Origin of the sequence: Kitasatospora albolonga (assembly GCF_039535905.1) — a bacterium.
Classification (GTDB): Bacteria; Actinomycetota; Actinomycetes; order Streptomycetales; family Streptomycetaceae; genus Kitasatospora; species Kitasatospora albolonga.
The window spans coordinates 1-53676 of record NZ_BAAAYB010000065.1 but is presented as its reverse complement, the minus strand read 5'-3'; the positions used below and the strand labels follow the sequence as shown (position 1 = coordinate 53676).

Genomic DNA, 53676 nt, shown 5'->3' with positions numbered 1-53676 from the left:
GCGGGGGAGGGCGTCGCCGTGGATCACGCCCGGGGGCAGCGCGGGGACCAGCTCGGCGAGGGCGGCCTGGTGGTCGGCCCGGCGGGCCCGCAGGAAGGCGACGTCCTCGGGGGCGACCGCGGTGGCGGCGGTGGCCAGCCAGCGGTCCACCGGGGCGAGCAGGTCCCGGGCCGGGAGGTCGAACGGTGCGGCGGGAAGGGCGTGCAGCGCCCGCAACAGCGGGGCCAGGTCGGCCGGGCGGGCCGGGCGGACGGCCGGGGCGAGCCGGTGCCAGAAGGTGACGGGGTGTCCGTCGACCTCGAAGGCGGTGGACGCCCAGGGGCGGACGACGGGGAGGCCCTGGCCGTCGAGCCAGTCCGCGACGGCCAGTTCGCGCCGGGCCCGGCCGGCCACCTCCGTCCCCCCGGCCCACCTTGGCGACCACGGCGGGGGAGCGCAGGTCGAAGACGGCGTTCTCCGCGAGCGCGAGCAGCTCGGCGTCCCGCGGTTCGGGCAGCCCGGCGGCGGCGCAGGCACGGGTGAGCAGGGCAGCGGCACGGGAGGCGTCGAAGACGGTCATCCGAGCATCATCGCCCAGCGCACCCGCCGGCCCCGCCTTTCCGCGCTGCCGGGTCGGGGGACGCGGGGCGGACCGGGGGACGGGAGGTGCGGGGCTCGAAGCGGGCAGGTCGGGGCGGAGGGAACCGGGCGGCGCGGCGGGATCTGACGGGTCGTCGGGTCGGTGAGGGTCGGTCTCAGGGTGGAACTCCACCCTGAGGGGGAGGCGTATCCGACCGGAGCAGGAGGTGCGGCCACCGCGTGCAGGTCAGGATGGGTCAGGGCCGTGCCACGGCCTTCGGGGGGTGCACCGACCGGGGCCCGCTCGTCCGGCCGGACGGGGGGTCTCGTAGGATGCTCACACTCACTTACCTGCCGACCGGCTAACAAGACGTCAGCCGGTCTCTGCCGTCGCCCGTGTCCCGTCCCCCAAGGGCAGCGGTGAACCATGCCCAGGAGGCCACAGCGAGCATGTTCCACCGGATCGGACAATTCGTCGTCAAGCGGCGCGTGGTGGGTGATCGTCGCCTGGGTGGTCGCCGCCATCGGGATCATCGCCACCAGCGCCGCCGCTCACCGCGCAGACGGACCAGAGCAGCTTCCTGCCCCGCCACTACGAGTCCATCCGGGCTTCGGTGGTGCAGCAGGAGGCGTTCCCCGCCAGCTTTCACGCCCTCCGCCTTCGTGCTCTTCGAGCGCACGGACGGCGCCCCGCTCGCCGAGGCGGACAAGGCGGGCGGCGATGGCCAAGGTGGTCAAGGGCCTCGAGGACAAGAGGTCAAGTTCGTCGAGCACGTGCTGGCCGGTGACCGACCTGACCACCTCGAAGGAACGGCAAGTACGCCCTCTCCGCCATCGGCATGGAGAAGGACAAGGCCTACACGCCCGAGGCCGCCGACAGCGCGAAGGAGCTGCGCGTAGAGACCGCCAAGCAGCTCGGCGAGGGCAGCTCCCTCAAGGTGCAGCTGGGCGGCCAGGTCGCCCAGAACCTGGACCAGAAGGACTCCTCCGAGCTCGCCAACGCGCTGATCGGCCTCGGCACGATCGTGATCATCCTGCTCACGCCAGCTCGGCATCATCTTCCGCAGCCCGATCATCGCCTTCCTGCCGGTGCTCTCGGTCTTCGTCTACTCGATGGTCGCCAACGGCCTGATCGGGTACGCGGTGAAGGCCTTCGGCCTCAAGGCCGACAGCTCGGTCTCGGCGATCCTGATCATCGTGCTGTTCGGCGTCGGCACCGACTACTTCCTCTTCCTGATGTTCCGTTACCGCGAGCGCCTGCGGGCCGGTGACGACCGGAAGGAGGCCGTGGTCAACGCGGTCGGCCGGGTCGGCGAGGCGATCACCTCCGCCGCCGGTGCCGTGATCGTGGCCTTCAGCGTGCTGGTGCTCTCCAGCCTCGGCATGTTCAAGGCCATGGGCCCCTCGCTGGCCATCGCGGTCGGCGTGACCGCCGTCGCCTCCGTCACCCTGGTGCCGGCGATCCTGTCGCTGATCCCGCAGAAGGTCCTGTTCTGGCCGTCCAAGGCCTGGCAGCGCGAGCCCGAGGGTGCCAAGTTCGCCGCGCTGGGCCGCCTGGTGCAGCGCCGCCCGCTGGTCACCGCGATCGCCTCCGGCGCCCTGCTGCTCGCCTTCTCGGCGGCGGCCCTCGGCTACAAGGGCACCTTCGACCTGGCGGCCGGCTCGATGCCGAAGACCAAGGAGTCGATGGTCGTCCAGGACACCATGATGAAGGCGTTCTCGGCCGGCGCCGCCGACCCGAGCCACGTCTACGTCAAGGCCAAGGAGGGCTCCAAGCTCGACGAGGCCGCCTTCCCGGCGTACGTCGCCGAGCTGGGCAAGGTCCCCGGCGTGGCCACGGTCGTGCCGAAGCCCGAGGTCAGCAAGGACGGCACGGTCGCCGACTTCACCGTCATGCTCAAGGACGCCCCGGCCACCAACGAGGCCATCGCGACCGTGACCGACCTGCGTGACGTCGCCCACGCCAAGACCCCGACCGGCACCGACGCCCTGGTCGGCGGCGTGACCTCGATCTACAAGGACATCAACTCCGCGATGGCCCGCGACTACTCGCTGGTCTTCCCGGTCGCGGCCGTCCTGATCATGCTGATCCTCGGCCTGCTGCTGCGCAGCGTGGTGGCCCCCTGGTACCTGATGGCGGCCGTCGGCCTCGGCTTCACCGCCACCGTCGGCGCCACCAGCCTGATGTTCCAGCACGTCCAGGGCGAGACGGGCGTGATGTTCATGCTCCCGATGCTCATCTACCTGTTCGTGGTGGCCATCGGCACCGACTACAACATCCTGATGATCGCCCGTCTGCGGGAGGAGGCGGCCGAGGGCCACGACCCGCGCAGCGCGGCCTCGTTGGCGATCCGTCACGGCGGCCCGACCATCGCGGCGGCCGGCTTCATCCTGGCGGCCACCTTCGGCACCATGCTGCTGGCGGGGAACATCTTCTTCAGCGAGATCGGCTTCTCGGTGGCCTTCGGCATCATCGTCTCGGCCTTCGTGATGTCGCTGTTCTTCACCCCGGCGCTGACCGCGCTGCTCGGCAAGTGGGCCTGGTGGCCGGGGCACGCCCAGCTGCCCGGCCACGGCGCCGAGCCGGCGGACCTGCGGAACCCGGAGCCGGCCGGCCGCCACTGAGGCGCCGCAGGCCGTAGCGCCCGCACCGGCCCGGGGCGGTGGACCGTTCGAACGGTCCACCGCCCCGGGTGCGGGAAAAAATCTCTGATCTTCTCGGCTCCACCCGTGCTACAGTCGAAGCAGTTGCAGTTTTGGTTCCCATGAACGTATGTGTGCGCCTGCTGGTACCAACCAACAGGCGCATTTGTTTTGTCCGGTGTTTTGTCTCCGGATGGGGATCGCGGCTACTTGGAGCCTACGAGGTGTGGGTTCCTTGCCCCAGTTTTTAGAGGAGACGGTTATGGCTACCGGCACCGTGAAGTGGTTCAACAGCGAAAAGGGCTTCGGCTTCATCGAGCAGCAGGGTGGCGGCCCGGACGTGTTCGCCCACTACTCGAACATCCAGGCCAACGGCTTCCGTGAGCTCGTCGAGGGCCAGCAGGTCGAGTTCGACGTGACCCAGGGCCAGAAGGGCCCGCAGGCCGAGAACATCCGCGTCATCGGCTGAAGCTGATCCACGCGAGAGCGAGGGCCCGTACCGCTCGGTGCGGGCCCTCCCTCATGCCGCCGAACGGCCGGGGCGGCAACACCTTCCTGACGGCCGATCACCAGGACGATCGCCACGCGCGCACCCATGTGCCCGCCGGTGGCCATCGGACGTCCAGGACGGAGTACCACCCCGTATGAGCACCCCCGCACGTCCGCCGCGCGCCCGCCGCGGCCCGCAGCAGTCCGCCGACCGCGCCCAGGCCCCGAGCCGCGAGCGGTCCGGCGAGCGCACCCAGCAGTCCCGCACCGGCGGCCGCGGCCAGCAGGGCGCCCGTGGCCAGCAGGGCGGCGGCGCCCGCCGCGCCCCGCGTGCCCGCACCGCTCCGCAGGCCCCCGCCGACTTCACCGTGGTCGAGGGCACCCCGGCCCGTCCGCCGGCCGCCACCTTCGCCGAGCTGGAGATGCCCAAGGGCCTGCTCTCGGCGCTCGGGCAGCAGGGCGTGACCGAGCCCTTCCCGATCCAGTCCGCCACCCTGCCGGACTCGCTGGCCGGGCGCGACGTGCTCGGCCGCGGCCGCACCGGCTCCGGCAAGACGCTGGCCTTCGGCCTGTCGCTGCTGGCCCGCACCGCCGGCAAGCGCGCCTCCGCGCGCAGCCCGCTGGCCCTGGTGCTGGTGCCCACCCGCGAGCTGGCCCAGCAGGTCACCGACGCGCTCACCCCGTACGCCACCGCCGTGAACCTGCGGATCGCCACCGTGGTCGGCGGCATGTCGATCAACCGCCAGGCCAACGCGGTGCGCCGCGGGGCCGAGGTGCTGGTCGCCACCCCGGGCCGCCTCGACGACCTGATCAACCGTCAGGACGTGCAGCTCGGCGACGTGCAGATCACCGTGCTCGACGAGGCCGACCAGATGGCCGACATGGGCTTCCTGCCGCAGGTCACCAAGCTGCTGGAGCAGGTCGCCCCGGGCGGGCAGCGGATGCTGTTCTCCGCCACCCTGGACCGCAACGTCGACCGCCTGGTGCAGCGCTTCCTGACCGACCCGGTCACCCACTCCGTGGACCCCTCGGCCGGTGCCGTGACCACCATGGACCACCACGTGCTGCAGCTGGAGGCGACCGACAAGGTCTCCGCCGCCGCGCACATCGCCTCCCGCGAGGGGCGCCTGATCATGTTCGTGCACACCAAGCACGGCGCCGACCGCCTCGCCAAGCAGCTGCTGGCCAGCGGCGTCCGGGCGGCCGCGCTGCACGGCGGCAAGTCCCAGCCCCAGCGCAACCGGGTGCTGGACCAGTTCCGCGACGGCCACGTCACCGCGCTGATCGCCACCAACGTGGCGGCCCGCGGCATCCACATCGACGGCCTCGACCTGGTCGTCAACGTGGACCCGCCGATCGACCACAAGGACTACCTGCACCGCGGCGGCCGCACCGCCCGGGCCGGCGAGTCCGGCACCGTGGTGACCCTGGTGCTGCCCGAGCAGCGCCGCGAGGTCAGCCGCCTGATGACCACGGCCGGGATCCGGCCGACCATCACCAAGGTGCGCCCCGGCGACGCCGAGCTGGCCAAGATCACCGGTGCCCGCACCCCGAGCGGCGTCGCCGTCACCCTGGCCCCGCCCGTGGTGGCCGCCCCGGCCGCCGACCCGAACGCCGCCCCGGCCCAGCCGCGCCGTCGCGCCCCCAAGCGCTCCGGCCTGCCCGCCGACGTGGACATGAACGGCAACGCCCGCCGCCCCCGCCCCAAGCAGCGGATCGGCGCCGGCGGTTCCGGCTCCGGTGGTTCCGGCGGCGGCCGCACGGCGGCCGGCTTCATCGGCAAGTCCTCCGGCCGCAATCCGGGCTCCGGCTCCAAGAGCGGCTCCAACTACGGCACCGGCCGCCAGCGCCGCAAGTCCGACTGAGCGTCGGCACGGGCTCCCCACAGGGGCGGTGGACCTTCGCGGTCCGCCGCCCCTGTGGCGTTCGCGTGCACGTTCCGTCACGGACGCGCACCGGAACGGCCGTCGGGGGTGTGCTACGTTCTGCGCCGCCGCAGGATGGCGGCTGACGACGGGGCACGGGGGAAGGAAGCCTGACATGTCGGGTGGGTACCAGGTCGATCCGGAGGCGATACGGCGTTTCGGCCGCACCTCCGGGGAACGGGCGGCCAGGCTGCGGGAGATCCGGGCTCGCCTGGGGGCGCACCAGTTGCCCGCCGGCGCGTTCGGCAAGCTGCCGGAGTCGGACGAGATCACCCGGGACTACCAGGAGCGCAGCGAAGCGGCGATCGAGAACACCGGTGCCGCTGCCGAGTCCATGGAGCGGCTGGACGAGTACGCGCAGGGCCTGGCCCGCTCCTACGACGGCATCGAACAGGGGCTCTCCGACGAGCTGACCACGATGGCCGGGGGGGACGGGCGCATGAGCGGCGGACCGGCCTCGCAGGCGGCCAACGCCTACGCCAAGGTCAGTGACTGGATGAGCCCGCTCGGCAGCGTGATCGACGAGATCATGCGGCCGATCGTCGAACCGCTCGCGGAGATGCTGGAGTTCGTCACCGGCGACCCGGAGGGGCTGCTGGAGGCGTCCAAGCTCTGGAAGGAGCAGGCGGACGCGCTCCGCGAGGTGATCGCCGACCAGCGCCGGGACCGGGCCGCGCTGCGGCACGAGTGGACCGGCGAGGCCGCCGACCGCTTCCAGCAGGAGCTCGACACCTTCGAGCGGGGGCTGGAGGAGGAGGCGGACGACATGGAGAACACCGCCTTCCAGTTGGAGGAGGCGGCCGAGCAGTGCCGGTTCGCCCAGGAGATGGTCGAGACCGTCATCCGCGAGCTGATCGAGTGGGCCGTCATCAGCCTGGCCGCGGCGGCCGCGTTCAGCGTGGTCACCGCCGGCGTCTCGCTGGCTGCCGAGGCGGCGGCCGCCGCTGCCGAGGGGGCCATCGCCAGCGCCCGGATCGCCATGCTGGTAAGGAAGTTGGCGACCGCCCTGGAGAAGGTCGCGAAGGCCATGCAGAAGCTCAAGGAGATCTCCGCCGGCCCGCGCGCCAGCGTGCTGCGGCCCTCCACCTGGCGGAACCCCGCGATGCTCCAGGCGTACGCGGCGAAGAAGGTGGTCAAGACCGTCGGCAAGACCGCGCTCGGCGCGGTCGGCCTCACCGGCGATCCGGTGGGCGAGGCGGGGCAGACCGCGATCGAGCAGGGCCTGATCTACGGCGCGGACGAGGCGGACAAGCGGATCAACCCGCAGAACCTGCCCCCGACCGTAGAGTTGAGCCCCGAGGAGCGCAAGCGGCGCTTCGACCAGGCCTTCGGCTGACGGCCGGTCGGGTCGACGGGGAGGGCGGGCCGATGCTGGAGAGCGTGCGGGTGGTGGTGCAGCCGCTGCTGGAGCCGGGCGAGAAGCTGATCGAGGCGGCTCGGGTGACCTTGGTGCCCGGCATCCCGCGGCCACCCGAGCAGTACCTGACCCCGGCCCGGCCGAGTGCGGTGGAGGAGCGGCTGGCCAAGCCGTTCGGCCTGCTCCGTCGCGCCTACACGGCCGTCAATCCGCTCTCCAGCGCGGTCGGTGCGGTGGAGGACCGGATGGTGGGCGCGGTGCCCGACTCGGTCTTCCACGGCACCGGGATGGGCGGAGGCTGGGAGAGCGCGGCCGGCCGGTTCGTGATCCGACTGCACACCGAGGGCGGCCACACCAGCGGCCTGTTCGCGGTCACCGACCGGCGGGTGGCGGTCGCGGTGGACCGCTCGGCGCTCTGGCAGCTGTTCAGCGAGGAGTACGCGCTGCACTGGGCCGTCCCGCGCCACGAGGTGCGGGAGCTGCGGCGCAACGCCACCGGCGTCCTCCAGCGCGGGCGGATCGACCTGCTGTTCGCGGACGGCTCCTGGGCCGGGGTGACGGCCGATCTGCCGCGCAACGCCGACCCCTTGGTGGCGGCCTTCCACGGCTGAGCGGGCGTCAGGAGGCGGGGAGGCCGGGGCGCCGGGAGGTCGGTACGCCGGGAGATCGGCACGCCGGGAGGTCAGCAGGTCCGGGCCAGGCCGCGCAGGCGCTCGGTGGTCTCCTGGTCGCGCGGGGAGAAGACCACCAGCTGGAAGCCGTCCGGGGCCTGCAGGACCAGCTGGTCGATCCGGAGCAGGCCGAGCGTCTCGTGGGCCAAGTCCTTGGCGGTGCCGGAGCGTTCGCTGATCTGGTGCTCGTCCAGCCAGCGGCCTGCCTCCGGGAAGTGCGCGCGCAGGCGCTCCAGGGTGGCGGCCAGGGCCGGGCGGTCGCCGGCGGCGGCGCGCAGCTGGGCGATCAGGCGGCGGGCGTGCTGCTCCCAGTCAACGGTGCGGTCACGGTTGGGGCGGTGCGCGAAGGCCAGCCAGGCCAGGTTGCGGTCGGCGGGGGCGTGCCGGGAGAAGGCGAACAGGGCGTCCGCCTCCGGGTTCCAGGCCCGCACCTGCCAGTCGGCGTCCATCAGGAAGGCCGGGGCCGGGGACTGCGCGGTGGTCAACCGGGCCAGCGGGCCCGGCAGTTCGGCGGGAGCCGGGTCCTGGGCGGCGGACGGGTCGGAGGCCAGCCGGAACAGGTAGTCGGTCTCCGCCCGGTCCAGCCGCAGGGTCCGGGCCAGGCTGCCCAGCACCTCGGCGGAGGGGTTGATCCTGCGGCCCTGCTCCAACCACGTGTACCAGGTCACCCCGACCCCGGCGAGCAGCGCCAGCTCCTCCCGGCGCAGGCCCGGCGTGCGCCTCCGCACCCCCGGGGCGAGGCCGACCTGCTCGGGGGTCAGCCGGGCCCGGCGGGTGCGCAGGAAGTCGGACAGCTCGCTGCGCCGCAGCTCGGTGACGGTCATCTGGTTCCCCCTGGTCCTGGTAGCGCCACTACCAGTATCACCACGCACTGCTGCGCTCCGGCGCCGGGCGGGAGGGTGGAGGCATCGCAAGGACGCAGCACCGCTGGTGAAGCAGTACCGCTGGTGTAGCAGCACCGCTCTTGAAGGAGTACCGAGATGACGAACCGTCCAATCCGTGCCGCCGCCGTGGCCGTGGTGGCCGCCGCCCTGCTGGGCACCGCCGTGGCCCCGGCCGTGGCCGCCCGCCCCCGTCCGCAGGCCGTGGCCTCCGCCCCCGTGCTGGCCGGGCACGCCGACAGCCTGCACCCCGAGGACGCCGTCTGGGACGCCGGGCACGGCCGCTTCCTGGTCGGCTCGATCCGGCACGGCACGGTCTCGGTGGTCCGCCCCGACGGCTCGGTGCGCACCCTGGTGGACGACCCCGCCAAGCTGGTCTCGGTGATCGGTATCCAGATCGACCGGGCCCGCAACCGGGTGCTGGTCGCCAACGCCGACCCCGGCTTCGGGCTGCGCCACGACGCGGCGAAGGTGGTCGCGGGCATCGGGGCCTACGACCTGGAGACCGGGCGGCGGATCTTCTACACCGACCTGGCGGCGGTGGCCGCCGACGCCGGGCGGCACTTCGCCAACGACATGGTGCTGGGCCCCGACGGCGAGGCGTACGTGACCGACTCCTTCGCCCCGGTGCTGTACCGGGTGCGGCCGGACGGCCGGGCCTCGGTGATCCTGCGGGACCAGCGACTGGCCGCTCCGGTGGGCGGCTTCGGGCTGAACGGGATCGTGCGGCACGGCCGGACGCTGCTGATCGCCAAGTACGACGACGGCACGCTGTGGCGGGTGCCGGTCGACCGGCCGGAGGACTTCCGTCAGGTCCGGCTGACCGGCCCGAAGGCGATCGGTCTGGACGGTCTGTACAGCGCCTCCGAGGGCCGCCTGCTGGGCGTCACCAACACCCTGGGCGGGGCCGGGGCCGACACCCTGGTGGACATCCGCTCCACCGACGGCTGGCGCACCGCCGTCCTGACGGCCCGTCCGTCCGCCGACCCGGCGCCGACGGCGGTGGTGGCCGGCCCGCACGGCTCCGTCTTCACGCTGTCCGGCCGGATGGACCTGCTGTTCGGCGGCACCACGGACGACCGGTTCACCCTGCGTAGGCTGTGACCCATGGAACTCGACGCGCAGCGCCTTGACGAGCAGAGCCTCGGTGAGCAGGAACGGTGCCTGGACGAGCTGCTCACCGCACTCGGCCTGGCCTGGGACGAGCCCGCCGACCCGCGCGTCGAGGCGCTGGCCGCGCGCCAGCCGCTCTACCCGCAGTACCACCGGGTGGGCCACAAGCGGCAGTTGGTGTTCCGCGCCCTGGAGGCCGGGCCGCGGCAGCGGGTCCTGGAGCACTACCCGGCGCTGCTGCGGGCGGTGGCCGCCGACCCCGACCCGAGCTCGCCGCGCTTCCTGGTGGCCGTCCTCGCCGACGCGGTGGGTCCGCGCCGGGCCCGGGCCGACCTGGACGCGGCCGGCGCCTCGGCGGCGGCGCTGCGCTGGGCCCTGCCGGACTAACGCACCACTTCGGGCACGGGCCGGACGTACGACCGGTCGGTGAGGGCGAGCGCCTCCGCCGGGCCGGCCGCGCGGAGCACCACGTCCAGGACGGCGTCCGGGTCGCAGGCGTAACCGCCGCTGGCCCAGGCCGGGTTGGCCTCGACCACGGCCCAGCTGCCGTCGGCGAGCTGCCCGACGTCCACCACGGCCGCGCTCGGCAGGCCGCCGGTGGCGAGCACCTCGGCGGCGAAGGCCAGGGCGGCGGGCGGCAGCCCCGGGGAGACCGCCAGCTCACCGCCGACCGCGTAGCGGCTCGCGGTGCGGACGGCGCCGTCGAGGACGAACAGCCGGTACTCGGTGGCGAACGTGACCACGTCGCTGACCAGGACCGGGGTGTCGTCGTCCAGGGCGTCCTGGCCGGGCAGGCCGCTGCCGTCCGGGTAGACCCGGGCCGCGAAGAGCTTGTCGCCCGGTGGCTTGAGGAAGGCGGGGCGGCGCAGCTCCCGTGCCTCGGCGAGGGTGACGGCCGCCACCTGACGCCCCAGCAGCTCCTGCGGCAGGGTGGTCAGCCAGTCGTCCGGCGGCTCCAGCGGCGCGACGCCGAGCACCCCGGCCGCCACGTCGGCGAACAGCGGCCCGCCGTACAGGTGCGCGGGCCGCACCCCGGCCAGCTCGGACGGCACTTCCCAGCGCACGGCGGTGTGGGCCGTGAGCCCGCGGTGCCGGGCCCGGGTCAGCAGCTGCAGACCGGTCTCGTTGATCCGGGGGGCGAGCAGGAGAAGCGTCATGCGGCCCATGCTGGCCGACCGGGGCGGTCCTGACGAGTGGATTCTCCCTGGCCTGACGGGGTGTCAGGATGATCGAATGGAAGTATGACCACGATGCGTACCTCCCTGGGCCCGCTGAAGTTCACCGACGGCCGCTGGGCGCTGGGTGATCCGGAGCGCCGGGGCGGGGGCGCCTGGGTGGAGTTCCGCCCGGAGGGGATGCTCGCGCACGCGCGGGACGGCGGGGAGGAGCTGCTGCCCTGGACCCGGATCATGAACGGCATGGGGGTCAGGATCGGTGCCAGGTACACGCAGCACGGTGCGACCGTCAGCCCGCTCGGCCTGGTCGCCGCGATGCCCGGACCGTTCCGTGGGCGCGGTGGTGGCTACCTGCACATGACGGTGCGTCACCCCTACGACGACCACACGGTCTTCTTCGACCGCCACCCGCACTGGTACGCGCTGATGGAGGTGTCGATCCTGGAGGCACTGCTCGGACACCTCACCGAGGCCCAGGAGTTGCACCGCCTCGCCGACGAGGCCTGGCTGTCCCGGGTGGTCGAGCGGGTCTCCCGGCGGAGGTGGCAGACCCGCTGGCAGATGCACCGGGCGATCGCCGAGGCGCTGGCGGCCGGCGGGGTGGCGGCTCCGTGACGGACCAGGCGCCGGCCGACCCGGCGGTGGCGGACGAGGCACTGGCCTCCCAGCCGGTCGGCTACTGGGCCGGGCTGGCCCACGAGGTGGTGACCGCGCACCTGCGGGACGCGATGGCCAGGATCGACGTGACCCAGCCGCAGTACTGGGTGCTCAACCGGGTGCACGGCGGGCCGGCCGCCCCGGCCCGCGCGGAGGCGCTGGCCCAGCTGACCCCGATGGCGGCCGGGCCGGACGAGATCGGGCGGACGGTCGACCAGTTGCTGTACCGGGGCTGGCTGCGCTCCGACGCCGAGGACCGGCTGTACCTCACGGACGACGGCGAGGCGGCGCGGCTGAGGCTGCGGGCGCTGGTGACCGAGCTGAGGGCGGTGGTGCACGAGGGCGTCGACGACCAGGAGTACGCCGCCGCCCTGAGGGTGCTGCGCCGGATGGTGGCGAACGTCCGCGGGGCCCGGGCGGCCGAGGCGCCCTGGACGGCCGAGCCGCGCTAGGCGGCGCGCAGGGCGGTGTGGCGGGCCTGGTCGTAGCGGTGCAGGAGCAGCTCGGCGATCTCCGGGGCGGCGCCGAGGACCGGGGCGACCAGGTCGACGCCGGCGGTGCGGGCGGCCTCGGTGATGCGGTCGGGGAGCAGGCCGGGGGCCAGCAGGTAGGGGGCGACGGCGAGTTGGCGTACGCCCGGGGTGGCGCGCAGGGCGGCGGCGGCGTCGGCCGGGTGCGGCGGGACGGCGGAGGCGTGGGCGACCTCGACGGCGGCGAAGCCGCGGGTGCGGCGGTACTCCTCGGCGACGGCGCGGGTGGCGGCGTTGGCGGTCTGGTCGGAGGAGCCGGCGGCGGCCAGCACCAGGCCGGTGTGCGGGGCGTCGGCGAAGTCCAGCCCGGCCTCGGTGAGGCGGCGGTCCAGGGCGGCGAGCAGCAGCGGGGAGGGGCCGAGCACGTCGGCGAGCGGAAGGTCGTGGGCCCCGGCCTCGCGGAGGGCGGCGGGGATGTCGCTGCGGGCGTGGAAGGCCCGGTTGAGCAGCAGGGGGACGGCGACGGCGCCGCGGAGCCGGGGCGCGACCTGGCCGAGGCGGGGCGCGCAGTGGTCGAGGTAGGCGGTGGTGACGTCCAGGTCCGGGCGCAGAGCGCGGACCCGTCCGGAGAGGGCCTCCACCGTGGCGGCGTGCCTGGGGTCCCGGCTGCCGTGGGCGATGAGCAGCAGGGCGGGGCCGCCCGCGCCGCCGCCGGGGTGGCGGGGCGCGGGCGGGCGGCCGTGGTGCAGCAGCATCGGAGCGGCCTTACCGGGTGCCGTGCAGCAGACCGCGGTTGCGCAGCACGCGGCGCTCCAGCGGGCTGAAGACGAGCAGGTCGATGGCGACGCCGACGATCAGGATGAGGATGATCCCGAGCAGGACGCCGGACATGTCGGCGAACTCGCGCTGGTTCTCCAGGTAGCGGCCCAGGCCGATGCCCAGGTCGGGGGAGGCGGCGATGAGTTCGGCGGCCATCAGGGAGCGCCAGGAGAACGCCCAGCCCTGCTTGAGGCCGGCCAGGTAGCCGGGGAGGGCGCCGGGCAGCAGGATGTGCCGGGCCTGGACGAGGCCGCTGGCGCCCATGGTGCGGCCGGCCCGCAGCAGGATCGGCGGCACCTGGTCGATGCCGGCCACCAGGCCGTTGGCGACCGAGGGGACGGCGCCGAGCAGGATGACGGCGTACATGGTCTGGTTGTTGACGCCGAGCCAGATGACGGCGGCGGGGACCCAGGCGACCGAGGGCAGCGACTGCAGGCCGGAGAGGATCGGACCGATCGCGGCGCGCACCGGCTTGACCTGGGCGACCAGCAGGCCGATCGGGGTGCCGATGACCACGGCCGCGACGAAGCCGGACAGGCCGCGCCAGAGGCTGGTCCAGATGATGCTGAACAGGGTGCCCTGGCCCCAGAGGTCGGCGAGCGAGGCCCAGACCATGCCGGGGCTGGGGAGCTTGTACTCGTCGGTGAGCTCCAGGCTGAAGGCGCTCTGCCAGACGACCAGCACCAGGGCGATGGCGATGACCGGGGGCAGGGCCTTCTGACGCAGGGTCACCAGCAGCGGGGTGCGGGTGGCGACGACCGCGTCCAGGGCGTCCAGGCCGGCGCCGACGTCGGCGCTGCTGGGGCTCGGGCTCTTGTCGAGCAGGGGGGTGGTCTCAGTGCTGGCCATGGCGGCGGATCTCCCCACGCAGCTCGTCGGTGATTTCGATGGACAGGTCGGCCACGCCGGCGGACTCGATGCGGCGGGGCTGGGGCAGGTCGATGCGCCACTCCTTGGCGACCCGTCCGGGGCGCGAGGAGAGCAGGACGACCCGCTGGGCGAGGCGGACGGCCTCGCGCACGTTGTGGGTCACGAACAGGACGGTGAGCTTGCGCTCCGCCCAGATCCGGGTGAGCTCGTCGTGCAGCACGTCGCGGGTGATGGCGTCGAGCGCGGCGAACGGCTCGTCCATCAGCAGCACGTCGCTGCCCTGGGCCAACGCCCGTGCCAGCGCGACGCGCTGGCGCATGCCGCCGGAGAGCTCGTGGACGCGCTTGCCGTGCGCGCCGTGCAGGCGGACCAGTTCGAGCAGCCGCTCGGCCTCGGCGCGCCGCTCGGCCTTGGGCGTGCCGCCCAGGCGCAGGGCGAGCTCGATGTTCTTGCCGGCCGTCAGCCAGGGGAAGAGCGCGTGCTCCTGGAACATCAACGCGGGCCGTCCGCCCGCGAGTTGGATGTCACCGGCGGTGGGCTTGTCCAGCCCGGCCACCAGGTTGAGCAGGGTGGACTTGCCACAGCCCGAGGCGCCGAGCAGGGTGACGAACTCACCCGGGGCGACGTCGAGGGTGATGTCGTCCAGCACGTGGGTGGCCGCGCCCGGGCGGCCGAAGGACTTGTGGACGTGCGAGATCCGGACGGCGGGGGCGCCGGTCGGGACCTCGGCGCTCTGCGCGCTCTTCGAGGTGGTCAGTGCCGTGGTCATCTCCGGGCACCTCCTGGGTGACTGGTCTGGCGGCTGGCGAAGGGAGTGGGAGCCGGGGTCCGGCCCCGCCCGGCCCGTTTGACTGGGCATCGACCGGACTGGGCGGGGGCACGGACCTCGGAGCTTGACGGGCGCTGCTTACTTGGCGCTCAGGCCGGCGTCCGCGACGGCGGCCTGGCTCTTCTCCTTGAGCACCTTGTTCAGCAGGGTCAGGTCGTAGATCCCGGCCAGGTTGGGCTTCTTGAGGAGACCGGCGGTCACCGCGTTGTCGGCCTCCTTCTGCAGGGTGGAGGCCAGCGGGTCGTCGATGAAGTCGATGTCCGCCCACGCCGGGTCGAGGATGGCGGGCTCCAGCGCGTTGCCGGCCGCCTCCTTGATGGCGGCGTTGGCGGCCTCCTTGGCCTTGGCCGGGTTGGCCTTGATGTAGGCGTTGGTGTTCACCGAGCCGCGCAGCACGGCCTCGACCACGTCCGGGTGCTCCTTGAGGAACTTCTGCGAGACGATGATGTTGGTGATCACGAACTTGTTGTCCGGCCAGAGGGACTTCTCGTTGAGGAGCTCCTTGGCGCCCAGGGTGACCAGCTTCGAGGCGGTGGGCTCGGGGACCCAGGCGCCGTCGATGGAGCCGGACTTGTAGGCGTCGGGGGTGACCTTGTTGTCCGAGCGGACCACCGAGACGTCACCGGCGCCGGAGTTGGCGTCGACCTTCCAGCCCTTGCCGGCCAGGAAGGAGAGCAGGGCGACGTCCTGGGTGTTGCCGATCTGCGGGGTGGCGATCTTCTTGCCCTTGAGGTCGTCCACCGACTTGATCTTGTCGGGGTTGACGACCAGCTTGACGCCGCCGGAGGCCGAGCCGCCGATGATCTTCAGGGCCTCGCCGTTGGACTTGGTGTAGCCGTTGATGGCGGGGGAGGGGCCGATCCAGCCGATGTCGATGGAGCCCGCGTTGAGCGCCTCGATCTCGGCGGGGCCGGCGTTGAAGATCTGGGTCTTGATCTGGGTGGCGCCGAGCTCCTTCTGGATCAGGCCCTCCTTGAGGCCGACCAGCGGGGTGCCGTGGGTCAGGTTGGCGAAGTAGCCGATCTTCACCGTGTCCGCGGAGAGCTTCGCGGCGCCCGCCGAGGAGGCCGGGGCGGCGGCGGGGGCCTTGTCCTCGCTCTTGGAGCCGTAGCCGCAGGCGGAGAGCAGGCTGATCGCGGTCAGGCCGGCCACGGTGGCGGCAGCGGTCCGTCTGAAGCGGGCGGAGGTGCTGTTCTGCGCAGTCATTGCTTCGTCCTCTGGCAAGTTCATGGAAGAAAGAAAGAAAGTCGGGCGTGGGTGCCTGCGGATCCGGAGCGACCGCCGCTGTGGGAAGCGGCCGCCCCGGTGACAGGGGCTCAGAGCCCCTGTCCGCCTGCACATCGCGTCAGCCCGCCCTGGCCACTGCCGAGGACGCCGCTGCCGATGCGGCCGCCTTCCTTGTCCATGCCCGAGAACGCGTCGCTGGGCATCAGACCCAGTCCTCCTCGTCCGGTTCCTGCGCGTTGGGAGTGGTGTCGAAGGCCTCGCCCGCCATGCCGGCGGTGAGGGTGGTGCCGTCGGCCGGGTCGATCAAGAGGAAGGACCCGGTACGGCGGTTGTCGGTGTAGGGGTCGAGCGCCAGCGGCTCCGCCGTGCGCAGGACCACGTGCCCGATCTCGTTGACCTCCAACCCCTCGGCGCCGGAGCGCCGTTCGAGGCTGTCGATGTCGATGCGGTAGGTGATGTCCTTGACGATCGCGCGCACCGTGCGGGTGGTGTGCTTGAGCAGCACCTTGGCCCCGATGGTCAGCGGGCGCTCGTTGAGGTGGCAGACGGTGGCCTCGACGTCCTTGGTGGGGACGGGAGTCGCACCGGCCGCGATCAGGTCGCCGCGGGAGATGTCGATGTCGTCGGCCAGACGGACCGTCACCGACTGGGGGGCCCAGGCGATGTCGGTCTCGGTGCCGAGCGCGTCGATCCCGGTGACGGTGGTGGTCCGCCCGGCCGGCAGCACCGTGACGGTGTCGCCGACGCGCAGCACGCCGGAGGCCAACTGGCCCGCGTAGCCACGGTAGTCGGGGAGCTCGGCGGTCTGCGGACGGATCACGTACTGGACCGGGAAGCGGGCCGGCTCGTCGCTGGGGTCGGTGCCGACCGGCACGTTCTCCAGGTGCTCCAGCAGGGTCGGGCCGCCGTACCAGTCCATGTGCGCGGACGGCTCGACCACGTTGTCCCCGGCCAGGGCCGAGATCGGGACGGCGACGATGTCCGTGACGCCGAGCGAGGCCGCGTAGGCGGTGAACTCCTCGGCGATGGCCGCGAAGACGGGCTCGGCGTACTCGACCAGGTCCATCTTGTTGACCGCCAGCACCACGTGCGGCACGCGCAGCAGGGCGGCGACGGCCGCGTGGCGGCGGGTCTGCTCGACCACGCCGTTGCGGGCGTCGACCAGCACCACGGCCAGTTCGGCGGTGGAGGCGCCGGTGACCATGTTGCGGGTGTACTGCACGTGGCCGGGGGTGTCGGCGAGGATGAACCGGCGCCGGGCGGTGGCGAAGTAGCGGTACGCCACGTCGATGGTGATGCCCTGCTCGCGCTCGGCCCGCAGACCGTCGGTGAGCAGCGCCAGGTCCGGCGCCTCCTGACCGCGGCTCAGGGAGGCGCGCTCGACGGCCTCCAGCTGGTCGGCCAGCACGGACTTGGAGTCGTGCAGCAGGCGGCCGACCAGGGTGGACTTGCCGTCGTCGACGGATCCGGCGGTGGCGAAGCGCAGCAGCGAGGTGGCGGTTGCTTCCTGGGTGGTGCTCATCTTAGAAGTACCCTTCGCGCTTGCGGTCTTCCATCGCGGCCTCGGAGAGCTTGTCGTCGGCGCGGGTGGCGCCGCGCTCGGTGAGGCGGCTGGCGGCGATCTCGGTGATGATGTCCGCGTTGGTGGCGGCGTCGGAGTCGACGGCGCCGGTGCAGGACATGTCGCCGACGGTGCGGTAGCGGATCAGTCGGGTCTCGACCTGCTCGGTCTCCTTGGGCCCGCCCCACTCGCCCGCGGTCAGCCACATGCCGTCGCGCTTGAACACCGCGCGCTCGTGGGCGTAGTAGATGCCCGGCAGCTCGATCTGCTCGCGCTCGATGTACTGCCACACGTCCAGCTCGGTCCAGTTGGAGAGCGGGAAGACGCGCACGTGCTCGCCGGCCGCGTGGCGGCCGTTGTAGAGCGACCACAGCTCGGGGCGCTGGCGGCGCGGGTCCCAGGCGCCGAACTCGTCGCGCAGGGAGAAGACGCGCTCCTTGGCGCGGGCCTTCTCCTCGTCGCGGCGGCCGCCGCCGAAGACGGCGTCGAACTTGTGGGACTCGATGGCGTCCAGCAGCGGGACGGTCTGCAGCGGGTTGCGGGTGCCGTCGGGGCGCTCGCGCAGCCGGCCGTCGTCGATGAAGTCCTGCACGTTCGCCACGTACAGCCGCAGGTTGTGCTTGGCGGCCACCCGGTCGCGGTACTCGATGACCTCGGGGAAGTTGTGGCCGGTGTCCACGTGCAGCAGGGCGAAGGGGACCGGCGCCGGGGCGAAGGCCTTGAGCGCCAGGTGCAGCATGACGATGGAGTCCTTGCCGCCGGAGAAGAGGATCACCGGCCGCTCGAACTCGCCCGCCACCTCGCGGAAGATGTGCACCGACTCCGCTTCGAGCGCGTCCAGGTGGGACAGCGCGAACGGCGACTCGGTGAGCTGCGGGGTGTGGGTCGCGGTGGTCATGCCAGGCCCCTCTCGGTCAGGAAGGCGTACAGCTCGGCGGCGGACTCCTCCACCAGGCGGCCCTGCGTCTGGAGCCTCAACTCCGGTGCGGTCGGGGCCTCGTAGGGGTCGTCCACGCCGGTCAGGCCGGAGATCTCACCGGCCGCCTGCTTGGCGTACAGGCCCTTGACGTCCCGCTCGGAGCACAGCTCCACCGGAGTGGCCACGTGCACCTCCAGGAACTCGGTGCCCAGCTCGGCGTGCCGCTCGCGGACGGCGGCCCGGGAGTCGGCGTAGGGGGCGATCACCGGGGCCAGGACCTTCACGCCGTTGCGGGCCAGCTTCTCGGCGACGAAGCCGATCCGCGCCACGTTGGTGTGCCGGTCCTCCTTGCTGAACCCCAGCCCCTTGGACAGGAACTCACGGATCTCGTCACCGTCGAGGACCTCGACCTTGTGGCCCTCGGCGCGCAGCCGCCCGGCCAGCGCGAAGGCCAGCGTGGTCTTGCCCGCGCTCGGCAGCCCGGTCAGCCACACCGTGGCGCCGCGCTCGCAGGGGGCGGCCTGCGGGGCCGCCTCTGCGGCTCCGTCGGCGGCCAGGGTGTGGACTGTGCTCACGGGTCGTACTCCTAGGGGTGGTTGACGGTCGGTCGGTGGATCAGAGGTGGATGCCGCACTCGGTCTTGCCCGAGCCGGCCCAGCGGCCGGCCCGGCCCTCCTCGCCCTCGCCCGGCTTGGCGGTGCAGGAGAGCGGCGAGCAGCCGATCGAGGTGTAGCCCTCCCACAGCAGCGGGTTGAGCAGTACCCCGTTGGCGGCGACGTAGGCGTCCACGTCGTCCTGGGTCCAGCGGGCGATCGGGGCGATCTTCACCTTGCGGCGCTTGGCGTCCCAGGCCACCACCGGGGTGTTGGCCCGGGACGGCGACTCGTCCCGGCGCAGGCCGGTGGCCCAGGCGTCGTACGCGGCCAGGCCGCGGTTGAGCGGCTCGACCTTGCGCAGCGCGCAGCAGAGGTCGTTGTCCCGGTCGTGCAGGTTCGGCCCGTACTGGGCGTCCTGCTCGGCCACGGTCTGCAGCGGCTTGAGGGTGATGACGTTGACCGGCATCACCGCGGCCACCGCGTCCCGGGTGCCCAGGGTCTCGGCGAAGTGGTAGCCGGTGTCCAGGAAGACCACGTCCACCCCGGGGAAGACCGAGGAGGCCAGGTGGGCCACCACGGCGTCCTCCATCGAGGAGGTGACGCAGAACCGCTTGCCGAAGGTCTCGGCGGCCCAGCGCAGGACCTCCTGCGCCGGGGCCTCCTCGAGGTCGACGGCGGCCTTGGCCGCTATCGCCTCGTAGTCGGTCACGCTACTCATGTGCCGTTCCCCCGTGGGTGGTTGACAGCAGGCCCAGGTATTTCAGCTGGAACGCCCGGCGGCAGGAGTGGCACTCCCAGGCGCCGTGGCCGGCCTCCGAGGGCCGCAGGTCCTCGTCGCCGCAGTACGGGCAGTGGAACGGGGCCGCGCGTTCGCTCACGACAGCTGCTCCTCACTGGCCCGGGCCGTCCACTGGGCGAAGCGCTCGCCCTCCTGACGGTCCTCCTGGTACCGGGTCAGGACCCGCTCCACGTAGTCCGGCAGGCCGTCCTTGGTGACCTTGAGGCCGCGGACCTTGCGGCCGAAGCCGGCCTCCAGGCCGAGCGCGCCGCCCAGGTGGACCTGGTAGCCCTCGACCTGCTCGCCGTTCTCGTCGGTCACCAGCTGGCCCTTGAGGCCGATGTCGGCGACCTGGATGCGGGCGCAGGCGTTCGGGCAGCCGTTGATGTTGATGGTCAGCGGCTCGGCGAACTCCGGGAGGCGGGCCTCCAGTTCGTCGATCAGGGTGCGGCCGCGCTCCTTGGTCTCGACGATCGCCAGCTTGCAGAACTCGATGCCGGTGCAGGCCATCGTGCCGCGGCGGAACGGCGAGGGGGTGACCCGCAGGTCCAGTGCCTCCAGGCCGGCCACCAGCGACTCGACCCGGTCCTCGGCGATGTCCAGGACCAGCATCTTCTGCTCGGCGGTGGTGCGCAGGCGGTCCGAGCCGTGCTCGGCGGCCAGCTCGGCGATCTGGCCGAGCAGCTTGCCGTTGACCCGGCCGACCCGCGGCGCGAAGCCGACGTAGAACTTGCCGTCCTTCTGGCGGTGCACGCCGACGTGGTCGCGCCAGGTGCCGCTGGGCTCCTTCGGCGCGGGGCCGTCCACCAGCCGGTACTTGAGGTACTCGTCCTCCAGCACCTGGCGGAACTTCGCCGGGCCCCAGTCGGCGACCAGGAACTTCAGCCGCGCGCGGTTGCGCAGGCGGCGGTAGCCGTAGTCGCGGAAGATGCCGATCACGCCGCCGTAGACGTCGGCCACCTCGTCCAGCGGGACCCAGGCGCCCAGGCGCACGCCCAGCTTGGGGTTGGTGGAGAGGCCGCCGCCGACCCAGAGGTCGAAGCCCGGACCGTGCTCGGGGTGCTCGACGCCGACGAAGGCGATGTCGTTGATCTCGTGCGCCACGTCCAGCAGCGGCGAGCCGGAGATCGCCGACTTGAACTTGCGCGGCAGGTTGGAGAAGTCCTTGTTGCCGATGAAGCGGCTCATGATCTCGTCGATGGCCGGGGTGCCGTCGATGATCTCGTCCTCGGCGATCCCGGCGACCGGGGAGCCCAGGATGACGCGCGGGGTGTCGCCGCAGGCCTCGGTGGTGGAGAGGCCGACCGCCTCCAGCGTCTGCCAGATCGCCGGGACGTCCTCGATCCGGATCCAGTGGTACTGGACGTTCTGGCGGTCGGTCAGGTCGGCGGTGCCGCGGCCGTACTTCTCCGAGACCTCGGCGATCGCCTTCAGCTGGGCCACCGTCAGGCGGCCGCCGTCGATCCGGACCCGGAGCATGAAGAACTCGGCGTCCAGCTCGTGCGGCTCCAGGATCGCGGTCTTGCCGCCGTCGATCCCCTCCTTGCGCTGGGTGTACAGACCCCACCAGCGCATCCGGCCGCGCAGGTCGGCCGGGTCGATGGACTCGAAGCCGCGCTGGGCGTAGATCGTCTCAATGCGCGTCCGCACGTTGAGACCGTCGTCGTCCTTCTTGAACTGCTCGTTGGCGTTGAGCGGGGTGCGGTGCCCGAGACCCCACTGGCCCTCGCCACGGTGGCGGGTCACCTTGCGGGCGGCCGCGGGGCGGCGCACGGGGGCGCCGGCGGCCTGGGGCTCGTCCGTTTCGGGGGTGCTGGCCATGGTGAAGTCCTTACGGCAGTGGCTCTGGGGGCGGCTGCGGGGCTTCCGGGCACGGACCTGCGACGACCTGCGGGTTCTCCGCGAGGTACGGGGGAGCAGTGACCTTGCCAGGGGCTCGCGCATCCGCAGCGGCGGGGACGGCGAAGAGGTTCGCGCCGGCGTGCGGTGGAAGGCGGCGGGGTGGGCTCAGGTCACCGGACAGATGGCGCTGGACACGCGAAGGAGATCGACGTGAAGTCGACCTACTAGGGTGGTTCCGGCGCTCGGCATGGCAAGAGATTCGCACGCCGCACGACCCCCGGTCCACCAACGTCCGGATGGTGGACTCGTGAGTTTCGCTTCCTGAGACGCCGCCCGCTCCGCCGCAGCCCGGGCGCCTGGTGAGACCCCGTCAGGTTGCACGTGGGTCAGCCGCCCCGGGACCGATAGGTTAGGGGCGTGCAAGCAGCAGGGGAAACCAGCAGGACGGGGGCCGAGCGCCCCTCCCGGCGCCGCCGTCGCGGACGGCGCCGCCGCGAGTCGACGTGGCGCACGACCGCCTGGACGCTGGTCAAGGACACCACCAACACGTGCGTCGAGTACCGGGTCACCGGACTCGCGGCGGAGGCGGCTTTCTTCACGCTGCTCTCCATCCCCCCGCTGCTGCTCTGCCTGGCCGGCACCCTGGGCTACCTGGACGACATCCTCGGCGCCGGCACCATCCAGAAGCTGGAGCAGGACATCCTCCAGGCCAGCGCCACCGTGCTGGCCCCCAGCTCGATCCAGCAGATCGTCCAGCCGCTGCTCGACAGCGTCTTCGACGAGGGCGGCCGGCCCGACCTGATCTCGATCGGCTTCCTGCTCTCGCTCTGGTCCGGATCGCGGGCGCTCTACATCTTCATCGACACCATCACCGTGATGTACGGCCTCGACGGCAAGCGCGGCATCGTGAAGACCCGGATGATGTCGCTCGGCCTCTACCTGGGCGCCCTGGTGATCGGCTCGCTGGTGCTGCCGCTGCTGCTGGCCGGGCCCGGGCTGGTGCGCAACGCGCTGCCGGACTCGGCCGGGGTGATCGACGCGCTCTACTGGCCGGTGGCGATCATGCTGCTGGTCGTCTTCCTCACCACCCTCTACCACGTGGCCGTGCCGGTCTCCACGCCCTGGCGGGAGGACATCCCCGGCGCCCTGGTGGCCCTGGTGGTGCTGGTGGTGTGCAGCGTGCTGCTCCGGCTCTACCTGGTCAGCTCGATCGAGGGCCGCTCGGTGTACGGGCAGCTGGCCGCGCCGGTCGCGGTACTGCTCTGGATCGGCGTGGTGGCCCTCGCCGTGCTGATCGGCGCCGCGATGAACGCCGCGCTGGACCGCCGCTGGCCCACCACCGAGACCGCCGACGCCCGCGCCGCCAACGAGCGCGCCAGCGAGGAGGCGGCCGCCGCCGTGGTCCGCGAGGCCACCGCCCGCCGGGCCGTGGAGCGAGCCCGGCTGGCCCGCGAGCTCGGCCTGGGCGAGGGCCACGAGGACGACCTGGACGAGGACGACGAGGGTGACCACCCGCCCTCCGAGTACCCCGAGCGCTGGGCGGACTTCCTGCCCCCGGGCAACCTGCGCGGCCGTCTCGGCAACGCCGGGGCGCACCGCCGCCGCCGTCCGCCGCCCCCGCCGGACAGCGACCGGCCGGGCGGCTCCTGGCACGTCTGACGGGCGGTGGAAAAAAGGGGTGCGCGGGCGTGCGGCGGTTCGCTATCGTCGCCCGGGCCGGGGGCGTACCGCCCCCTGTGAAAGCCGTTGAGTGAACAAGGAGGTGACGACCGTGCTGACTGTCGTCGTCGCGGACTCCGTCCGCACCCAGAAGGTCCTCGTTCTCACCTCCGTGGTCTCCGGCTGACACTCCTTCACCACCCGCGCCGCGCGCGGGACGCCGGGGCCACCCCCTCGAAGGGTCACCCCGAAGTTGAACACCTCCACCACCTCTGACCGCTCGCTGTCCGGCTACGGCTGGAATGACGAGTGGGCCTCCAAGTTCTCCCTCTTCGCCGGCACGGACCTGCGTCCGGGCCGGGTCACCCGGGTCGACCGGGGTCTGTGCGACGTCTTCCTCGACGACGACGGCTCCGGTGCGCCCGGCACCGTCCGGGCCGACCTGCGCCCGGTGCGGATCTCCGATCCGGCCGAGTGGGTCTGCACCGGCGACTGGGTCGGCGTCGACCTGACGACCGCTCCGCTGCCGAGCGTGGCGAGCGTCCTGCCCAGGACCACCGCCATCATCCGCAGCACCGCGGGCAAGCGCTCCGAGGGTCAGGTGCTCGCGGCCAACGTGGACACCGTCATGATCGCCGTCTCGCTGGCCGCCGACCCGGACCTCGGGCGGATCGAGCGCTTCGTGGCGCTCGCCTGGGAGTCCGGCGCCGAGCCGCTGGTCGTGCTGACCAAGAGCGACCTGGTCGGCGACGCCGACTTCGTCCGGGACGACGTCGAGGGCGTGGCCCCCGGCGTCACGGTGCTCGCGGTGAGCGCCGAGACCGGCGAGGGCATCGACGTGCTCCGGGCGTGCCTGGGCACCACCAGCGCGCTGATCGGCCAGTCCGGCGCGGGCAAGTCCACCCTCACCAACGCGCTCTCCTCCTCCGAGGCGATGGTCGTCCAGGCCACCCGTTCGGTGGACGAGAAGGGCCGTCACACCACCACCACCCGCGAGATGATCCCGCTGCCCGGCGGCGGCGTGGTCATCGACACCCCGGGCCTGCGCGGCGCCGGCCTGTTCGGCGGCGAGGGCCTCGCGACGGCCTTCGCCGAGATCGAGGAGCTGGCCGCCGACTGCCGCTTCCACGACTGCCGCCACGCCGGGGAGCCGGGCTGTGCCGTGCAGGCCGCGCTGGAGGAGGGCACCCTCCCGGTGCGCCGCTGGGAGAGCTACCAGAAGCTCCAGAAGGAGAACGACTGGATCGCCTCCCGGACGGACGCCCGGCTGGCGGCCGAGCGTCTGAAGAAGTGGAAGACCATCACCAAGTCGGTCCGGGCCGGCGGCTCGCCGAAGAAGTAGCGCGAGCGAGGGCCGCGACCCGGAGCGGGTCGCGGCCCTCGGCCGTCTCACGGTGGCGGTCCGCCGTCTCACGCCTCGGGCAGCCGCCCGGTCCGGATCACCTCGGCGTACCAGCGCGCGCTGTCCTTGGGCGTGCGGCGCTGGCTGGCGAAGTCCACGTGCACCATGCCGAAGCGCTTGCCGTACCCGAAGGACCACTCGAAGTTGTCCAGCAGCGACCAGAGGAAGTACCCGCCCACCGGCACCCCGTCCGCCGCCGCCCGCCGGACCGCGTCCAGGTGCCCGTGCAGGTACGCCACCCGCTCCGGGTCGTGCACCGCGCCGCTCGGGTCGCTGTAGTCGTCGTAGGCGGCGCCGTTCTCGGTGACCAGCAGCGGCAGGCCGGGCAGTTCGTCCCGCAGGCGGGTGAGCAGCTCGTAGAGGCCGTCCGCGTCCACCGGCCAGCCCATCGCGGTGCGGCTGCCCTCGGCGGGCAGGAAGCGCACGCCCTCGTCGGCGGGCCAGGGGGAGATCTCCCCGGCGTGGCCGTCCTGGCGGGCGGCGGGTGCCGACGGGTCGTCGGCGCCGACCACGGTGGGCGTGTAGTAGTTGATGCCGAGCGAGTCGACCGGGCGGGAGATCTCCGCCAGGTCGCCGTCGTGGACGAAGCCCCAGTCGGTGACGTGCGCGGTGTCGGCCAGCACGTCGGCGGGGTAGCTGCCCTTGAACACCGGGTCCAGGAAGATCCGGTTGGCCAGGCCGTCGATCCGGCGGGCCGCGTCCAGGTCGGCGGGGGACTGGCCGGCGGGGCGGACGGCGGCCAGGTTGAGGGTGAGGGAGACCTGTGCGGAGTCCGGAAGCTCGGCGCGCAGCGCGGCCGTGCCCAGGCCGTGGGCCAGCAGCAGGTGGTGATGGGCCGTCAGCGCCTCCACCGGGCTGGTCCGGCCGGGGGCGTGCACCCCGGAGCCGTAGCCGAGGAAGGCGGAGCACCAGGGCTCGTTGAGCGTGGTCCAGGTCGGGATGCGGTCGCCCAGGCGGCGGGCCGCGACGGTGGCGTACTCGGCGAAGCGGTACGCCGTGTCGCGGTTCAGCCAGCCGCCCGCGTCCTCCAGCTGCTGCGGCAGGTCCCAGTGGTAGAGCGTGACCACGGGCGTGATGCCCTTGCCCAGCAGCTCGTCCACCAGACGGTCGTAGAAGTCCAGCCCGGTCTCGTTGGCCGGGCCGGTGCCGCCCGGCCGCACGCGCGGCCAGGAGAGCGAGAACCGGTAGGCGCCCAGGCCGAGTTCGGCCATCAGCGCGACGTCCTCGCGGTAGCGGTGGTAGTGGTCGCAGGCGATGTCGCCGGTGTCGCCGTTGCGCACCTTGCCGGGGGTGCGGCTGAAGGTGTCCCAGATGGACGGGGAGCGGCCGCCCTCGGCGGCGGCGCCCTCGATCTGGTACGCGGCGGTGGCCGCACCCCAGACGAAGCCGGTGGGGAAGTCGGTGGGACGGTCGGAGCGGACGGGGGCCGGTAGGGCTGCTACGGACATGTCGCCTTCCATGGGTGACTACGGTAGAGGGCTCAGCCCTTGACGGCGCCCTGCATGATGCCGCCGACTATCTGACGGCCCAACAGGGCGAAGACCAGGAGCACGGGGAGGGTGCCGATCAGGGTGCCGGCCATGACGATCGACTGGTCCGGCACGTAGCCCTGGCCGAGCGACTTCAGGGCGACCTGCACGGTCGGGTTCTGCGAACTCAGTGCGACCACCGGCCAGAAGAAGTCGTTCCAGGTGGCCATGAAGGTGAGCATGGCGAGCACCGCCATGCCGGGGCGGGCCACCGGCAGCACGATCGAGCGGAAGATCCGCAGGGACGAGGCGCCGTCCATCCGGCCGGCCTCGATCAGCTCGTCCGGCAGCGCCTGGAGCAGGAACTGGCGCATGAAGAAGACGCCGAAGGCGGAGACCAGCGAGGGCAGGATCACCGAGGGCAGCTTGTTCTGCAGGTCCAGCTTCACGATCACCATGAAGAGCGGGATCACCCCGAGCTGCGGCGGGATCATCATCGTGCCCACCGTGATCGCCAGCAGCAACCCCCGCCCCCGGAACCGGAGTTTGGCGAAGGCGAAGCCGGCCAGGGTGGAGGAGAGCACCACCCCGACGGTGACCGCGGCGGAGACCACCAGTGAGTTGAGCAGCGCGGTGCCGATCGCGGCCTGCTCCAGCGCCTCACCGATGTTGTGGAACAGGTTGGGGCCGGGGGTGAGCGCCGGAGTCGCCGAGCTGAGCTCGGAGTTGGAGCGGCTGGCGGCCACCAGGGTCCAGTAGAAGGGGAAGACGAAGAGCAGGGTGGCGAAGGCCAGCACCGCGTAGGCCAGCGGTCCGCCCTGCAGCGGCGAGCGCCGCCCCGCCGCCCGGCTGCTGCCGCGCTTGAGCACAAGGGTCGTGGAAGCCATGGCAGTTCACCCGTCCGTACGGTTGCGCCGGGCGGCGACGGCCGCGTTGGTCAGGGCCAGCACCACGATCAGCAGGAACATCACCCAGGCCACGGCGGCGGCCCGGCCGAGGTGGAAGAAGGTCCAGCCCTGCTCGTAGAGGTAGAGGCCGAGGGTCTGGTACTGGTGCGAGATGCCGCCGCCGGAGTTGCCCTCGTAGAGCAGCGGCTCGCCGAACAGCTGGGTGGCGCCGATGGTGGAGACCACCACGGTGAAGACGATGGTCGGCCGCAGACCGGGCACGGTGATGTGCCGGAACTGCTGCCAGCGGGAGGCGCCGTCCACCGCCGCGGACTCGTAGAGCTCGTTCGGGATGGACTGCATCCCGGCCAGGTAGATCAGCGCGTTGTAGCCCGTCCAGCGCCAGGTGACGATCGCCGAGACGCCGAACTGCGAGGCCCAGGTGGACGCCTGCCAGTCCACCGGGCTCAACCCGACGGACTGCAGCGCCCAGTTGATCAGCCCGTAGTCGCGCCCGAAGAGCTGGGCGAAGACCAGCGTGGCGGCGGCCACCGAGGTGGCGTAGGGCATCAGCATCGCGACCCGGAAGAACGTCCGGCCCCGCAGCCGGTAGTTGAGCAGGTGGGCCAGGCCGAGCGCCATCAGCAGCTGCGGGACGGTGGAGAGCACGCCGATGGTGAAGGTGTTGCCGAGGGCGTTCCAGAAGTACGGGTCCTCGAACAGCCGGGTGTAGTTCTGGAGTCCCAGCCAGTCCATCTGCTCGGAGGTCTGCAGCTCGACCCGGTGCAGCGAGACGTACGCGGTGTACAGCAGCGGGAACAGGCCGAAGGCCGCGAACAGGACGAAGAACGGGGCGAGGAAGCCGTACGGGGCCAGCCGCCCGGCGAGCCGGCCCGGGCGCGGGGCGGGCCTGGTCGTGGGGCGGGGGGCGGTGAGCGTGGCCATGGGGGTCCTTTCCCGGGGCGGGGCCGCAGAGCGGAGCGGCCCCGCCCCGGGGGAGTCGGGCGTCGGAGGGGCCGTCAGTTGCCGGAGGCCTTCTTGACGTTGTCCAGCGCGTGCTGCCAGGCGGTGCCCGGGGCGGTGCCGGTGCGCTCGACCTCGCCGAGGGCGTCGGTGAACGCCTTGGTGACCACGCCGTCCTGGGTGCCGAGCACCTGGGCGGGCATGTTGACGGCCGACTCGCTGAAGATCTCGCCGATCGGGGCGTCGTTGAAGTACGGGTCCTTGACCGACTTGATCTCGGCCTGCGCGGCGGTGGAGGACGGGAAGGAACCCTGCTTGGCGAAGAGCGTGGCCTGCTGCTCCTTGGCGTTCAGCCACTTGACCAGCTCGGCCGCCTCCTTGGGGTGCTTGGCGGTCTTCGGGATCGCCAGGTAGGCGCCGCCCCAGTTGCCGGTCTTGCCCGGGCCGGGCGCGATGTCCCACTTGCCGGAGAAGGAGGTGCCGGCCTGGCCCTTGATGTAGCCGATCATCCAGGCCGGGCAGCTGAGGGTGGCGAACTTGCCGGTGGAGAAGGCCTTGTTCCACTCCGGGGTCCACTGCGGGAGCTTGGCCGAGAGGCCGTCGGCGACCAGCTTGGTGGCGTCCGCCCAGGCGGTCTGCACGGCCGGGTTGGTGTCGTGCACCGGCTTGCCGGCCTCGTCGGAGTAGCGCACCTTCTGCTGGCCGACCTCGGCGGTGAACATCCCGGCGGCGCTGTCGGTCCAGCCGTTGCCCGGCTTGGCCTTGGCCACGTACTCCTTGCCGAGCTCCAGGTAGCCCGCCCAGGTCGACCACTTGGCGGCCAGTTCGGTGCGGTCGGTCGGCAGACCGGCCTCCTTGAACAGGTCGGTGCGGAAGCAGATCGCCTCCGGGCCGATGTCGGTGCCCGCGGCCAGCACCTTGCCGTCGGCGGTCTTCACGGCGGCGGCCTTCCAGGGCACCAGGCCGTCGTTCACCTCGGCGGCGCCCAGCGAGCGCAGGTCCTGGAACTTGTCGGCCTGCTTCTGCATCACGCTGGCGATCCGGCCGACCTCCAGGCCCTGCACGTCGGCCAGACCGCCGCCGCCGGCCAGCTTGGTCTGCAGCGCCTGCCAGTACTGGGCCTCGTCCTGGGTGTCGGTCTGCTTCACGGTGACGTTCGGGTGCAGCTTCATGTACTCGTCGTAGAGGCCGGCCTCCTTGAACCCGAAGGTGCCGAACAGGTCGACGGTGAGCGTGACCTTGCCGTCGCCGCCGCCATCGGCCGAGCCGGTGGAACCGGAACCACAGGCGGTCAGCAGCAGGGCGGCGGCAAGGGCGGCGCTGCCGAGGGTGGCGGCTCTGAACGGGCGCATGGGGGTGCCTCCTGATCGAGTTCTGAGAGCGCTCTCAAGCGCTGGAAGGAGCGTGCCGGGCGGCGTCCCGGCCGTCAAGTGGTCGAAACCTGAACGTGATCTGGGGAGTTCGGGGAGTCCTGGTTTCACAGTCCGAAGTCAGGAAGGTTTCGTCCGGCCCGTTGACACCCTTCCGGGGCCGCCCCTACGGTCCGGGGCTGAGAGCGCTCTCACCTTCCCCCACTTCCAGTTGAGGTGACTCATCGTGAAGCCACCGCGGCGCCCCGCCGCCGTCCTGACCGCCCTGGCCCTCGCCGCCGCCGCGCTCACCGCGACCGTCGGCGCGCCCAGCGCCTCCGCAGCCACCGTCAAGGTCGGCCTCGGCGGGTACACCGACACCCGCCCGGCCGGCACCGTCGGCCCCAGCAACTCCGCCGGCGCCCCGGTGGCGCCCAAGGTCACCGCCCGGATGGCCGGCAAGGCCGTGCCCACCAACGACTGGTGGTCCTCGCTGGTCTTCCAGCGCTACGCGGGCAACCCGTACTCCGAGAACATGTACGCCCACCCGTTCACCTTCAAGGCCGTCAACTCCGGTCTGGAGGTGGGCTACCCGACCTCGCCCACCGTCACCTCCGACGGCCGCCAGTACGACTTCACCCACACCAAGGACCTCACCCTCGGGGTGGCCGGGCTCAACTCGCCCGACACCAAGGTGGACGGCTGGACCGACTGGACCGTCACCCCCGCCTGGGCCGACGCGGGGCACAGCTTCACCGCCACCATCGGCCACGGCCTGCCCTACGTCTACGCCCGGGCCACCGGCGGCGCCGCCCAGATCACCGCGGCCGGCACCCCGACGGTCTTCGCCAGCCAGGGCAACGTCCTCGGCATCACCGTCGGCGGCCACCACTACGGCCTGTTCGCCCCCACCGGCACCAGCTGGAACGTCAACGGCTCCACCCTGTCGGCCGCGCTCGGCGCCAAGGACTACTACTCCGTCGCCGTCCTGCCCTCGCCCGGTGACCTGGCGCTCTACCGCACCTACGCGTACAGCTTCGTCACCGACACCAAGGTCTCCTGGGCCTACGACAACGGCTCGCTGACCACGAACTACACCGCCACCACCACCCCGGTCGAGGGCAGCCAGAGCGGCACCCTGCTGGCCCTGTACCGGCACCAGTGGCTGGCCACCTCCGACCAGCTCACCGCACTGAGCTACACCTCCCCGCGCGGCCAGATGAAGGTGCGTCAGGGCAGCGGCTTCTCCACCGTGATGAAGGCCGACGCCATCCTGCCCTCGCTGCCGGACGTCGGCGGCGCCGACCGCGCCACGCTCGGCGCGCTGGTCCGCGAGGCGGCCGACGCGGCCGATCCGTTCAGCGGAGCCACGGACACCTACTGGACCGGCAAGGCCCTCGGCCGCCTGGCCCAACTGGTGCCGATCGCCGATCAGTTGGGCGACACCGCGACCAGGGACAAGCTGCTCGGCCTGATCAAGGGCAAGCTGCAGCAGTGGTTCGCCGGCACCGGCTCCACCGTCTTCGCCTACGACGACCAGTGGAAGACCCTGATCGGCTACCCGGCCTCCTACGGCACCGACGGCGAGCTCAACGACCACCACTTCCACTACGGCTACTACATCCAGGCCGCCGCCACCGTGGCGCGCTACGACGCGGCCTGGGCCGCGGACTCGGCCTGGGGCGGCATGGTCAAGCTGCTCGCCAAGGACGCCGCCAACGCCGACCGCGCCGACACCCGCTTCCCCTGGCTGCGCAGCTTCGACCCGTACGCGGGCATGGGCTGGGCCTCCGGCCACGCCGGCTTCGCGGCGGGCAACAACGAGGAGTCCTCCTCCGAATCGCTCAACTTCAGCGCCGGGCTGATCCTCTACGGCTCCGCCACCGGTGACACCGCGCTGCGCGACCTCGGCCTCTACCTCTACACCACCGAGTCGCGGGCCGTGGAGCAGTACTGGTTCAACGCCGACCAGGCCGTCTTCCCGTCCTCCTTCGGCCACCAGACCGTCGGCATGGTGTGGGGCAGCGGCGCCGCCTACTCCACCTGGTGGACCGCCAGCCCGGGCATGATCCACGGCATCAACTACCTGCCCATCACCGGTGGTTCGCTCTACCTGGCGCGACGTCAGGACGACCTGCTGGCCAACCTCGCGGAGCACAAGGCCAACAACGGTGGCGTGCTGACCGACTGGCGGGACCTGGCCTGGGAGTTCCAGGCGCTCGCCGACCCGGCCGGGGCCAAGGCCAACTGGCAGGCGGGCAAGGACTCCTACACACCGGAGGAGGGCGAGTCCAAGGCCCACGTCCAGCACTGGATCGGCAACCTGGCGGTGCTCGGCACCCTCGACCCGGCGGTCACCGCCGACCTGCCGACGGCGGCCGTCTTCGTCAGCGGCTCCACCCGGACCCACGTCGCGCACAACTTCTCGACGACGGCGCGGACGGTCCGCTTCTCGGACGGCGCGGTGCTGAACGTGCCGGCCCGGTCCACCGCCAGCGAGCGCGGCAGCTTCCAGGACGGCGGCACGGGCGGGGTCACGCCCTCGCCTTCGCCTTCGCCGACGCCGACGCCGACGCCGACGCCGACGCCCACGCCGACCCCGTCCCCCTCGCCGTCGCCCTCCCCCTCGCCCACCTCGTCCCCGTCGGTGCCGCCGGTCGGCGGGAACACCTTCTACCTCCAGCCCGGCGGCAAGCTGACCACCGGGTACGGGGCCGGGGCCTCCTCCGACACCGTCGCCTCGGCGGGCGGCACCAACCACGACGGCACGCCGTACCAGCCGACCGTCTACGAGGTGCGCAACGTCAACGCGAGCCTGCGGGCGGGCGCCGCGACGGAGTTCGACCTCTACCTGGACGCCGGCCCGGCCGTGGGCCTCGGCCAGCAGCTGCGGGTCTCCTACGACCTGACCGGTGACGGGAGCTTCGACCGGACCGAGACCTACCGGTACTTCGCCACCGACCCGGTCACCGGCTGGGAGCGCTACTCGGCCACCGCCGGGCTGGCCGCCTCCACCGGCGCGCTCGGCAACCTGAGCAACGGCACCGTCCGGATCGAGGTCTGGTCCGCGATCGGCAACGCCCCGGCCTCGCTGCGGGTGGGTGCCACCCAGGCCCAGGGCAGTGCTTCGGTGGTCCGCCTGCCGTTCAACTGACGGGACGGCAGGTCACCGGCGTACGGGCTCCCGTGGTGGATGGTGACCACCACGGGAGCCCGTGCGGCGCCCGGGGAAGGGTCGTATGACTGTCCTATCATCGGCCGGTGACTCTCGATGCGGCCTTGGCCGATTTCATCGCCCGGGGCGGGCCCGAGGAGCTGGTTCCCCAGGTGCTCGGCGCCGTCATCGACCAGGGGCTCTACGTCCCGGTGCGGGAGGACGGCGGTGTCCTGCTGGTCCAGCGGTCCGGTGACGGTGTGCCCGCGCTGCCCGGCTTCACCGCGGAGCCCGACTGCGCCGCCCACCTCCCGCACGCCGCCGGCACCGTCTACTGCGACGCGCTCCGGCTGCTGGAGCTGATCCGCGAGCACGGTGCGGCCCGCCTGGTGCTCTTCGGTCCCGACGGGGCGACCGTGCTGCTCCCGGTGGAGGCGCTGTTCGAGGCGATGGCCGGACGCGGTGTCAGGGGAGCGGGGCAGCGGCTCCGGCTGACCTGGTCCACCCACCCCCTCGCCGTGGCGCTGCGGGACGCGGCGGCCGCCCGGGTGCGCGACTTCCCGGAGATCCACTGCGTCTGGGTCTCGCACGCCCGCTGGCTCGACACCGGCTCCGAGCACCTGCTGGTGCACCTGGCGGTGGACGCCGACCCGCCCGGCAACACCGGCCACCCCTTGATGCAGGCACTGCTCACCGAGGAGCTGGTGATCGGCGACGGCGACCCGATGGTCTCCGCGCTGGCCCTCAACCGCACCACCCACGCGGACCAGATCGCCGAGCTGGAGCGGATGGGCCTGGACACCGTCCGGGTGGACCACGCCACCGGCCGGGTCGAGGTGGTCTCGCGCGCGTACGACACCGCACCGCCGCCGACGCCTCCGGAGGACCGGCCGCCGAAGCGGTGGTGGCGGCGGGGGCGGGAGTAGGCTGCGGACGTCCGGTTCGGGCTGATGCACGGTCAGGAGACCTTCATGCCGCAGGAGTTCGCGGAGCTGTCCGCCCTGGAGCTTTCCACCCCCGAGCTGGCCGACGCCGCCGTGCGGCTCGGCCTGGCGGTGCGGGTGGCACCGCCCGGGATCGCGGCGGTGACCCCCGGGCAGCGGGTGCTGGGGCGGGCGCTTCCGGTGCGGCACTACGGGAGCGTGGACGTCTTCCTGGAGGCGTACGGCACGGCCGGCCCGGGCCAGGTGCTGGTGATCGACAACGGCGGCCGGGCGGACGAGGCCTGCGCGGGCGACCTCGCGGTGCTGGAGGCCGCCGCGGCCGGGATCGCGGGCGTGGTGATCTGGGGCCTGCACCGGGACACCCCGCAGCTGGAGGAGATCGGCCTGCCGGTGTTCAGCTACGGCAGCAACCCGCTCGGCCCGCTCCGGGTGGACCCGCGCGAACCCGAGGCCCTCGCCTCCGCCCGCTTCGGCCCCCACCTGGTCACGGCGGAGGACCTGGTGGTCGCCGACCGGGACGGCGTGCTCTTCCTCCCCGCCTCCCACGCCCGGGAGTTGGCCGAGACCGCCGCCGCGATCCACGCCACCGAGCGGGCCCAGGCCGACCGCATCCGGGCCGGTGACACGCTGCGCCGCCAGACCTCCTTCGAGGACTACCTGACCCGCCGCGCCGCCGATCCCGCGTACACCTTCCGCGAGCACCTGCGCCTGGTCGGCGGCGCGATCGAGGTCTGACGGTCCGTTGCCTTCGGCGTGCGGCCCGTCGGCCTCAGCCGTGCGGGACGTCGGCCCAGACCGTCTTGCCGGGCGGGGTGGGGCGGTGGCCCCAGGCGCGGCTGAGGTGGCGGACGACCAGCAGGCCGTGGCCGCCGGGGCGCTGGGCCGGGGTGTGCGGGCTGCCGTCCGTCACCTCGACCCGGACGGCGGCCGGGCCCGGGTCGGCGCGGTCGAGTTCGGTCAGCACCAGGCGGTGCGGGCCGCCGCCGTGCAGGACCGCGTTGGCGACCAACTCGCTCGCCACCAGGGCGACGTCGCCGCGCCCGGCCCGCTGGACCAGCCAGTCGGCCAGGGTCGCCAGGACCACGTGCCGGGCTGCCGTGACCGGGGCGGGCAGCCCCGCCAGGTCGATCCGTCGCACCCGCGCCGACGGCGGGGGTGCGGTCCGTGATGCCGTCACCGGTCGCCTCCCTGTTCTCGTCCGGCTGCGTACGGTGGGTCAGGACGGGTCCGCGACCAGGGCGGCGCGCAGTTCGCCGAGGACCCGGGCGAGCAGCCGCGAGACGTGCATCTGCGAGACGCCGAGCCGCTCGCCGATCTGGGACTGGGTGAGCTCCTCGCTGAAGCGCATCGCGAGCAGCAGGCGGTCCCGCTCCGGGAGTGCGGCGATGGTGGGCTTCAACGCCTGGACGGCGTCGACCCGTTCGAAGCGTGGGTCCTCCGCGCCGAGCAGTGCCTCCAGCGAGGGGCCCTCCCCGGCGTCGGCGTCGTCCAGCCGGGCCTCCAGCGAGTTGGCCGTCCGGGCCTCGGCCGCGCCGATGCCCTCCAGCACCTCCTCCTCGGAGAGGCCGAGGTGCTCGGCGAGTTCGGGCACGGTGGGGCTGCGGTCCAGCCGCTGCTCCAGTTCGTCGCTGCCCCGGACCACGGCCAGCCGGGCCTCCTGGAGGCGCCGCGGGACGTGCACCGCCCAGGTGCTGTCCCGGAAGAAGCGCTTGACCTCGCCCACGATGGTCGGGACGGCGAAGGTGGTGAACTCCAGCCCGCGCTCGGGCTCGAAGCGGTCGATCGCCTTGATCAGGCCGACCGTCCCGGCCTGCACGATGTCCTCCAGCGGCTCCCGGCTGCCGGAGAAGCGCCGGACCGCGAAGCGCACCAGCGAGACGTTCAGCTCGATCAGCGTGGCGCGCACGTAGGAGTACTCGGGCGTGCCCTCCTCCAGTTCGCGCAGCCGGGCGAAGAGCACGCGGGACAGTTGACGGGCGTCCGGTGCGGCCACCTCGCGGGGGCGGTCCAGTGCGGGCCCGTCCTGCAGCTCGGGCAGCCCGGACAGGGCGCTCCGGCGCAGCCCCGACGGGGCGGGCGGGACGGGGGCGGTGTCCGCCAGGGCGGTGGTGATGATCGCCATGTCGTTCCTCTCCTCGGGCTTCCGCGTCGAGACCGCGGTTACCCGGGGTGCTCCGTGCCATGTCCGCGCACACGCGATCGTCACAGGGTCGGCACGGAGCGCACGGATTCCGGTTGTCGGTCTTCACGGGGCAAGTGGCCTGCGCCACAAGGACGGTGAGTGTACGGATGGTGGGTTTCGCCCGGCGCAACCGGGTGAGACGCACGCCGGGCCGTACCACCGGAACGAGCGAAGGAGCCCCCCATGACCGTCGTCTCGCGCCTGCCCGGCGCCTTCGAGCACGAGTGGGACTGGCAGCTGCGCGCTGCCTGCCGCACCGTCAGCACCGACCTGTTCTTCACCCCGCTCGGCGAGCGCGGGCCCGAGCGCGAGGCCCGGGAGGCGAGCGCCAAGGAGGTCTGCGCGCGGTGTCCCGTGCGGGAGGCCTGCCTGCGCCACGCCCTGCTCGCGCACGAGACCTACGGCGTCTGGGGCGGGCAGACCGAGGACGAGCGGGAGCGGCTGTTCCGCGCCTCGCGTCGCCGTCGCCGCGCGGCGGCCTGACGGTCGGTGGCCCGACCATCGCTGGTTTGGCGGGCGTCGGTCCGGCGGGCGTCGGCCCGGCGGACCCGGACGCTTCCGCCGTTCCCACTCGAGGAGTTCACGCGTGCAGATCTGGACCGTCCTGCGGCCCGCCGTGGCGGTGGCCGCCGTCCTGGTGGTGCTGGTGGTGGTCGACCGGGTGGTGCGCCGCGCCCTGCGGCGGCTGACCGCCGCCCACCCCGAGGCCGTGGCCTGGCCGGTGCTGCGGCGCTGCCGGGTGCCGTTCCTGGCCGCCGCCGGCGCGGCGCTGCTGCTGGCCGGCGGATGGGTGGCCCTCCCCGCCGCAGGGGTGGTGCGGCACGGGCTGCTGATCGCCCTGCTGGTGAGCTGCGGCTGGCTGGCCGCCCGGATGGTGGCCCTGCTGCTGGTCACCCGGGCTGAGCAGGTACGCGAGCGGGCGGCCGGACCGCGATCCGGCGCGGGTGCGGCGGGTGCGGACCCAGGCGAGCCTGCTCGGCCGGGTCTGCGGGGCGGCCATCGCGCTGCTCACGCTGGCCGGGGTGCTGATGACCTTCCCGGCCGTCCGCACCGTCGGCACCAGCCTGCTCGCCTCGGCCGGACTGGTCGGACTGGTGCTCGGGGTGGCCGCCCAGAGCACCCTCGGCAACCTCTTCGCCGGGCTCCAACTCGCCTTCAGCGACATGGTCGGCATCGACGACGTGGTGGTGGTCGACGGTGAGTGGGGCACGATCGAGGAGATCACCCTCACCTACGTCGCCGTCGCCACCTGGGACCAGCGACGGATCGTCATGCCCGTCTCGCACTTCGTCGGCAGGCCCTTCGAGAACTGGTCCCGCCGCGGCCCCGGCATCACCGGCACCGCCGTCCTGCACCTCGACCACAGCACCCCGGTCGGTGAGCTGCGCGCCGAGTTCGAGCGCCGGATCGCCGAGCACCCCCCTGTGGGACGGCGCCGGCCGCGCCCTCCAGGTCGTCGACACCACGCCCAGCACCATCGTGGTCCGCGCGCTGATGACCGCCCGCAACGCCGATGACGCCTTCGAACTCCGTTGCTGGGCACGGGAGGAGCTGATCCGTCACCTCCGCCACCACCACCCCGCCGCGCTGCCCCGGGTGGCCTTCGCCGAGGCTCCGATGACGGGGGCCGGGACGGCTGGGAACACGATGACGGGGACCACGGTCGAGGGGCAGGGCGAGGGGCAGGTCGAGGGCCGGGGCGAGGGCCGGGGCCGGGGTCAGGCCGAGGGGTCGAACCGGGCGACGTAGCGCCGCTGCCAGGGGGTCTCGACGGCGTGCGGCGAGTAGTGCTCGCGGACGTAGGCGACCGCGCGGTCCGCGGGGACCCCGTCCAGGACGGCGAGGCAGGCCAGGGCGGTACCGGTACGGCCGCGGCCGCCGGCGCAGGCGAACTCGACCCGCTCGGCGGAGCAGCGGCGCCACGCCTCCCGGAGCGCCTCGGTGGTGGCCGCCGGGTCGGCCGGGAGGCGGAAGTCGGGCCAGCGGAGCCAGCGGAACTCCCAGGGGACGGGCGGAGGTTGACGGCCCAGCAGGTAGAGGGCGAACTCCGGCTCCGGGCCGGGCGGTTGCGGGTGGCTCAGGCCGCGGCCGCGGACCATCCGCCCGGAGGGCAGACGGAGGATCCCGGCCGCGGTCGGGTCCCAGGTGGTGGGGGTCATCGGGTGCTCCCGAAGGCGAGGCCGTCCAGCAGCGGGACGACGGTGGACGAATCGATCTCGACGGCCGCCTCGACGTCCTGCGGCCAGCCGCCGTCGGCCAGTTCGCGGCCCGAGGCGCAGGCCCGGACGGTGGCGGCCGGGTCGGGCGTCCCGGTGGCGGAAGCGGCGGCGAGCGCGGCCTCGGGGGAGAGCACGGCCTCGGGGGAGAGCGACGCCGTCCCCGCGAGGGCGGCGATCACCGCACCGGCGCCGAGCAGGTCCTCGACGGCGGGGCGGAGCGAACCGTCCGGCCAGCGCTCGCCGGCCGCGACCACGGCGAGGGGCCGCTCCGGCGTGCCGAGGCCCTCCCGGTGCAGGTGACGGGCGACGGCGGTGGCATTGCGCAGGCAGGCGGCGTACACCGGCAGGCCCCGGGCGGCGGCCGCGATCGCCGACCCGTTCGGGGACGGCAGCACCAGGCGCGGGGTGAACGGCGCCGTGCGCAGCGCCGCGGGGGAGAGCGACCAGGGCGCCCGGGGCGAGGCCTCCCGCCGCCCGACCGCCAGCTCCGCCGCCTGCCCGGCCGCGAACTCCCGCGCGGTGCCGTCCCGCCAGGGGTACGGATACACCCGCGTCCCGCGCTCCACCGCCACGCTCACCGCCGTGGTGAACGACAGCACGTCGACCACCACCAGCGCGGCCGCCCCGGCCCGCACCAGCCGCGCCGCGCCGACCGGCCCCCACTCGAACCGCACCCCGTACCCGGCCTGGGCACTCCACGTCTCCTCGTCCATGACGGGGCATCATCCCACCCTGCCGGCACCCGCATCCGGAATTCCGTTGATCATGCGGGGAGAGCGGAGCAGAGTGCCCGTCATGACGAGCGGTTGGGTGGCGGAACTGGCGCTGGGCGGGGTGGTGCTGCTCGGTTCGACGGTGCAGCGGATGGCTGGGATGGGGCTCGCGCTGGTCGCCGTACCGGTACTGGCCCTGCTGATCGGCCCGGGAGAAGGAGTCGCCCTGGCCAACTGCGCGTCCGGGGTGATCAGCCTGCTCGGGCTGGCGGGCAACTGGCGGGAGGTCAGGCCGCGGGCCATGGTCCCGCTGGTCCTGGCGGCCGGCGGCACCGTCCCGGCGGGCGTCTGGGTCGCCGAACGCCTGCCGGGCCCCGTCCTGCTGGTCGGCATCGGACTGGTGGTGACGCTCGCCGTGGTGGTGGTGCTGGCCGGTGCGCGGGCCGCCGCCCTGCGCGGCACCGGCGGGGCGGTGGTCGCCGGCGCGGCCAGCGGCTTCATGAACTCCTCGGCGGGCGTGGGCGGCCCGGCCCTCTCCCTCTACGCCGTCAACGCCGGCTGGACCGTCCGCGAGTTCCTCCCCAAAGCCCTCTTCTACGGCTTCGTCGTCAACGTCTTCTCCGTCGCCGCCAAGGGCCTGCCCCACCTCTCCCGCACCGGATGGTCCTCGGCGGGGGCCGGCATCGCGGCCGGCGCGGTGATCGGCGCGGCCCTGGCCGGACGAGTCCCGGAGCACTGGGCCCGGCGGGCGGTCCTGGGCATCGCCCTGGCGGGCGGGCTCAGCACCCTGACGAAGGGGGCCGTCGGCCTCTGACACCCCGGGGTCCACGCTCCGCTGGGCGAGCATCACCCGGCGTGCGTTGGCGTCCGGGGCGCGGTGCGCTCTCACTGCTCGTTCTGGACGTCACCTGGTGACAACCGTGGGTCCGGTGCCCGGGTCACTCCCGTTTCCGGTCCGGGTGCCCGTCCGACGGTCAGGCGGAGCCGCGGAGGATCAGGCGGGTGGGGGTGATGACGGAGGTGGGGGTGAGGGGTTGGGAGGGGGTGTGTTGAGGCGGCGCAGGAGGAGGCGGGCCATCAGGCGGCCCATTTCCTCGATGTCCTGGCGGATGGTGGTGAGTGGGGGTTCGGTCCAGGCGGCGATGGATTCGACGTCGTCGAAGCCGACCACGGCGACGTCGTCGGGGACGGTGCGGCCGTGGGTGCGCAGGACGTGGAGGGCGCCGGAGGCCATCTGGTCGGAGGCGGCGAAGACGGCGTCGAGGTCGGGGCGGCGCTCGAGGAGTTCGGCCATCGCGCGGCGGCCGCCCTCGGGGGTGAAGTCGCCGACGGCGATCAGGGCGGAGTCGCCGTCGGGGAGGAGGTCGCGGTAGCCGTCGAGGCGGTCCATGGAGGAGGTCTGGTCGAGCGGGCCGGTGATGGTGGCGATCCTGGTGCGGCCGAGGGAGCGCAGGTGCTGGACGGCGGTGCGGGCGCCGCCGCGGTTGTCGCTGTCGACGTAGACCAGTTCGCGGTCGGACTCGGCGCCGGGCCAGCCGGGGCGGCCGCCGATCACGGTGGGCAGTCCGACCCGGCGGGCCATCTCCGGGAGCGGGTCGCTCTGGTGGAGGGAGAACAGCAGGGCGCCGTCCACGTGGCCGCCGGCCAGGTAACGGCCGACCCGCTGGTAGTCCTGCTGGTCCTCGATGAAGAGGAGCACCATCTGGTTGTCGGCGGCGGAGAGTTCGCGGCTGATGCCGCGCAGGTGCTGGGCGAAGAAGGGGTCGGAGAAGAGGCGGCTCTCCGGTTCGGCGACCACGACGGCCACGGCCTGGTTGCGGCGGGTGACGAGGGTGCGGGCGGCCAGGTTGGGCACGTAGCCGAGCTCCTCGACGGCCTTCTGGACCTTCTCCCGCAGGGGCTCCCGGACTCCGGTGCCGCCGTTGATCACCCGGGAGGCGGTCGCGCGGGAGACGCCGGCCCGCTCCGCGACGGACTCCAGGGTGGGGCGGGGGAGCGGGGCGGCCGACTCGGCCTCGGGCTGCGGCTGGGCCACCTCGGTACTCCTCGGGAGGGCTGTGGGCAGGGACGTGGGGGATGTGCCGGTACAGAGCTTACTCGTATCGGGCCGGGTGTGAGAGCGCTCTCAAGAGGTGATCCTCCAGGGGCGCGCGGCAGGCGACGGTGGCGTCCGATTTCCGCCAGTCGCACCCTCCGGGGTGGCGCAGACTGGAGGACGTGACCGAGACCCTGACCGACGACACCCGCTACCGGGCGGTGGACAGCCGGGACGCCCGCTTCGACGGGGTGTTCTTCACCGCCGTCAGCAGCACCGGCATCTACTGCCGTCCGAGCTGCCCCGCCGTCACGCCCAAGCGCGCCAACTGCACCTTCTATCCGACGGCGGCCGCCGCCCAGGGCGCCGGCTTCCGGGCCTGCCGCCGCTGCCGTCCGGACTCGGTGCCCGGCTCGCCGGAGTGGAACCACCGGGCCGACCTGGTCGGCCGGGCCATGCGGCTGATCGGCGACGGTGTGGTGGACCGGGAGGGGGTCTCCGGTCTGGCCGACCGACTCGGCTACAGCGCACGGCAGTTGCAGCGGCAGCTGAGCGCGGAGCTGGGTGCCGGCCCGATCGCGCTGGCCCGGGCGCAGCGCGCGCAGACCGCCCGGCTGCTGCTCCAGACCACGCAGCTGCCGGTCACCGAGATCGCGTTCGCGGCCGGGTTCTCCTCGGTCCGTCAGTTCAACGACACCGTGCGCGAGGTGTACGACCGCACCCCGAGCGGCCTGCGCACGGAGGCCAACGGCCACCGCCCGGGCGCCGTGACCGCCGGGCAGATCGGGCTCCGCCTCGCCTACCGGGGCTCGCTGGACAGCGACCACCTGCTGGACTTCCTCGCCCTGCGCGCCGTCCCCGGCGTGGAGGAGGTCGTGGCCGACCCCGCGTCAGGGGTGCGGACCTACCGGCGCACGCTCGCCCTCCCCTACGGCCACGCCGTCGCGGAGGTGGACGGCCTGGGCCCCGGCGAGCGGGCTGACCGCGGCTGGCTGGACTGCCGGCTCCAGCTCACCGACCTGCGCGACCTCACCACCGCCGTGCACCGGCTGCGCGCGCTCTTCGACCTGGACGCCGACCCGGACGCGGTGGACGGACAGCTCGGGGCCGACCCGGTGCTCGGCGCACTGGTCCGCTCCCGCCCCGGGGTGCGCTCCCCGGGGCACGTCGACCCGCACGAGCTGGCCGTGCGCGCCGTCCTCGGCCAGCAGGTGACGGTGGCCGCCGCCCGGACGCTGGCCGGGCGGCTGGCCGAGAAGTACGGCGCGGCGCTGGCCGAGCCCAACGGCGGGCTGCGGCTGCTCTTCCCCACCGCCGGTGCGCTGGCCGGGGCGGCCCCCGAGGACCTGGCCATGCCGGACGCGCGCAAGCGCGCGCTGCGCGGGCTCTGTGCGGCCCTGGCGGACGGCACGGTGCGCCTCGACGGCGGCGTCGACCGGGAGGCGGCCGCCGCCGAACTCCTCGCCCTGCCCGGCATCGGCCCCTGGACGGTCGGCTACCTGCGGATGCGGGCGCTGGCCGATCCGGACGTCTTCCTGCCCAGCGATATCGGCGTCAAGCACGGCCTGCTCCGGCTCGGGCACGCCGGTGACCCGAAGTCGGCGGCGGTCGCGGGCGCGGCCTGGGCGCCCTGGCGCTCGTACGCGGTGCACCGGCTGTGGGCCTCGCTCACCCCGCCGGTCGGGGAGAATCCTCGGAAGGGCAAGCGGGGGACTGTGATTGACGGTGCGTCAGGAAGTGGGACGGCGGCATGACGGCGACGGTGTACACCACGATGGAGAGCCCGCTCGGGCGCCTGCTGCTCAGCGGGGTGCCGGACGGCACCGGCGGGGTCGCGCTGCGCTCCGTCACCGCGCCGGGCCAGAAGGGCGCCCCGGAGGGACCGGCCGACGGGTGGGTCGCCGACGACGCGGCCTTCGCCGAGGTGGTCGCGCAGCTCGACGCGTACTTCGCGGGGGAGCGGACCGACTTCTCGCTGACGCTCGACCCCGAGGGCAGCGACTTCCGCCGGGCGATCTGGGCCGCCCTGGCCGAGATCCCGTACGGCGAGACCGTCACCTACGGCGAGCTCGGCGCGATGGCCGGCCAGCCCCCGGCCGCCGTCCGCGCGGTGGGCGGCGCGGTCGGTGCCAACCCCGCTGCTGGTGATCCTCCCCTGCCACCGCGTGCTCGGCGCGAACGGCGCCATGACCGGCTTCGCGGCCGGGGTGGACCGGAAGCGGCAGCTGCTGGCGCTGGAGCGGCCCGCCCTGTTCTGAGCGCCGGGCAGGGGCGGCCGCCCGGTGCCGGCTCAGGGGTGGCGGTCGTCCACCGTGGTGAGGGCGCGGGCGAGGAGTTCCAGGCCGGGGAGGGCGTTCATGACGGCCTCGCGGTCGGTCTCGCCGAGGCTCTCCAGGGCGGAGGCGAGGCGGCGTTCGTGGGCGAGCTGCCAGTCGCGGAGCTGGCGGCGGCCGGCTTCGGTGAGGGCGATGCGGGCGGTGCGGCGGTCGCCGGGGTCGGGCTGGCGGTCGACGAAGCCGGCGTCGAGGAGTTTGCCGACCAGGCCGCTGACGGTGTTGGGGGCGAGGCGCTGACGGGCCGCCAGTTCGCCGACCCGGAGCGGGGCGGCGGCCAGGGTCTGGAGGAGTTCGACCTGCGCCATCGGCAGGGACTCCCACGGGTAGTCGGTGCGGATGCTGCTGCGCAGCGCCCGCCGCAGCCGGGTGATCACGTCCGTCAGCCGTTGGGCCCGCTCCAGGGTGGTGCCCTCGGCCTCGGGGTGGGCGGGGGTGGGGGCGGGCGGCGCGGGGTCGGGCTGTACGGACATGGGCGACAGCGTAGCTCGCGGTGTGCGGGGGGATCCGGTCACGTTCCGCTGGTTGGACGGGTAGCTCTGTGGACCGAATGGATCGGTGACAGATACATTTGTCATATGGCCACTGTGCGAGAGCTGACCGGACGCCTGCTGGTCGAGCGTCCCCGGCCCCGGCTGATCGCCTCCCGGCCGTACGCGCACTGGCTGGCCGTCGGTGCGGTCTGCCTGGGGGCCTTCCTCGGGCAGCTCACCGCGAGCGTCACCGCACTGGTCTTCCCCGCCCTGGAGTCCGCCTTCGACGCGGGCTTCGCGGCCGTCGCCTGGGTCTCGCTGGCGTACCTGCTGGTGCTGGTGGCGCTGCTCGCCCCGGTCGGGCGGCTGTCCGACCTGATCGGGCGCAAGACCGTCTATCTGGGCGGCTTCGCGGTCTTCGCGCTCGCAAGCCTCGGGGCCGGCGCGGCCGGGAGCCTCGGGGTACTGGTGGCCTGCCGGGCGGTGCAGGCGGTCGGCGGGGCGATGATGCAGGCCAACAGCGTCGCGCTGGTCGCCCGGGGCGTGCCCGAGCGGGCCATGCGGACGGCGCTCGGTGTCCAGGCGGCGGCCCAGGCACTGGGCCTCGCGCTGGGCCCGACCCTCGGCGGCCTGCTGGTCCAACACGCTTCCTGGCGCTGGGCGTTCTGGGTCAACGTGCCCGTCGGACTGGTCGGCCTGGTGGCCGGCTGGTTCCTGCTGCCCCGTACCCACCCGGACCGCTGCTCGCGCCGACCCCCGCGCCCTGAAGGGAAGTTCGACCTGGCCGGGCTCCTCCTGCTGGCCGGGGCCACCACCTCCGCCCTGCTCGGGCTCTCCGCCGCCTCCGGACTCCCGCTCCCCGCCTGGGCGGTGGCCGTCCTGCTGCTGCTCGCCGCCGCACTGGCGCTCGCCCTGACCCGTCAGGAGCGCCGGGCGGACCGCCCGCTGATCCCGCCCGGTCTGGTCAACACCCCCGGCATCCGCACCGGCCTGCTGATCGCCCTGGTCGGCTACCTGCTGCTGTTCTGCCCCCTGGTGCTCGGCCCGGTGGTGCTGGCGGGGGCCGGGGTGCCGGTGGCGGCCGCGGGGCTGGTGATCACCGCGCTGCCGGCGGCGTTCGCGGTGGCGGCCACCGTCGGCGGCGCGCTGCTGCCCACGCGCTGGACGGACGGCGCCCGCTGCCGCCTCGGGGCACTGCTGGCGGCGCTGGGGCTGGCCGGGGCCGCCGCGCTGCCCGCCGCCCCGGTGGCGATGGCGGTGCCGCTGGCGGCCGCCGGGTACGGGCTCGGGCTGCTGCTGCCGGCCAACAACGCGCAGGTGATGCGGGCCATCCCGCCCGCCAGTTCAGCGGTCGGCGGCGGGCTGGTCAACATGGTGCGCAGCCTCGGTACGGCGCTCGGCACCGCGCTGCCGGTGCTCGGCCTCCACCTGGCCGGGCCCGCCGCCGGGGGCCGTGCGGTCTTCGCGCTGCTGGTCCTGGTCGCGCTGGCGGCCGCCCTGGCCGCGGGGCGGGTACGGACCCCGGCGCGCGGCCCGGCCGATCGGCCCGCCCTGCCACGGCAGTCGGCCCGGGCCCGGCAGGGCTGACGGAGCGTCGGGAGACGCCGACGGGGCGCGGCGCGGACGGCGTACCGTCCGTGCCGCGCCCCGTGGGGCCGGTGCCTTCCCTCGCTCCGGTCAGGAGAGCGGCTTGGCGCCGCGCTTGTCCAGCATTGAGGTCATCAGGTCGATCTCGGCGGTCTGCCCGTTCACCATGGTCTGGGCGAGCCGCTTCTCCACCGCGTCGGAGCCGGTGTCCAGGTAGCCCTGGGCCATCCCGACCCCGCCCTTGTGGTGCTCGATCATCAGCTGGAGGTAGAGCACCTCGGCGTCCCGGCCGCTGAGCGAACGCAGCTTGTCCAGGTCGGTGTTGGTGGCCATCCCCGGCATCAGCGCGCCGTCGTGGGCGGTGAACTGGTGGTCCATCTTCATCCACGCCATGGGGGCGGCACCGGAGTGCTGGGTCAGCCCCCACTGGTCCAGCCAGCCGGTCATCATGCCGCGCTGGTTGGCCTGGGTGTTGATGATGTCGAAGGCCAGGGTCCGGACGTCGGGGTCCTGGGTCCGGTCCCGGACGATGAACGACATGTCCACGGCCTGCTGGTGATGGGTCGACATGTCCCGCGCGAAGCCGGCGTCCGCCGACTCCTGCGCGGGCGCCGCGGCGGCCGGCCCGCCGGAGCTGCTGCTGACCAGTGCGGGCACGCCGAGCCCGAGGGCCACGGCGGCGGCCAGCGCGGCCGGCCACCAGACCCGTCGGCGGCTGCCCCGCGCCTGCGCGGCGGGCTCCTGACCCTCCGTCACGGCGCTCTCGTCCCGGACGGCTCCGTCCTCGACGGTCACGGTCACATCACCGCCGCGCTGCAGGAGGCACCGGGCTCCTGGGTCTGCGGGCCGTTCACGTACTTGGTGAAGAAGGTGCCGACCCGCGGGTCGGAGGCGCTCTCCACCGTGAGCTGGGTGCCCCAGGCGGTCAGGGTGATGGTGCCCTTCTCGTCCGGGTAGGGGCTGATGAAGGAGTACGGGGTGGACTTCACCTTGGTGGAGAGCGTGGTGATGTCCTCGGCCGAGGCCTTCGAGCTGTACGTCACCCAGACCGCGCCGTGCTCCAGGGCGTGCACGGCCTTCTCGTTCTCGACCGGCTTGTCGTAGACGGTGCCCATGCAGTTGAGCCACTGCGGGTTGTGGTCGCCGCCGACCGGCGGGGTCTGCGGGTAGGTCACGGTGGTGGTGACGTGGTTGCGCGAGAGGTTGTCGAAGGTCTGGACGCCGTCGATCGGGGCCTTGGCGGCCGCGGTCTCCTTGTCCTTCTTCGCCTTGGCGTCGAGCGCGATCCACGCACCGCCGCCGATCATGCCGCCGACCAGCACCACGCCGAGGCTGATCGCCACGATCTTGTTGCGGCGGTCGCGGCGCTGCTCCTCGGCGCGCAGCTCGGCGATCCGGGCACGCCGGTCGGCGGTGCTGCCCTTCACGTTGCCCTTGCCCTTGGCGGACTGCTGCTTGGTCGGCTGCTTGGAAGCGGAACCCATGGAAGTGTTTCCTTGTCCCCGCCGGGCGGTGTCCGGCCGGCGGTATGCGGATTGGCAGGGGAAGCGGAGCCGCCCGGTCCGGCCGGTCGGCCGGAGCGGTCCGGGCGGTGGGTTCCGCTCAGCTCAGCTGGACCTGGAGGACGTGCAGGTCGGGCGCGAGGTCGAGATCGCCCACCGGCACGGGCCGGGAGGGCGCGGGCAGCACCTGCGGCGGGACCAGCCGCGCCGCGACGGCCGGGACCGGCTGCGGCGGAGCGTTCGGCAGCTGGGCCTCCGGCCCGCAGTACGTGTGCCCGGAGCAGCCGCTGCCCGGGAACGGCCGCTCGCCGTCGACCGAGCACCAGACCAGCTCCGACGGGAGCCCGGCGGCGTCCGACCGGTGGTGCGCGGTGGGCTGCCCGTCCTGGTGGAACCGGAGCTGGAGGTGGGCGCCCGGGAGCGCGGTCACGGTGGTCAGCGGGGCGGGCGCGGCGGCCGCCCGGGCCACCGCGTGGGCCGGGCCCGAGCACGGCAGGGCCAGCAGAAGACCGGCGAGCAGGAACGCCCAGAGCGCAGCGACGGGGTGGTGGCCCGCGCGGGCCCTCCCCGGCTGTGGTCTGGTGGCCCCTGGCGCGGTCATGCGCACATATTAATCAGCCGAACGGGTGAGGGTAGAGCCCCTTCGGGGGTCTGATCACCACCCCCCTCCCGGCTCGCCGCCGGGAATTCACCCAGCTGGCACCGTGCGAGGCCGCTGCCGCTCGGTCCGGAGGGTGCCGTTCCGGCCGCTGAGCCCATGGAGTGACCGGTTGTCGCCGAATGCCGGACAGCGTCGTTCTCCGTTCGGAAGAATGACGCCGAGTCCGGGAGCAGGCCCGCTCGGCAGACGGCCAGAGACCTACGAGGAGCAGCCGGATGAGCAACCAGGGCACACCGTTGCAGCGCGGCGACGGCTGGTGGCACGAGGTGTACACCGGTCCGGCGGCCACCCTGCCGGAGGCCCTGGCGGTGCCCGACGCGGCGGCCGAGGACGCGACGGTGGACGAGTGGTTCGACTCGGCGGCCGGAATGATCGGCGCCCAGCGGACGGCGGAGGCGGAGGCCGTCGAGGAGCCGGTCGAGCCCGTCGTGGCAGAGCCGACGGTGGACGAGTGGTTCGACTCGGCGCTCGGGATGATCGGGGCCCAGCGGGTGGCGGAGGCTCCGTCAGATGCGGCGGAGGCGCCGGCCGCCGAGGCCGAGCCGGAGCCGATTGTCGAACCCGAACCGATTGTCGAACCCGAGCCGATTGTCGAACCCGAGCCGGCCGTCGAGCCGGAGCCGGAGCGCGTGACGGTGGCTCAGGCGGTCGAGGCCGAGACCGTGGTGGCCGACCCCGAACCGGAGGCCGAGACCGAGGTCGAACCCGAAGCCGAGACCGTCCCGCCGTCCGTGTCCGCCGAGCTGTCCGTCCCGCCGCTGACGCCGCCCGCGCGGCGGGCGTACGCGCAGCAGCCGGTGCCGCACGTGGGCGACCGCCCGCCGACGTACGGGCCGGAGCCGACCGCCGTCACCGCCGTGGAGCCGGACGAGCTGGCCCTGCTGACCCCCGACACGGTGGTGGACGGCGCGCAGTACGGCGGGGCGACCGTCAGGGCCGTCTCGGTGCGGGGGGATTCGGCCCGGTACCGCGGCGAGGGGCGGCGGGACGCGCTGCTGCTGACCCGGTTCGGGGAGGGGGAGGACGGGCTGCTGCTGGCGGTGGTCGGCACCACGCCCGAGCCCTCGCCGTTGGCGGCGGAGGCCTGCCGGCAGTTGGCGGCGGCGGTCGGCCGGAGCCGGGCGGAGCTCGCCGCGGACCTGCGCGCGGGCGCGCGGGACCGGCTGCGCTACGGGCTCCAGCGCCTGGCCACCGGCGCGTTCGCCCCACTGCGCGCCCCGGGTACGCCTCCTGACGCTCCGCAGGAAGCCGCGCTGCACTGCCTGATGATCTCGCTCGACCCGACCGCCACCCACCGGGCGGCGTTCGGCCTCGGGCCCGGCGGCCTCTACCTCCTGCGCTCCGGCCACTGGATCGATGCCTACGCGGCCCGCCTGCTCCACCACCCGGACGGCCAGCCCCCGCACCCGGCGGGCCCGTCCCCCCGCTCGTTCCGCTTCCGGCTGGTCCCCGCGACCCCCGGCGACATCCTGTTGCTCTCCACCCCGGGCCTGGCCGACCCCCTCGCCGAGGAGCCCTCGGTGGCCCACTTCCTCGCCAACCACTGGGCCCACCCGCACCCGCCCGGCACCGTGGACTTCCTCCGCCAGATCCAGGTCCGCGCCAAGGGCTACGCCGCCGACCGCACCGCCGTCGCCCTCTGGACCGAGTGACGGCGCGTCAGAGGGGTCGCGGCGCGCCGCGTCCGACCGGCCTGGCAGGGCGTCCGGTCGGAGGTCAGTCGCGCAGCAGGGCGCGGGCGACGGAGTCGAGCTGCGACTCGGCCGTGGCGCGGTCGGCGCCCGGGAGCCCGATGGCCACCGGGACGGCCAAGCCGTCCAGCATCGCCCGCAACTGGACGGCGCGTTCGGCCACTCCGGCGCTCCCGACCCCGAACTCGCCCTCCGCGACACCCTCTTCGAGCAGGGCGACCAGATCCGCCTGCCACGGCGCCTCGATCTCCAGCTGCCCCTGCCGGATCTCCGCGCTCGCGGGGGAGCGCCCCCAGACCTCCAGCCAGAGCACCCAGCGCGGATCGCCCGGCCCCTCCGGCAGGTAGAGGCCCGCGTACGCGGCCAGCCGCTGCCGGACCGTCACCCCGCGGTCGGCCAGCGCGGCCCGGCGCCGCTCGCCGAGCTGTTCCTCGCTCCAGCGCAGGGTCTCCAGCAGCAGCTGGTCCTTGCTGCCGAAGTAGTAGAGGAGGTGACCCGCACTCATCTGGAGCTGCTTGCCGAGCCCGGCCATGGTCAGCTTCGCCAGCCCGTGCTCGGCGATGGCGGCCCGCGCGGTGGCGAAGACCTCTTCGCGCGGACGCGCCGGCCGACGGGTCCGCGGCTCGGCCATCGGGCTGTCCTCCCTGCTCGGGGTCGCTGTGGTGCTGGGCCCGGTCAGCCTCTCACGGAAGGGCGCGCGCCGATGATCCGGCGGCCTCGCGGCGCCGACGCGCGGTCGCGGAGTCCGGGCGGTTCCGGCGGTCGCGGCCGGCGAGGCGGCAGCCGAGGCAGTCGGTGTGGGCGGTGGTGTCGCGGACGCGCCAGGGCCACTGGGATTCGGGGCGGGGGCCGCTGGGCTTGCCCCAGCCGGTGAGGTGGAGGACCCAGGTGGTGAGGGCGCCGAGGAGGATGGTGGTGGCGCCGGACCGGAGGAGGGCGGGGGAGGCGGCGCAGAGGCCGGTGCCGGCGAGCGCGGTGCCGAGGGTGACGATGGCGGTGCCGGTCCAGCCGGCGAGGGTGTGGCCCATGTCGTGGTGGCCGTGGATGCCGCTCATGGCGGTGCTCCTTCGTCATGATGGGGGACGTAGGGCAGATGTCTTAGTTGCTAAGTATCTTAGACTGTAAGGAGATTTTTGGTGGAGGGCAAGCCGCGTCCCGAGGCGTCCCCGGAGCAGGCCCTGGCGGCGATGGACCAGCTGATCGCGCTGAGCCTGACCGGCCAGCAGGACATCGCGCAGCGTCTGGGGCTCGGGGTCACCGACCTCACCTGCCTCGGCCACGTGCTGGGGGCGGGGGCCGAGCCGATCACCGCCGGGGAGCTGGCCGAGCGGGCCAACCTGACCACCGGGGCCGTCACGGGGGTGGTCAACCGCCTGGAGAAGGCCGGTTACGCGCGGCGGCAGGCGGACCCGGCGGACCGGCGGCGGGTGCGGATCGTGGCGGACGGGACGGCGGCGGGGCGGTTGTACGAGGTGTACGGGCCGTTCTACGCGCGGCTGAACGAGCTGTTCGCCGACTACACGGCCGATGAGGTCGCCGTGCTGGCGGACTGGTTCACGCGGGCGGCCGGACTGATGCGGGTGCGGCAGGAGGAGCTGCGGCGGCCGGTGGAGGGGTGACGGCGGGGTGTCGGCGGGCTGTCAGCGATCCGTCATCCGCCCGTCGGTGAGTCGTGGGTGGGCCCTGTGATTCTGGACTCCCGGTGAACGAGAGGGAGTTGACGATGGATCAGGCACTGGTGGACCGGATGTGGCGTTACCTGCACGCGGGGTTGGCGATGGACCTGGAGGCCCTCGACGCGCTGTACGACCCGGAGTTCGAGAACCTGCGGGTGGACCGGTCGGGGCTGAGCGTGCGGCTGGTGAAGGAGCAGTTCATGCACCGGTTCCGCGCGCTGCGGGCGGAGGGCCGGGTGATCGGGGACTCGCTGGCCGACGTGTCGTTCCTGGCGACGACGGTGCGGGCGGACCACGGGTCGATCGTGATGCGGCGGGAGGAGGACGGCGTGCCGACGCTGTACGACTTCACCTGGCGCCGGGAGGGCGGCCGATGGACCACCCTGCTGCGGGAACTGACGGTGGAGCAGGACCTGCGGCCGTTGATCGCCGTGATCGAGGCCGGGGCGGTCGGTGCGGGAGCGGCGGACGGGGGGAAGGTCATCTCGGCCGGGTAGCATCCGGCTCGGGGCGGAGGGAACGCCACAACCAACCCATGGGGGATTCATGCGTGCACGTGCGAAGGGCCTGCTGGCCCTCGCGTTCAGCTCGGTCCTGGCCCTGACGGCCGTCTCGACCACCGGTGCCACCGGCGCGGCCGCGGCCGGCAGCCGGGGCCTGGAGATCGCGGTGCCGGCGTACGTCTGGCCGGGCGACCCGATGACCACCGCCCTGCAGGGCACCTCGCCCGCCGCCTCGGTGGTGGTGCTCAACCCGGGCAACGGCGACAGCCCGTTCACCGCCGCCTGGCAGGCGCAGGCCGACGCGCTGCGCGCCGGGGTCACCGCGACCGGCGCGCACACCAAGGTGCTCGGCTACGTGCACACCGGCAACGGCACCCGCTCGGCGGCCGCCGTGAAGGCCTCGGTGGACAACTACCTGAAGACCGCCGACGGCAAGCTGCACGTGGACGGCATCTTCTTCGACGTGGTCAGCCGGGACTGCGGCGCGGGCAACGCGACCCGCGACCACTACCTGGCGCTGCGTCAGTACGTCCAGTCCACCGTCGAGTCGGTGGCGCCCGGCACCGACGAGCTGGTGATCGACAACCCCGGCACCGCGATCGCCGACTGCTACCTGGAGCCCGGCCACCGCACCGCCGACACCTTCGTGACGTACGAGGGCACCTACGCCGGCTACACCGGAGGCGGCTGGCTCGGCGGCAACGTCTTCAACCTGACGGCCGGCTACTACTCGGGCGCCTCCTTCGACCCGAGCGGTACGGCCTTCTGGCACCTGGTCTACGGCGTGCCCGGCCAGGTGGAGATGAAGAGCGCGCTGGACACCGCGTTCGCCCGGGGCGCCGGCTACGCCTACGCCACCGACGACACCCTGCCCAACCCCTGGGACGCGGCGCCGGGTTACGGCTTCGCCGCGCAGACCTCGTACGCCGCGACCATCGGCTGACGGAGCCGTCCCGCGGGCTGCCGGGAGCGGGCCGCCCGGCGGCCCGCCGTGGGCGTGCACGCCGGGGTGAGCGCGCCGTCGGCGCTCACCCGTTCGTCTGATTGTCCGCCGGTTCCCGGGCCGGGGAGGCCCTGACGGGTCATCACTGGACGCATGGGACGAACCGGTACCGTGCTCCTCACCTCGCTGCTCGCGCTCGCGGCAGCCCTGCCGATCTCCTCCGACGTGGTGCCGGCGGCCACCACGGGGGCGGGGGAGCGGGCCACCGCCTGCTCCCGGGTCCCCGTGGTGGGGCACCGCGGCGCGCCCACCGTCGCGGCCGAGAACACCATGGCCTCCTTCGAGGCCGCCCTCCGGGAGGGTGCCGACTGGCTGGAGACGGACGTCCTGGTCAGCAGGGACGGCGTCCCCGTGCTGATGCACGACCCGACCGTGGACCGGGTCACCGGCGGCACCGGCCACGGCGCCGTCGCCGACCTGCGGATCGCCGAACTGGACCCGGCTGCGCGTCACGGTGGGGCCCGGCGGCCCGCAGTCGATCCCGCACCTCACCGAGCTGCTGGACCGGCTGCACGGCACCGGGGTCCGGCTGCTGCTGGAGATCAAGGACGTCGGCAGCCCGGAGGAGGCCGCCCTGATCGGCCGGCTGGCGGGTGCCGCGGCCGCCTCCGGGACGGAGGTGGAGCTGTACTCCTTCCACCCCCAGTACCTGCGGGCCGCCCACGCCGCCGCGCCGGACCTCCCGGTCACCCTGCTCCAGGCCTCCTGGTCCGCCCGCGAGCCGGAGGAGCTGCCGCTCTACGCCGTCTCGCTGGAGCAGGTGCTCGCCACCCCCGAACGGATCCGGGCCGAGCACGCCGCCGGCCGCCGGGTCTACGTGTGGACCGTGAACGACCCGGACGGCTGGAGCCGTGCGGCCGAGCACGGGGCGGACGCGGTGATCACCGACACCCCCGGGGCCGCCCGTGCCCGGCTGGATCGCGACTGCCCGCGCGGCGGCCACCGGTGGCGGAGCCTGACGGCGCGTCAGTGAGCCGCGGGCTGGTCTAGAGTGGCCCGCCATGATCACCGAGAGACTGACCCTCAGGGCGCTCGGCGCCACGGCGCCGAAGGCCCGCAGGCTGCTGCCCGCGCTGCTCTGCGGCCTGCTGCTGGCCACCGCCGTCCCGACCGCCGCGGTCGCTGAGCCGACCACCTACGTGACCACCGGACCGGTCTTCAACAACCCGAAGGCGCCCGACACCGCGGGCCAGAACGCGATACTCGGCCACCTCGGCCGGCTCACCGGCGGGCGCTGCCCGGCTCCACCGTCCGGATCTCGATCTACTCGCTGCGCTCCGACTGGTACGCGGGCAAGCTGGCCGAGGCGCACCGCAACGGCGTCAACGTCCAGGTCCTGGTGGACCACACCAGCATCGAGGCCGACGGCTCCGGGGCCACCCCCGGGTTGAAGGTGAAGAACACCCTGGACGCCGCGTTCGCCGAGACCGCACCCGCCGGGAAGACCTACGGCACCTCCTGGATCCGGGTCTGCGCGCCGGACCAGGCCTGCCTGGCGAAGAACGCCGAGCAGTACGCGCCGTTCAGCAACAACCACAACAAGTTCTTCCTGTTCTCCCGCACCACCGGCAGCGGCTCGCCCACCCTGGGCGTCCCGCTGGACGACGTGACCGTCCAGTCCTCGGGCAACCTCACCGTCTGGGACCTCAAGTACGGCTGGAACGATGCCATGACGGTGGTCGGCAACGCCGAGCTGCACGCCGCCTACCGCACCTACTTCGAGAAGCTGACGGCCTCTCAGGCCGCCCCGGACGGCTCGCTCCAGACCAAGGACTACCCCGTCGAGGTGCAGGCCGGGGCGGCCCGGGCCTACTTCTTCCCGCGCGCCACCTCCGACCCGATCGTGGACCTCCTCAACACGGTGGACGACCCGATCGGCACTGCCCCGGTC

At 73.4% G+C, this 53676-nt stretch carries 56 protein-coding genes and 4 pseudogenes (1 of these 60 only partly in view); 30 read left to right on the top strand and 30 right to left on the bottom strand.

Annotated features, from left to right (window positions below):
* Positions 1-559, bottom strand: a pseudogene (locus tag ABD946_RS16345) (phosphotransferase enzyme family protein) (it extends 328 nt beyond the left edge of the window).
* 1088 nt (positions 560-1647) lie between these two features.
* Here ABD946_RS16345 and ABD946_RS16340 point away from each other — a divergent pair.
* The 5 genes from ABD946_RS16340 to ABD946_RS16320 all read left to right on the top strand — a co-directional run bounded on the left by ABD946_RS16340 (position 1648) and on the right by ABD946_RS16320 (position 7583).
* Positions 1648-3183 (top strand): MMPL family transporter, encoded by a 1536-nt coding sequence (locus tag ABD946_RS16340; protein WP_345284205.1) that lies wholly within the window; start codon positions 1648-1650, stop codon positions 3181-3183.
* 280 nt (positions 3184-3463) lie between these two features.
* On the top strand, positions 3464-3670 hold the full coding sequence (locus ABD946_RS16335) for a cold-shock protein (protein WP_345284203.1): 207 nt from the start codon (positions 3464-3466) through the stop codon (positions 3668-3670).
* Between the two features lie 175 nt (positions 3671-3845).
* The gene (locus ABD946_RS16330) at positions 3846-5555 is read left to right on the top strand and encodes a DEAD/DEAH box helicase (protein WP_345284201.1); all 1710 of its coding nucleotides are present in this window, start codon (positions 3846-3848) and stop codon (positions 5553-5555) included.
* Between the two features lie 175 nt (positions 5556-5730).
* Positions 5731-6951, top strand: coding sequence for a WXG100 family type VII secretion target (locus tag ABD946_RS16325; protein ID WP_345284199.1), 1221 nt, complete (start codon positions 5731-5733; stop codon positions 6949-6951).
* Positions 6952-6983: 32 nt separating this feature from the next.
* Positions 6984-7583 (top strand): hypothetical protein, encoded by a 600-nt coding sequence (locus ABD946_RS16320; RefSeq protein ID WP_345284197.1) that lies wholly within the window; start codon positions 6984-6986, stop codon positions 7581-7583.
* Positions 7584-7654: 71 nt separating this feature from the next.
* Here the strand turns inward: ABD946_RS16320 and ABD946_RS16315 are convergent, their stop codons facing one another.
* Positions 7655-8467, bottom strand: coding sequence for a helix-turn-helix domain-containing protein (locus tag ABD946_RS16315; RefSeq protein ID WP_345284195.1), 813 nt, complete (start codon positions 8465-8467; stop codon positions 7655-7657).
* Positions 8468-8623: 156 nt separating this feature from the next.
* Here ABD946_RS16315 and ABD946_RS16310 point away from each other — a divergent pair, with 156 nt between their 5' ends.
* Positions 8624-9628 (top strand): hypothetical protein, encoded by a 1005-nt coding sequence (locus tag ABD946_RS16310; RefSeq protein ID WP_345284193.1) that lies wholly within the window; start codon positions 8624-8626, stop codon positions 9626-9628.
* 3 nt (positions 9629-9631) lie between these two features.
* Positions 9632-10024: a hypothetical protein gene (locus tag ABD946_RS16305; protein ID WP_345284191.1), complete on the top strand. Its 393-nt coding sequence runs from the start codon at positions 9632-9634 to the stop codon at positions 10022-10024.
* Here ABD946_RS16305 and ABD946_RS16300 read toward each other — a convergent pair.
* Positions 10021-10794, bottom strand: a complete 774-nt coding sequence (locus ABD946_RS16300; protein WP_345284189.1) for an ATP-grasp domain-containing protein — start codon at positions 10792-10794, stop codon at positions 10021-10023. The genes ABD946_RS16305 and ABD946_RS16300 overlap by 4 nt on opposite strands.
* Positions 10795-10878: 84 nt before the next feature.
* Here ABD946_RS16300 and ABD946_RS16295 point away from each other — a divergent pair, with 84 nt between their 5' ends.
* Together ABD946_RS16295 and ABD946_RS16290 are read left to right on the top strand one after the other, a co-directional pair.
* Entirely contained in the window at positions 10879-11427 is a 549-nt protein-coding gene (locus ABD946_RS16295; protein ID WP_345284187.1) for a hypothetical protein, read from the top strand.
* Positions 11424-11921, top strand: coding sequence for a MarR family winged helix-turn-helix transcriptional regulator (locus ABD946_RS16290; protein WP_345284185.1), 498 nt, complete (start codon positions 11424-11426; stop codon positions 11919-11921). Before ABD946_RS16295 ends, ABD946_RS16290 begins: the two co-directional genes overlap by 4 nt.
* Here the strand turns inward: ABD946_RS16290 and ABD946_RS16285 are convergent.
* The 11 genes from ABD946_RS16285 to ABD946_RS42730 all read right to left on the bottom strand — a co-directional run bounded on the left by ABD946_RS16285 (position 11918) and on the right by ABD946_RS42730 (position 21629).
* Positions 11918-12694, bottom strand: coding sequence for a sirohydrochlorin chelatase (locus ABD946_RS16285; protein WP_345284183.1), 777 nt, complete (start codon positions 12692-12694; stop codon positions 11918-11920). The two genes, ABD946_RS16290 and ABD946_RS16285, sit on opposite strands and share 4 nt — an antisense overlap.
* A gap of 10 nt (positions 12695-12704) precedes the next feature.
* The gene (locus tag ABD946_RS16280; RefSeq protein ID WP_345284181.1) at positions 12705-13607 is read right to left on the bottom strand and encodes an ABC transporter permease; all 903 of its coding nucleotides are present in this window, start codon (positions 13605-13607) and stop codon (positions 12705-12707) included.
* Complete coding sequence (locus tag ABD946_RS16275) at positions 13594-14397, bottom strand: ABC transporter ATP-binding protein (protein ID WP_345284179.1); 804 nt, start codon at positions 14395-14397, stop codon at positions 13594-13596. Before ABD946_RS16275 ends, ABD946_RS16280 begins: the two co-directional genes overlap by 14 nt.
* 138 nt (positions 14398-14535) lie before the next feature.
* Positions 14536-15663 carry an aliphatic sulfonate ABC transporter substrate-binding protein gene (locus tag ABD946_RS16270; RefSeq protein ID WP_345284177.1) on the bottom strand — a complete coding sequence of 376 codons (1128 nt, stop codon included), beginning with the start codon at positions 15661-15663 and terminating at the stop codon, positions 14536-14538.
* A 223-nt stretch (positions 15664-15886) separates the two neighbouring features.
* Positions 15887-17206: a sulfate adenylyltransferase subunit 1 gene (locus ABD946_RS16265; protein WP_345284175.1), complete on the bottom strand. Its 1320-nt coding sequence runs from the start codon at positions 17204-17206 to the stop codon at positions 15887-15889.
* A 1-nt stretch (position 17207) separates the two neighbouring features.
* Complete coding sequence (gene cysD / locus ABD946_RS16260; RefSeq protein WP_345284173.1) at positions 17208-18143, bottom strand: sulfate adenylyltransferase subunit CysD; 936 nt, start codon at positions 18141-18143, stop codon at positions 17208-17210.
* Positions 18140-18721, bottom strand: a complete 582-nt coding sequence (gene cysC, locus ABD946_RS16255) for an adenylyl-sulfate kinase (protein WP_345284355.1) — start codon at positions 18719-18721, stop codon at positions 18140-18142. The genes cysD and cysC overlap by 4 nt, the downstream gene beginning before the upstream one ends.
* A 58-nt stretch (positions 18722-18779) precedes the next feature.
* Positions 18780-19478, bottom strand: coding sequence for a phosphoadenylyl-sulfate reductase (locus tag ABD946_RS16250; protein ID WP_345284171.1), 699 nt, complete (start codon positions 19476-19478; stop codon positions 18780-18782).
* Entirely contained in the window at positions 19471-19638 is a 168-nt protein-coding gene (locus tag ABD946_RS16245; protein ID WP_345284169.1) for a hypothetical protein, read from the bottom strand. The genes ABD946_RS16250 and ABD946_RS16245 overlap by 8 nt, the downstream gene beginning before the upstream one ends.
* On the bottom strand, positions 19635-21359 hold the full coding sequence (locus ABD946_RS16240) for a nitrite/sulfite reductase (protein ID WP_345284167.1): 1725 nt from the start codon (positions 21357-21359) through the stop codon (positions 19635-19637). The genes ABD946_RS16245 and ABD946_RS16240 overlap by 4 nt, the downstream gene beginning before the upstream one ends.
* A gap of 186 nt (positions 21360-21545) precedes the next feature.
* Positions 21546-21629 (bottom strand): putative leader peptide, encoded by an 84-nt coding sequence (locus ABD946_RS42730; protein WP_310593185.1) that lies wholly within the window; start codon positions 21627-21629, stop codon positions 21546-21548.
* Positions 21630-21797: 168 nt separating this feature from the next.
* On the opposite strand from ABD946_RS42730, the gene ABD946_RS16235 reads away from it, so the two are divergent.
* Positions 21798-23039, top strand: a complete 1242-nt coding sequence (locus ABD946_RS16235; protein ID WP_345284166.1) for a YihY/virulence factor BrkB family protein — start codon at positions 21798-21800, stop codon at positions 23037-23039.
* A gap of 253 nt (positions 23040-23292) precedes the next feature.
* Positions 23293-24381 carry a ribosome small subunit-dependent GTPase A gene (gene rsgA / locus ABD946_RS16230; protein WP_345284165.1) on the top strand — a complete coding sequence of 363 codons (1089 nt, stop codon included), beginning with the start codon at positions 23293-23295 and terminating at the stop codon, positions 24379-24381.
* 68 nt (positions 24382-24449) lie between these two features.
* On the opposite strand, the gene ABD946_RS16225 is transcribed toward rsgA, so the two are convergent.
* The 4 genes from ABD946_RS16225 to ABD946_RS16210 all read right to left on the bottom strand — a co-directional run bounded on the left by ABD946_RS16225 (position 24450) and on the right by ABD946_RS16210 (position 29112).
* The gene (locus ABD946_RS16225; protein ID WP_345284164.1) at positions 24450-25889 is read right to left on the bottom strand and encodes a GH1 family beta-glucosidase; all 1440 of its coding nucleotides are present in this window, start codon (positions 25887-25889) and stop codon (positions 24450-24452) included.
* 32 nt (positions 25890-25921) lie between these two features.
* Positions 25922-26797: a carbohydrate ABC transporter permease gene (locus ABD946_RS16220; protein WP_345284162.1), complete on the bottom strand. Its 876-nt coding sequence runs from the start codon at positions 26795-26797 to the stop codon at positions 25922-25924.
* A gap of 6 nt (positions 26798-26803) precedes the next feature.
* A complete protein-coding gene (locus ABD946_RS16215; RefSeq protein ID WP_345284160.1) occupies positions 26804-27742 on the bottom strand; it encodes a carbohydrate ABC transporter permease in 939 nt (312 codons plus the stop codon).
* Positions 27743-27816: 74 nt separating this feature from the next.
* Positions 27817-29112, bottom strand: coding sequence for an ABC transporter substrate-binding protein (locus ABD946_RS16210; RefSeq protein ID WP_345284158.1), 1296 nt, complete (start codon positions 29110-29112; stop codon positions 27817-27819).
* Positions 29113-29353: 241 nt separating this feature from the next.
* Between ABD946_RS16210 and ABD946_RS16205 the strand changes: the two genes are divergently transcribed.
* The 3 genes from ABD946_RS16205 (at position 29354) to ABD946_RS16195 (ending at position 33942) form a co-directional block, all read left to right on the top strand.
* Positions 29354-32263, top strand: a complete 2910-nt coding sequence (locus ABD946_RS16205) for a glycosyl hydrolase (RefSeq protein ID WP_380148945.1) — start codon at positions 29354-29356, stop codon at positions 32261-32263.
* Positions 32264-32370: 107 nt separating this feature from the next.
* A complete protein-coding gene (locus ABD946_RS16200) occupies positions 32371-33189 on the top strand; it encodes a hypothetical protein (protein WP_345284154.1) in 819 nt (272 codons plus the stop codon).
* A 24-nt stretch (positions 33190-33213) separates the two neighbouring features.
* Positions 33214-33942: an RraA family protein gene (locus tag ABD946_RS16195; protein WP_345284152.1), complete on the top strand. Its 729-nt coding sequence runs from the start codon at positions 33214-33216 to the stop codon at positions 33940-33942.
* A 34-nt stretch (positions 33943-33976) separates the two neighbouring features.
* Here the strand turns inward: ABD946_RS16195 and ABD946_RS16190 are convergent, their stop codons facing one another.
* A complete protein-coding gene (locus ABD946_RS16190) occupies positions 33977-34384 on the bottom strand; it encodes an ATP-binding protein (protein WP_345284150.1) in 408 nt (135 codons plus the stop codon).
* A 39-nt stretch (positions 34385-34423) separates the two neighbouring features.
* A complete protein-coding gene (locus ABD946_RS16185) occupies positions 34424-35329 on the bottom strand; it encodes a SigB/SigF/SigG family RNA polymerase sigma factor (RefSeq protein WP_345284148.1) in 906 nt (301 codons plus the stop codon).
* 243 nt (positions 35330-35572) lie between these two features.
* Between ABD946_RS16185 and ABD946_RS16180 the strand changes: the two genes are divergently transcribed.
* Positions 35573-35872 (top strand): WhiB family transcriptional regulator, encoded by a 300-nt coding sequence (locus tag ABD946_RS16180; RefSeq protein WP_345284147.1) that lies wholly within the window; start codon positions 35573-35575, stop codon positions 35870-35872.
* Positions 35873-35969: 97 nt separating this feature from the next.
* Here ABD946_RS16180 and ABD946_RS16175 read toward each other — a convergent pair whose 3' ends face one another.
* Positions 35970-36389, bottom strand: a complete 420-nt coding sequence (locus ABD946_RS16175) for a hypothetical protein (protein WP_345284145.1) — start codon at positions 36387-36389, stop codon at positions 35970-35972.
* Between ABD946_RS16175 and ABD946_RS16170 the strand changes: the two genes are divergently transcribed.
* Both ABD946_RS16170 and ABD946_RS16165 read left to right on the top strand, forming a co-directional pair.
* On the top strand, positions 36343-36906 hold the full coding sequence (locus tag ABD946_RS16170) for a mechanosensitive ion channel family protein (protein WP_345284143.1): 564 nt from the start codon (positions 36343-36345) through the stop codon (positions 36904-36906). The genes ABD946_RS16175 and ABD946_RS16170 overlap by 47 nt on opposite strands.
* Complete coding sequence (locus ABD946_RS16165) at positions 36884-37138, top strand: hypothetical protein (RefSeq protein ID WP_345284141.1); 255 nt, start codon at positions 36884-36886, stop codon at positions 37136-37138. Before ABD946_RS16170 ends, ABD946_RS16165 begins: the two co-directional genes overlap by 23 nt.
* Here the strand turns inward: ABD946_RS16165 and ABD946_RS16160 are convergent.
* Both ABD946_RS16160 and ABD946_RS16155 read right to left on the bottom strand, forming a co-directional pair.
* Positions 37108-37548: a protein-tyrosine phosphatase family protein gene (locus tag ABD946_RS16160; protein WP_345284139.1), complete on the bottom strand. Its 441-nt coding sequence runs from the start codon at positions 37546-37548 to the stop codon at positions 37108-37110. The two genes, ABD946_RS16165 and ABD946_RS16160, sit on opposite strands and share 31 nt — an antisense overlap.
* Positions 37545-38321: a 2-phosphosulfolactate phosphatase gene (locus ABD946_RS16155; RefSeq protein WP_345284137.1), complete on the bottom strand. Its 777-nt coding sequence runs from the start codon at positions 38319-38321 to the stop codon at positions 37545-37547. The genes ABD946_RS16160 and ABD946_RS16155 overlap by 4 nt, the downstream gene beginning before the upstream one ends.
* 82 nt (positions 38322-38403) lie before the next feature.
* Between ABD946_RS16155 and ABD946_RS16150 the strand changes: the two genes are divergently transcribed.
* Positions 38404-39135, top strand: coding sequence for a TSUP family transporter (locus ABD946_RS16150; protein WP_345284135.1), 732 nt, complete (start codon positions 38404-38406; stop codon positions 39133-39135).
* A gap of 180 nt (positions 39136-39315) precedes the next feature.
* Here the strand turns inward: ABD946_RS16150 and ABD946_RS16145 are convergent, their stop codons facing one another.
* Entirely contained in the window at positions 39316-40356 is a 1041-nt protein-coding gene (locus ABD946_RS16145) for a LacI family DNA-binding transcriptional regulator (protein ID WP_345284133.1), read from the bottom strand.
* 182 nt (positions 40357-40538) lie between these two features.
* Here ABD946_RS16145 and ABD946_RS16140 point away from each other — a divergent pair, with 182 nt between their 5' ends.
* From ABD946_RS16140 to ABD946_RS16130, 3 genes and pseudogenes are all read left to right on the top strand, one after another.
* On the top strand, positions 40539-42110 hold the full coding sequence (locus ABD946_RS16140) for an AlkA N-terminal domain-containing protein (protein WP_345284131.1): 1572 nt from the start codon (positions 40539-40541) through the stop codon (positions 42108-42110).
* Positions 42107-42445 (top strand): annotated as a pseudogene (locus ABD946_RS16135) (methylated-DNA--[protein]-cysteine S-methyltransferase); the annotation flags it as partial. The gene ABD946_RS16140 and the pseudogene ABD946_RS16135, both read left to right, overlap by 4 nt.
* Positions 42446-42482: 37 nt before the next feature.
* A complete protein-coding gene (locus ABD946_RS16130) occupies positions 42483-42614 on the top strand; it encodes an MGMT family protein (protein ID WP_345284129.1) in 132 nt (43 codons plus the stop codon).
* A gap of 32 nt (positions 42615-42646) precedes the next feature.
* Here ABD946_RS16130 and ABD946_RS16125 read toward each other — a convergent pair whose 3' ends face one another.
* Complete coding sequence (locus tag ABD946_RS16125) at positions 42647-43162, bottom strand: MarR family winged helix-turn-helix transcriptional regulator (protein ID WP_345284127.1); 516 nt, start codon at positions 43160-43162, stop codon at positions 42647-42649.
* Between the two features lie 105 nt (positions 43163-43267).
* On the opposite strand from ABD946_RS16125, the gene ABD946_RS16120 reads away from it, so the two are divergent.
* A complete protein-coding gene (locus ABD946_RS16120; RefSeq protein WP_345284353.1) occupies positions 43268-44749 on the top strand; it encodes an MFS transporter in 1482 nt (493 codons plus the stop codon).
* 90 nt (positions 44750-44839) lie between these two features.
* Here the strand turns inward: ABD946_RS16120 and ABD946_RS16115 are convergent, their stop codons facing one another.
* From ABD946_RS16115 to ABD946_RS16105, 3 genes are all read right to left on the bottom strand, one after another.
* Complete coding sequence (locus ABD946_RS16115; RefSeq protein WP_380148941.1) at positions 44840-45505, bottom strand: DUF305 domain-containing protein; 666 nt, start codon at positions 45503-45505, stop codon at positions 44840-44842.
* A 41-nt stretch (positions 45506-45546) separates the two neighbouring features.
* A complete protein-coding gene (locus ABD946_RS16110; protein WP_345284125.1) occupies positions 45547-46233 on the bottom strand; it encodes a thioredoxin-like domain-containing protein in 687 nt (228 codons plus the stop codon).
* A gap of 118 nt (positions 46234-46351) precedes the next feature.
* A complete protein-coding gene (locus ABD946_RS16105; protein ID WP_345284123.1) occupies positions 46352-46852 on the bottom strand; it encodes a hypothetical protein in 501 nt (166 codons plus the stop codon).
* A 275-nt stretch (positions 46853-47127) separates the two neighbouring features.
* On the opposite strand from ABD946_RS16105, the gene ABD946_RS16100 reads away from it, so the two are divergent.
* Positions 47128-48564 carry a hypothetical protein gene (locus tag ABD946_RS16100; protein ID WP_345284121.1) on the top strand — a complete coding sequence of 479 codons (1437 nt, stop codon included), beginning with the start codon at positions 47128-47130 and terminating at the stop codon, positions 48562-48564.
* Between the two features lie 64 nt (positions 48565-48628).
* Here ABD946_RS16100 and ABD946_RS16095 read toward each other — a convergent pair whose 3' ends face one another.
* Both ABD946_RS16095 and ABD946_RS16090 read right to left on the bottom strand, forming a co-directional pair.
* A complete protein-coding gene (locus tag ABD946_RS16095; protein WP_345284119.1) occupies positions 48629-49234 on the bottom strand; it encodes a TetR family transcriptional regulator C-terminal domain-containing protein in 606 nt (201 codons plus the stop codon).
* 52 nt (positions 49235-49286) lie between these two features.
* Positions 49287-49658 (bottom strand): HGxxPAAW family protein, encoded by a 372-nt coding sequence (locus tag ABD946_RS16090; RefSeq protein ID WP_345284117.1) that lies wholly within the window; start codon positions 49656-49658, stop codon positions 49287-49289.
* 81 nt (positions 49659-49739) lie between these two features.
* On the opposite strand from ABD946_RS16090, the gene ABD946_RS16085 reads away from it, so the two are divergent.
* The 7 genes and pseudogenes from ABD946_RS16085 to ABD946_RS16055 all read left to right on the top strand — a co-directional run.
* Complete coding sequence (locus ABD946_RS16085; protein WP_345284115.1) at positions 49740-50222, top strand: MarR family winged helix-turn-helix transcriptional regulator; 483 nt, start codon at positions 49740-49742, stop codon at positions 50220-50222.
* A 104-nt stretch (positions 50223-50326) separates the two neighbouring features.
* Positions 50327-50776 (top strand): nuclear transport factor 2 family protein, encoded by a 450-nt coding sequence (locus ABD946_RS16080; RefSeq protein ID WP_345284113.1) that lies wholly within the window; start codon positions 50327-50329, stop codon positions 50774-50776.
* Positions 50777-50825: 49 nt separating this feature from the next.
* The gene (locus ABD946_RS16075; protein WP_345284111.1) at positions 50826-51725 is read left to right on the top strand and encodes a spherulation-specific family 4 protein; all 900 of its coding nucleotides are present in this window, start codon (positions 50826-50828) and stop codon (positions 51723-51725) included.
* 153 nt (positions 51726-51878) lie between these two features.
* A pseudogene (locus ABD946_RS16070) lies at positions 51879-52220 on the top strand (glycerophosphodiester phosphodiesterase); the annotation flags it as partial.
* 19 nt (positions 52221-52239) lie between these two features.
* Complete coding sequence (locus ABD946_RS16065; RefSeq protein WP_345284109.1) at positions 52240-52758, top strand: glycerophosphodiester phosphodiesterase; 519 nt, start codon at positions 52240-52242, stop codon at positions 52756-52758.
* Positions 52759-52786: 28 nt separating this feature from the next.
* Positions 52787-53176, top strand: coding sequence for a hypothetical protein (locus ABD946_RS16060; protein ID WP_345284107.1), 390 nt, complete (start codon positions 52787-52789; stop codon positions 53174-53176).
* Positions 53083-53676: pseudogene (locus ABD946_RS16055) on the top strand (phospholipase D-like domain-containing protein); the annotation flags it as partial. The gene ABD946_RS16060 and the pseudogene ABD946_RS16055, both read left to right, overlap by 94 nt.

Bases quoted from the DNA above. Each gene is read 5' to 3' on its own strand.
- ABD946_RS16305 (WP_345284191.1), top strand. From the start codon at position 9,632: ATGGAACTCGACGCGCAGCGCCTTGACGAGCAGAGCCTCGGTGAGCAG.
- ABD946_RS16270 (WP_345284177.1), bottom strand. From the start codon at position 15,663: ATGACTGCGCAGAACAGCACCTCCGCCCGCTTCAGACGGACCGCTGCC.
- ABD946_RS16300 (WP_345284189.1), bottom strand. From the start codon at position 10,794: ATGACGCTTCTCCTGCTCGCCCCCCGGATCAACGAGACCGGTCTGCAG.
- ABD946_RS16280 (WP_345284181.1), bottom strand. From the start codon at position 13,607: ATGGCCAGCACTGAGACCACCCCCCTGCTCGACAAGAGCCCGAGCCCC.
- ABD946_RS16105 (WP_345284123.1), bottom strand. From the start codon at position 46,852: ATGACCGCGCCAGGGGCCACCAGACCACAGCCGGGGAGGGCCCGCGCG.
- ABD946_RS16295 (WP_345284187.1), top strand. From the start codon at position 10,879: ATGACCACGATGCGTACCTCCCTGGGCCCGCTGAAGTTCACCGACGGC.
- ABD946_RS16110 (WP_345284125.1), bottom strand. From the start codon at position 46,233: ATGGGTTCCGCTTCCAAGCAGCCGACCAAGCAGCAGTCCGCCAAGGGC.
- ABD946_RS16185 (WP_345284148.1), bottom strand. From the start codon at position 35,329: ATGGCGATCATCACCACCGCCCTGGCGGACACCGCCCCCGTCCCGCCC.
- ABD946_RS16325 (WP_345284199.1), top strand. From the start codon at position 5,731: ATGTCGGGTGGGTACCAGGTCGATCCGGAGGCGATACGGCGTTTCGGC.
- ABD946_RS16155 (WP_345284137.1), bottom strand. From the start codon at position 38,321: ATGGACGAGGAGACGTGGAGTGCCCAGGCCGGGTACGGGGTGCGGTTC.
- ABD946_RS16080 (WP_345284113.1), top strand. From the start codon at position 50,327: ATGGATCAGGCACTGGTGGACCGGATGTGGCGTTACCTGCACGCGGGG.
- ABD946_RS16175 (WP_345284145.1), bottom strand. From the start codon at position 36,389: ATGGCCGCCCCGCAGACCCGGCCGAGCAGGCTCGCCTGGGTCCGCACC.
- ABD946_RS16220 (WP_345284162.1), bottom strand. From the start codon at position 26,797: ATGGCTTCCACGACCCTTGTGCTCAAGCGCGGCAGCAGCCGGGCGGCG.
- ABD946_RS16210 (WP_345284158.1), bottom strand. From the start codon at position 29,112: ATGCGCCCGTTCAGAGCCGCCACCCTCGGCAGCGCCGCCCTTGCCGCC.
- ABD946_RS16100 (WP_345284121.1), top strand. From the start codon at position 47,128: ATGAGCAACCAGGGCACACCGTTGCAGCGCGGCGACGGCTGGTGGCAC.
- cysD (WP_345284173.1), bottom strand. From the start codon at position 18,143: ATGACCACCGCGACCCACACCCCGCAGCTCACCGAGTCGCCGTTCGCG.
- ABD946_RS16195 (WP_345284152.1), top strand. From the start codon at position 33,214: ATGCACGGTCAGGAGACCTTCATGCCGCAGGAGTTCGCGGAGCTGTCC.
- ABD946_RS16180 (WP_345284147.1), top strand. From the start codon at position 35,573: ATGACCGTCGTCTCGCGCCTGCCCGGCGCCTTCGAGCACGAGTGGGAC.
- ABD946_RS16160 (WP_345284139.1), bottom strand. From the start codon at position 37,548: ATGACCCCCACCACCTGGGACCCGACCGCGGCCGGGATCCTCCGTCTG.
- ABD946_RS16310 (WP_345284193.1), top strand. From the start codon at position 8,624: ATGACGAACCGTCCAATCCGTGCCGCCGCCGTGGCCGTGGTGGCCGCC.
- ABD946_RS16315 (WP_345284195.1), bottom strand. From the start codon at position 8,467: ATGACCGTCACCGAGCTGCGGCGCAGCGAGCTGTCCGACTTCCTGCGC.
- ABD946_RS16125 (WP_345284127.1), bottom strand. From the start codon at position 43,162: ATGTCCGTACAGCCCGACCCCGCGCCGCCCGCCCCCACCCCCGCCCAC.
- ABD946_RS16320 (WP_345284197.1), top strand. From the start codon at position 6,984: ATGCTGGAGAGCGTGCGGGTGGTGGTGCAGCCGCTGCTGGAGCCGGGC.
- ABD946_RS16075 (WP_345284111.1), top strand. From the start codon at position 50,826: ATGCGTGCACGTGCGAAGGGCCTGCTGGCCCTCGCGTTCAGCTCGGTC.
- ABD946_RS16330 (WP_345284201.1), top strand. From the start codon at position 3,846: ATGAGCACCCCCGCACGTCCGCCGCGCGCCCGCCGCGGCCCGCAGCAG.
- ABD946_RS16250 (WP_345284171.1), bottom strand. From the start codon at position 19,478: ATGAGTAGCGTGACCGACTACGAGGCGATAGCGGCCAAGGCCGCCGTC.
- ABD946_RS16275 (WP_345284179.1), bottom strand. From the start codon at position 14,397: ATGACCACGGCACTGACCACCTCGAAGAGCGCGCAGAGCGCCGAGGTC.
- ABD946_RS42730 (WP_310593185.1), bottom strand. From the start codon at position 21,629: ATGCCGAGCGCCGGAACCACCCTAGTAGGTCGACTTCACGTCGATCTC.
- ABD946_RS16240 (WP_345284167.1), bottom strand. From the start codon at position 21,359: ATGGCCAGCACCCCCGAAACGGACGAGCCCCAGGCCGCCGGCGCCCCC.
- ABD946_RS16150 (WP_345284135.1), top strand. From the start codon at position 38,404: ATGACGAGCGGTTGGGTGGCGGAACTGGCGCTGGGCGGGGTGGTGCTG.
- ABD946_RS16120 (WP_345284353.1), top strand. From the start codon at position 43,268: ATGGCCACTGTGCGAGAGCTGACCGGACGCCTGCTGGTCGAGCGTCCC.
- ABD946_RS16090 (WP_345284117.1), bottom strand. From the start codon at position 49,658: ATGAGCGGCATCCACGGCCACCACGACATGGGCCACACCCTCGCCGGC.
- ABD946_RS16165 (WP_345284141.1), top strand. From the start codon at position 36,884: ATGACCGCCCGCAACGCCGATGACGCCTTCGAACTCCGTTGCTGGGCA.
- ABD946_RS16225 (WP_345284164.1), bottom strand. From the start codon at position 25,889: ATGTCCGTAGCAGCCCTACCGGCCCCCGTCCGCTCCGACCGTCCCACC.
- ABD946_RS16265 (WP_345284175.1), bottom strand. From the start codon at position 17,206: ATGAGCACCACCCAGGAAGCAACCGCCACCTCGCTGCTGCGCTTCGCC.
- ABD946_RS16285 (WP_345284183.1), bottom strand. From the start codon at position 12,694: ATGCTGCTGCACCACGGCCGCCCGCCCGCGCCCCGCCACCCCGGCGGC.
- ABD946_RS16335 (WP_345284203.1), top strand. From the start codon at position 3,464: ATGGCTACCGGCACCGTGAAGTGGTTCAACAGCGAAAAGGGCTTCGGC.
- ABD946_RS16095 (WP_345284119.1), bottom strand. From the start codon at position 49,234: ATGGCCGAGCCGCGGACCCGTCGGCCGGCGCGTCCGCGCGAAGAGGTC.
- ABD946_RS16215 (WP_345284160.1), bottom strand. From the start codon at position 27,742: ATGGCCACGCTCACCGCCCCCCGCCCCACGACCAGGCCCGCCCCGCGC.
- ABD946_RS16060 (WP_345284107.1), top strand. From the start codon at position 52,787: ATGATCACCGAGAGACTGACCCTCAGGGCGCTCGGCGCCACGGCGCCG.